The following is a 57,671-nucleotide window of genomic DNA, read 5'->3' as shown; positions in this document are numbered from 1 at the left end:
TTCGAACGCGTCCAGAGCGCGCTCGCCTGGTTGACGGTCTCGTCCTCGTCCTTCAGGACCATCTCGCCCTTTTCCTGATCCCACTCTTCCTTCTGCATCAGGATCGGCAGCGCGATGTGATCGGAATACTTCTGGATGATCGACTTCAAGCGGTGCGACGACAGCAGTTCGTCCTCGCCTTCGCGCAGGTGCAGCGTGATCGTCGTGCCGCGTTGCGCGCGCTCGATCGCGTCGATCGTGAAATCGCCCTCGCCCGCGCTTTCCCAGCGCACGGCTTCGTTCGCCGGCAGGCCCGCGCGGCGCGTCTCGACGGTGATCTTGTCCGCGACGATGAAGCCCGAGTAGAAGCCGACGCCGAACTGGCCGATCAGCGCTGCGTCCTTCTGCTGGTCACCGGACAGCTTCGTGAAGAATTCCTTGGTGCCCGAACGCGCGATCGTGCCGAGGTTCGCGATCGCCTCGTCGCGGCTCATGCCGATGCCGTTGTCGTCGATCGTGATCGTGCGCGCGGCCTTGTCGTAGCCGATGCGGATGCGCAGGTTCGGATCGTTCTCGTACAGCGCGTTGTCCGCGAGCCCTTCGAAACGCAGCTTGTCGGCCGCGTCGGACGCGTTCGACACCAGTTCGCGCAGGAAGATTTCCTTGTTGCTGTAGAGCGAATGAATCATCAGGTGGAGGAGTTGCTTGACCTCTGCCTGAAAGCTCATCGTTTCGTGTGCCATGGATGCTGTTTCCTCTTACATGAACTTGAATGGTGTGGCGCGGGCGGCCGGCGCGCGATGCCGGCGGGCCCGTCAAGGACGACCGCCTGGCGCAAGCGGTTCGCGCGGGTATCTGGGGACGGGCGAGCGGATTTCAAGGGGCGGCCTGCCGCCCCCCCGTCACGACGCGCGCCGCGCCGCCGCTTCGATATAGCGCGCGAGAAACCCCGGCAGTGCCGGATCGCCGCAGTTCGCGACGTTGAAGCGCGTCCAGGTCGACGACGACTGCTGCGGCGAGAACAGGCTCCCCGGCGTCAGCAGGAACCCTTCCTCGTGCGCGGCGGCCGCGAGCGCGTCCGAATCGACGCCCGTGTCGGCCCACAGGAACATCCCCGCCGCCGGCATCGTGAAGAGCCGCAACCCGGTACGCTCGAGCATCCGCGCGGTCTTGTCGCGCACGCCGTCGAGCCGCGCGCGCAGCCGCTCGACGTGGCGCCGGTAATGCCCTTCGGTCAGGATCTTGTACAAGACGCGCTCGTTGAGCTCCGGCGTCGTCATGCCGACCAGCATTTTCTGGTCGGTGACCGCCTTCGCGATCTCCGGTGCGCAGGCGACATAGCCGACCCGCAAATTCGCCGCGAGCGTCTTCGAATAGCTGCCCAGGTAGATCACGCGCTTCAGCTGGTCGAGACTCGCGAGCCGCGTGGCCGGATAGCTCGGCGGGCACAGGTCGCCGTACACGTCGTCCTCGACGACGAGGAAGTCGTACGCCTCCGCGAGCTTCAGGATCCGGAACGCCTGCGCGGCCGACAGCGACGTGCCGGTCGGGTTCTGCAGCACCGAATTGATCACGAGCATCTTCGGCCGCCACATCTGCACGAGCGTTTCCAGCGCGTCGAGGTCGGGGCCGTCGGGCGTATAGGGCATGCCGACCAGCTGCGCGCCCTGCGACGCGAAGCGGCCGAACATCTGGAACCACGCGGGATCGCCGACGATCACCGCATCGCCGGGCCGCACGTAGATCCGCGAGATCAGGTCGATCGCCTGCGTGATGCCCGACACCAGCACGAGCTGCTCGGGCTTCGCGCCGATCTCGACTTCCGCGAGCCGCGTCTGCAATTGCTGGCGCAGCGGCAGGAAGCCCTGCGCGGTGCCGAAACCGAGCATCTGCGCGCCGGACTGGCGCCCGAGCGCGCGCAGCGCGCCGGTGATCAGCTCGCCGTCGAGCCAGCGGCCCGGCAAGTAGCCGAGACCCGGCCCTTTTTCCGGACTGACGGTGTGCAGCATGTTGCGCAGCAGCCAGACGACGTCGATCGTGTTGTGCACGGGCGCGGCCTCGGCCACGCGCACCACGTTGTCGGCCGGCTGCGGGCCGGTGGCCGTGCGCTCGCGCACGTAGAAACCCGAGCCGCGCCGCGAGTCGAGGTAGCCCTGCGCGACGAGCCGTTCGTACGCCTCCACCACGGTAAAGCGCGACACGCTCTTGTCGAGCGCGAGCTTGCGGATCGACGGCATCCGCATGCCGGGCCGGAACACGCGTTCGTCGATTCGGCGCCGCGCCCATTGGACGAGCTGGTCGACGAGCGTGAGCGTGGCCGTATCGTGCGGCGCGGGAATCTGGGCGAGTGGGACGGTGGACATGGGTGGTGGCTGCTCCAACTGTACCGAAGGCTATCGCGCCGATTGTACCGTTACTGTGCCGGTGCCGACGATTACAGTTGGCACGAATGGCGATCGTGCGGCTGCCGTCGCGGCCTTGCCGCACGCGGTGCCGCGCCGCCGGGCCTGCATCGCGGCCCGGGCACCGGCCGGTTCCGCAACCGTCCGGCGCATCGCCCGCCCACCATGACACTTTCGCTTCCCGACCGACGTTCATGCCAGCCCGCTCCCTGACCCTCGACCATCTCGTGATCGCCGCGCGCACGCTCGACGAAGGCGTGCGCCATGTCGCCGCTTCGCTCGGCATCGAGCCGGCCGGCGGCGGCCGCCACCCGCTGATGCGGACCCACAATGCGCTGTTCGGCGCCTGGGGCGGGCTCTACCTCGAAGTGATCGCGATCGACCCCGACGCACCCGCCCCGGACGACGGCGCCACGCCGCCGCGCGCGCGGCTGTTCGCGCTCGACGATCCGGCGATGCACGCACGGCTCGCGCAGGGCCCGTTTCTCGCTCACTGGGTCGCGCGCGTCGACCGCCCGCGCCAGCTCGCGATGTGGCAAAGCCAGTACCCGGCGCGCATCGCGCCGGTCGTCGCGATGCGGCGCGGCGACCTGAGCTGGGGTCTCACGGTGCCCGACGACGGCGCGTTTCCCGCGTGGCAAGGCGTCGGCGACGGCCTCGTGCCATCGCTGATCCAGTGGGACAGCCCGCGCCATCCGGCCGAATCACTGCCGAACGACGGCGTCGCACTGAAAGCGCTCAAGGGCATCCACCCGCATGCGGACGTCATCCGCGAGCAGCTCGACTGGCTCGGCGCCGGCCATCTGCTCGACCTCGACACCGGCGACGGCCCGCCGGCGCTCGTCGCCGAATTCGACACGCCGCAGGGCGCACGCACGCTGCGCTGAACGCCCCTGCCGCCCCCCCCCGATTACACGAACCCCGCATTACGGAGACACCCATTTCATGAATTCGCGCGAAACCCGGGGCATGCTGCTCGGCCTCATCGGCGTGATGATCTTCAGCCTGACGCTGCCGATGACGCGTATCGTCGTCTCCGAACTCAACCCGCTGCTGAACGGGCTCGGCCGCGCGCTCGCCGCGTCGGTGCCGGCCGGCCTGCTGCTGTGGTGGCGCCGCGAACGGCTGCCGACCCGCGCGCAGCTGAAAAGCCTCGCAGTCGTGTCGGCCGGCGTGATCATCGCGTATCCGGTGTTCTCCGCCTGGGCGATGAAAACCGTGCCGGCCTCGCACGGCGCGGTCGTCAACGGGCTGCAGCCGCTGTTCGTCGCGCTGTACGCGGCGTGGCTGTCGCACGAGCGGCCGTCGAAGGCGTTCTGGGCCAGCGCGCTGGCGGGCAGCGCGCTCGTGATCGCGTTCGCGCTGCGTGACGGCGGCGGCACGGTGCAGGCCGGCGACGCACTGATGCTCGTCGCGGTCGGCATCGGCGCGCTCGGCTACGCGGAAGGCGCGCGCCTCGCGCGCCAGATCGGCGGCTGGCAGGTGATCTGCTGGGCGCTCGTCGTGTCCGCGCCGTTCCTGGTGCTGCCGGTCGGCTGGCTCGCGTGGACGCAGCACGTCGCGCACCCTGCCCCGCTCGCGTTGCGCACGTGGCTTGCATTCGGCTACGTGACCCTTTTTTCGCAATTCATCGGCTTTTTCGCGTGGTACGCCGGGCTCGCCATGGGCGGCATCGCGCGGGTCGGCCAGGTGCAGCTGCTGCAGATCTTCTTCACGATCGCCTTTTCCGCGCTGCTGTTCGGCGAGACGGTGACGCCGTCGACCTGGCTGTTCGCGGCCGCCGTGATCGCGACCGTGATGCTGGGCCGGCGCTCGGCGGTGGCCACGGCCCCGCGCGCCGCTCGCGCCGGTTGATGAGGTGCGCCATAATGTTCGTTTTGCCTGAACGGTTTTGCCCACCCGGCCGCGACGGCCCGATCGCGCTCCCGCGCGCCCACCCGGCCGCGTCGACGCGATCAGCCCGATCGACCTTTCTTGACTGACCACGATATCCGAACGAGGAGACTATGAATCCGAGCGACCTGCATCCGCCGCACTGGCAGCTTTCCGAACGCGCCCGCAAGCTGACGAGCTCTGCGATCCGCGAGATCCTGAAGGTCACGGAACGCCCCGAGGTCATCTCGTTCGCAGGCGGCCTGCCCGCTCCCGCGACGTTCCCGGCCGAACGCATGCGCGCCGCGGCCGACCGCGTGCTGCGCGATGCGCCCGCCGCCGCACTCCAGTACAGCGCAACCGAAGGCTACCTGCCGCTGCGCGAATGGATCGCCGAGCGCTACAGCGTGCGCGTGTCGCAGGTGCTGATCACGACCGGCTCGCAGCAGGCGCTCGACCTGCTCGGCAAGGCGCTGATCGATCCGGACAGCCCGATCCTCGTCGAAACCCCGACCTACCTCGGCGCGCTGCAGTCGTTCTCGCTGTACGAGCCGCGCTACGTGCAGGTGCCGACCGACGAGCTGGGCCTGCTGCCCGAAGGCCTCACGCCCGACCTGACGCAAGGTGCGCGCCTGCTGTACGCGCAGCCGAACTTCCAGAACCCGACCGGCCGCCGCCTGCCCGTCGAGCGCCGTCGCGCGCTCGCCGCGTTCGCGCAGTCGAGCCCGTTCCCGGTGCTGGAAGACGACCCGTACGGCGCACTGAACTACCAGGGCGAACCGCTGCCGACGATGCTGTCGATGGCGCCCGACCATATCGTGCACCTCGGCACGTTCTCGAAGGTGCTCGCGCCGGGCCTGCGGATCGGCTACATCATTGCCCCGGAGGAACTCCACTTCAAGCTCGTGCAGGCCAAGCAGGCCACCGACCTGCACACGCCGACGCTCACGCAGCGCATCGCGCACGAAGTGATCAAGGACGGCTTCCTCGACGAACACATCCCGACGATCCGCCAGCTGTACGGCGCGCAATGCGAGGCGATGCTCGCGTCGCTCGCGCGCCACATGCCAGAAGGCGTCACGTGGAACCGTCCGGACGGCGGCATGTTCATCTGGGTCAACCTGCCCGCGCAGATCGACAGCATGAAGCTGCTCGAGGCCGCGGTCGCCAACCACGTCGCCTTCGTGCCGGGTGCGCCGTTCTTCGCGAACGACCCGCAGCAGAACACGCTGCGCCTGTCGTTCGTAACGGTGCCGCCGGAGAAGATCGAGGAAGGCGTCGCGCGCCTCGGCAAGCTGCTGCGCGAGCGTCTCTGATCCCCTTTTTCCTGTCACGACTCTCAACGAGGAATCGAACACATGGCTAACGTCTACGACAAACTGAAGTCGCTCGGCATCGAACTCCCGACCGCCGGCGCACCCGCCGCCGCCTACGTGATGAGCGCGCAAAGCGGCAACACGGTCTACCTGTCGGGCCACATCGCGAAGAAGGACGGCAAGGTCTGGGCCGGCAAGCTCGGCGCGGATCTGCAGACGGAAGACGGCAAGGCGGCCGCACGCTCGATCGCGATCGACCTGCTCGCGACGCTGCACGCGCACACGGGCGACCTGAACAAGGTCACGCGCATCGTGAAGCTGATGAGCCTCGTCAACTCGACGCTCGACTTCACCGAACAGCACATCGTGACGAACGGTGCGTCGGAACTGATCGCCGAAGTGTTCGGCGACGCAGGCAAGCACGCGCGTTCGGCGTTCGGCGTCGCGCAGATTCCGCTCGGCGCGTGCGTCGAGATCGAACTGATCGCCGAAGTCGCGTAACGGGCGCATCAATATGACCGGTCGTCTCGTCCGCTTCAAGCAGGTCGACGTCTTCACGTCGGTGCCGTTCAAGGGCAACCCGCTCGCCGTCGTGTTCGACGCCGATTCGCTCGGCGACGACGCCATGCTCGAGATCGCCCGCTGGACGAACCTGTCGGAAACGACGTTCGTCTGCACGCCGACCGATCCGGACGCCGACTACCGCGTGCGGATCTTCACGACGGCCGGTGAACTGCCGTTCGCCGGCCACCCGACGCTCGGCACCGCACATGCGTTCCTGGAAAGCGGCGCGCGGCCACGCACGCCGGGCCGGCTGATCCAGCAGTGCGGGGTCGGCCGGGTCGCGCTGCGCGAGCAGGCCGGCGGCTGGGCGTTCGCCGCGCCGCCTGCCCGCGTCACGCCGCTCGACCGTTCGGACTACGCGGCGCTGGCTGCCGCGTTGCGCAGTGACGCGATCGACCTGGATGCCGAGCCGTGTGCGGTGGACAACGGCGCGCCGTGGCTGGTCGTGCGACTGAAGTCGGCCGACGCGTGCGTCGGCCTGTCGCCCGATCCGGCCGCGCTGGAGGCACTCACGCGCCGCTATGGCGTGGACGGCCTCGCCGTCTACGCGCCGCATGCCGAAGGCGGCCCCGCGACATTCGAAATCCGCTGCCTGATGACGGGCGGCAACTTCGGCTTCGGCGAGGACCCGGTCACCGGCAGCGCCAACGCCGCGCTGGCCGGGTTGCTGACGCGGCAGGAGCGCCGCCCCGGCCAGTCGTATACGGCCCGCCAGGGTACGGCGATCGGCCGCGACGGCCGCATCTCCGTCAGTTATGACGAAGACGGCACCACGTGGATCGGCGGCCACGTCGTCACGGTCGTCGACGGCACCTTCCGGTCTCCTGTTTAACATTTCGCGATGTGCGATGGCGCCGGCCCGTCCGGCGCCCCTACGATTCGCCCAACTATCGCAAAAGCGTTCCAGCCAGTAATATCGGGCCTAATCCGTTGTTTCGGAGGTCTGTCCATGGTTGCGTGTCCCGCGAACGAACAGACGTCGGGACAACCCGAACCATAGCCAGCCATCCAGACGGATGACGCATGCGAGCAGGACGCCGCCCTCTCAGATGAGCTCCGCCCGGTCAAACCACACGCCGCCGACCCGACCGCTGCGCGCGCCGCGCAAGTCGCGCCGGCGCGCGCTGTTCGCGATCCCGCTGCTCGGGATGCTGGCGCTTGCGCTGCTGTGGGCGGTGATCGTCGCGCGGCTGTCGGTCGAAAAGGACAGCGCGTACAAGGAAGCGGCGGCCTCGGCGGCGATCCTGTCGTCGGCGCTCGAACAGCACACGGTCAAGGCGATCCACCAGGTCGACCAGATCACCCGCTTCGTCAAGTTCGAATTCGAGAAATCGCCCGCGCGCTTCAACCTCGCGAGCGCGGTCGAAAAAGGCGTCGTGCCGAGCGACACGCTGATCCAGGTTTCGCTCGTCAACGCGAAGGGCATCCTGTTCGCGAACACGGCCGAACTCCATCCGAAGCCGATCAACCTGGCCGACCGCGAGCACTTCAAGGTCCACCTCGCACACAACGACGACCGCCTGTACATCAGCAAGCCCGTGCTCGGCCGCGTGTCGAGCCACTGGACGCTGCAGATGACGCGGCGCCTGAACAATCCGGACGGCAGCTTCGCGGGCATCGTCGTGGTGTCGGAAGACCCGAGCTACTTCACGAACGATTTCTACAACAACGCGGCGATCGGCAAGGAAGGCGTGATCGCCGTGGTGTCCGACACGGGCGCCGTGCTCGCGCGGCGCACCGGCTCGCTCAACAACGCACCCGGCGCGTTCTCCGCATCGGGCGTCTACCCGATCTCCGAGCGCGTGACGGGCACGATCATCGACCCGATCGACGGCGTGACGCGCATCGTGTCGTACCGCCACCTCGACGGCTACCCGCTCGCGGTGATGGTCGGGCTGTCGCAGTCCGAAGAATTCGCGGACTACTACCACACGCGCAACGTCTATCTGCTGATGACGAGCTTCATCACGCTCGCGATGCTCGCGTTCTTCGGCGTCGCGACGGGGCTGATCGGCAAGCTGCTCGGCCGCGAGCGCGAGATGACCCAGCTCGCCGAATACGACCTCCTCACCGGCCTCGCGAACCGCTACGCGACGCTGCGCGGGCTGCGCAACGACGTGTCGATGCCGGCCAGCCTGTCGCGGCTGGGCCTGCTGTTCATCGACCTCGACAACTTCAAGACCGTCAATGACACCCTCGGCCACAACGCCGGCGACATCGTGCTGCAGATGACCGCGTCGCGCCTGTCGGATGCCGTCGGCGACGAGGGGTCGCTTGCACGGATCGGCGGCGACGAGTTCGTCGTCGTGATGAAGGGCGACGACGTCGAACGGCGCGCGGTGCGGCTCGCGGAAGCGATCATCCGGATGTTCGCCGAGTCGTTCGACGTGCGCGGCAGTTCGTTCGTGCTGCACGCGAGCATCGGCATCGCGCTGCACACCGTCGCGAACGAAAGCGAGATCGACCTGCTGAAGAAGGCCGATCTCGCGATGTACAGCGCGAAGGACGCGGGCAAGAACTGCTACCAGTTCTACGCGCCGCACCTGTCGCATCGCGCGGACCACCTGATGCGCTGGGAACAGCAATTGCGCGTCGCGCTCGCCGAGGGGCAACTGTTCCTCGCTTACCAGCCGAAGATCGACCTGACGCACCGCACGATCACCGGCTTCGAGGCGCTCGCGCGCTGGGATCACCCCGAGCACGGGATCATCTCCGCGAACGAATTCATTTCGATTGCCGAATCGACGGGCCTGATCGTGCCCATCGGCGACTTCGTGATCCGCACCGCGTGCGAACAGATCGCGCGCTGGCGCGACGATGGCCACGACACGCTGACGCTCGCGGTCAACATCTCGCCGGTGCAGTTCTGGCGCGGCGACCTGATCGAGACGATTTCGCAGGCGCTGCAGGACACCGGCATCGAGGCGAACCGGCTCGAAATCGAGATCACCGAAACCGCGATGATGGAATATCCGGAGCTCGTCTCGGAGAAGATCGTCGCGTTGAAGAAGCTCGGCATCCGGGTCGCGCTCGACGATTTCGGTACCGGGTATTCGTCGCTGTCGTACCTGCACCGCTTCTCCGTCGATACGCTGAAGGTCGACCGCTCGTTCGTGCAGGCGATCCCGAACGATCGCAGCGTGTGCGTGATGGTGTCGTCGATCGTGCATCTTGCGCGCTCGCTCGGCCTGACGGTCGTCGTCGAGGGCACCGAAACCGAGGAGCAGATCGCATGGCTGTCCGCGCTCGGCGAGATCGAGGCGCAGGGCTTCCTGTTCTCGCGCCCCGTGCCGGCCGACGCGGTCCCCGCGCTGATCGCACGCTTCGGCGTGCGCGGCGACCTGCCGAACGTCCTCACGCACCGCGCGACCGGCAGCACGGGCGCCTGAGTCCGCAGCCCGCGCGGCAATGTTGCGCCGCACACCGATTATTTCGGTTTCCGATCCGGTTGTTTAGTTCATGAACTAGCGTTTTCGCGCATGGCAGTGTCACGATGCGCGGCGGACAATCGGGAGGGCCATCGTGTCGGCGGGCCGCCGGCACGTTTCCACGCGCGAGACCAGGCCCAGCGCCAACAGCACAGTCATGACAACCGTCGAAGTCGAAGCGGCCGAACGTGTCGAACAGGCACAGGCATCCCTTTGGGCCTTGTTCAAGGTCGTGGCCAGCATTTCCGCCGTGTCCTGGGGCGGGCTTTCGATGATGGCGCAGCTCGAACGCCACTACGTCGACCGGTTGCAGCGCATCGAGCCGCACGTGTTCGCCGATCTCGTCGCCCTGGCATGGCTCGTGCCAGGCCCCGTCGGCTGCAATGTCGCGGTGCAGGTCGGCCAGACGCTGCACGGCCGCACCGGCGCATGGATCGCCGGCATCGCGAGCGTGCTGCCGTTCTCCTTGCTGATGACGCTGTTCGCGATCTTCTACCGCACGCCGATCGTGCGCTCGCTTGCCGCGCCGATGCTGATCAATCACTTCGGGATGGTGCTCGCCGCGCTGATCGGCGTCACGTGGGTCAAGCAGTTGCGCACGCTCGCGAGCACACGGCTCGAACAGGCAATCGCCGCGCTATCGACGATTCTGCTCGCTTTCGCGCATAGTCCGGCCGCCTTCGTCGGGATTCTCTTCGCTGCGTTTGCAGCCGGCTGGCTGACCGGGCCGCCGCAACACGCATCGGTCGACTTCACGCTGTCGAAACGCGACCGCAACCTGCTCGTGCTGCTCGCCGCGCTCGTCGCGCTGTTCGCGCTGCCGCTGCCCGGCGACTACCAGGAGACGCTGCTGTGGCCGCGGCTCGCCGGCGCCGGCATGACGCTGTTCGGCGGCGGCTTCTCCGCGCTGCCCGTGCTCAAGACGCTGTTCGTGTCGCCGGCCACCGGCATCTCCGATCACGACTTCACGCTCGCGTTCGCGCTGTCGCCGGTGTCGCCCGGCCCGCTGCTGAACGTCGTGCCGTTCCTCGGCTACCTGACCGACGGCTGGACCGGCGCGCTGCTCGCGACCGCCGCACTGTTCATTCCGTCGGGGTGTCTCGTCGCGTTCGCGCAGAACCATCTGCTCCGGCTCAAGCGCCATTCGCGCTTCGAGCACGGGATGCGCCTGCTGCGCGCGGCAACGACGGGTTTTCTCGTCGTCGCCGTCGTGAGGATCCTCCACCGCGAACCGGCCGATCCCGTCTACTGGCTCACGGGCGCGTTTGCGACGCTGTGCTTCACGCGCTTCAAGGTGCCCGTGTACGCCGTCTATGGTGCGGTCGCGATCGTGTGCGGCGCGTGGCTGTTATGGGCCGCCATCGCGCACTGACGGCACACCCTCCACCACCACCGACGGCTGGCCGTTCAACTCGCCTGCACGGCGACGCGGCGTGCGACCCAGCGTGCACGCAACGCGTCGTACGCGAGGTTGAAGCAGAACGTGTACGGCAGGAAGAACAGCACGATGCCGAGGTCGAGCAGCAGCGCCTCGACCAGGCTCACGTTCAGCCACCACGCGGCAACCGGCACCACCATTGCGACCAGGCCGAGTTCGAACACGACCGCGTGCGCGATCCGCATCCCGAGCGTGCGCGTGAGGCCGGCGCGGCGCTCGAAACGGTCGAACAGCGTGTTGAACGTCATGTTCCAGGCCATCGCGATCAGCGACACCATCACCGTCAGCACGCCGACGTGCGACACCGGCATGTCGAGCAACCACGCTCCGATCGGCGCGCACAGCGCGATCGCCACCAGTTCGAACGTCAGCGCGTGAACGAGGCGCTCCGTCACCGTCTTGTTCATCTGTTTCATGGGTCCCTCCAGTTCGTTTGTGAAGCGTATGCCGGCCATTTTGATCGGCGTAAATGCATGAATCCAGTTTGATATCATCGGTTTTACCGATATAACGCCGTGAGACCCGCGCATGCGCCACGCCCCCGAAGCCCTGCTCGCCTTCGCCGAAGCCGCGCTGCTCGGCTCGTTCACGGCCGCCGCGCGCAAGCTCGGCAAGCGCCAGTCGACGGTGTCCGAAGCGATCGCGAACCTCGAGATCGATCTCGGCGTGCAGTTGTTCGACCGCTCGACGCGCGCACCGACGCTGACCGACGCCGGACGTGCGCTGCTGCCGCAGGTGCAGCGCGCACTGGAGGCCGGCGCGGCGATCGACCGCACCGCCGCGCGGCTCGCGCAGGGCGAGGAAGCACGGCTGACGCTCGTCGTGTCCGATACGTATCAATCGAAGCGTTACGAGGAAACCTTGATGGCGCTCGAGCGGCGCTTTCCGACGCTGGAACTCGAATGCCAGATTGCCGAACACGAGGACGTGCTCGACCTGATCCAGCAGGGCCGCGCCCAGCTCGGGCTGATGGCCGCGCGCGCCGCCTACCCGCCCGATATCGGCGCGGCGACGGTGGCGGAGGAATCGGACATCGGCCTGTTCGTCGGGCGCACGCACGCGCTGGCCGCCTACGGCGACGCTGACGTGCCGCATGCTGCGCTGCGCGACGCGCGCGAGCTGCGCCTCAACACGTATGTGAAACCGGAGGATCGCGGCGCCGACGACCGGATCGTCATCGGCACGCAGCGCTGGCTCGCGCCGAGCTACCTGATGCTGCTGGAGATGGCGGTGCTGGGGTTCGGCTGGGCCGAGCTGCCGCGCTGGATGGTCGAGCACTTCGCGGGCGAGCGCCTCTGCGAGCTGCGCTCGCGTGGCTGGCCGCGCCGCGTGCGGGTCGATGCGGTGTGGTCGCGCAACCGGCCGCTCGGCCCGGCCGGCGCGTGGCTGCTCGACGCGATGCTGGCCGCATAGCGGCGCGCGGCATCGCGCCGGCGGCGCGCGCCGAACGGCGCCGCAAGGTCAGGCGTTCGCGCTCAGAGGCCGCGCGACAGCACGGCTGCGCCAATCGTCACGACGCCGAGCACGAGGTTGACGACGACAAGCAGGCGCACCGTGTTCACCGCGCGCGCGCCGTCCGGCCAGTTCTGCGCCTGCACCGCGCGGCGGATGCGCGGGAACAGCGCGAAGCGGATGTGGCCGAAGATCAGCATCATCACGACACCGAGCCCCGCCATCGCATGCAGCGTCCACGTCGCGTGCGCGCCGCCGAATGCCGTGAGCAGGAAACCGCCGGACAGCAGGATCACGATCACCGACCCCGACACCCAGTTGAAGAATCGGCCGAACACGCCCTCGATCAGCGGCAGTCGCAACTGCGGCGTCAGGTCGGACAGCGCCGGGCGCAGGCAGAAGTGCGCGAAGACCATCCCGCCCACCCACACGGCGACGGCCAGCAGATGAAGAAACAGCGCGACGGCAACAGCGTGGGACATGGCGGCAATCCTGGTATGAGTTAAGTGCAACGAACAGCCGCGTCACGCGCGGTCTCGAGCGACGTTCGACCCGCGCGCCGCCGCTCGGTTCAGACCCCTGGCGGAATTTCACAATATTTTGCAAGTTCCGCGTGATGGCGCCACTCGCGCTTGCCTGGATGCGTCGCGCAAAAAAGAATCGGCCGCACGCCCGCCGAAGCGGAGGTGCGGCCTTCGATACCGGTCGAGCCGGCCAACGGATGCGGCGTCAGCCGAGCAGCGGACGCAGCTCGCTGACGACCTTGAGCTTCGTTTCCGGCGCGCGGCCCTTGCGCGCACGCTTGCCGACGTGCGGCGCGAGCCCCGCGTACGACAGCGTTTCGTCCTGCGCCTTGCCGCCGCGGCCGGTGCCGATCAGCACGACGCCGGCCGGGTCGATCGCGAGCGCCTGCACGAGCGTTTCCTTGTCGTCGAGCGCCATCAGGATCACGCCGCGACCGCCACCCGACAGCGTCTTCATCTCGTCCATCCCGAACACCAGCAGTCGACCGCCGCTCGACAGGCACGCGACCTGCGTTGCGTTCGGCAGCACGGGCATCGGCGCGAGCGGCACCGCGCCCGCATCGATGGTCATGAACGACTTGCCGGCCTTCACGCGGCTCACCATGTCGCCGACCTTCGCGAGGAAGCCGAAGCCGTTGCTCGACGCGAGCAGCAGTTGCTGGTCGGCCGGCGCTGCGTAGTAGTGCATCAGGTGCGAGCCCGATTCGAGCTCGATCAATGACGTCACCGGCACGCCGTCGCCGCGCCCGCCCGGCAGCACCGACACGTCGACCGAGTACACGCGGCCGCTGCTGCCCCACGCGATCAGTCGATCGGGCGTGCGGCACTGGAATGCCGCATACAGGTGATCGCCTGCCTTGAACGAGAAGCCGGCCGGGTCGAGCCCGTGACCCTTCAGCGCACGCACCCAGCCCTTCTGCGACACGACGACCGTCACCGGCTCGTCGACGACCTTCGCCTCGAACGTCGCGCGCTTTTCCTGCTGGATCAGGGTGCGGCGATCGTCGCCGTACTGCTTCGCGTCGGCCTCGATCTCCTTGATCATCAGCCGCTTCATCGCGCTTTCGTTCGCGAGCAGTTCCTCGAGCTTCGCCTTCTCGTCACGCAGCGCCTCGAGTTCCTTCTCGATCTTGATCTTCTCGAGCCGCGCGAGCTGACGCAGGCGGATTTCGAGGATGTCTTCGGCCTGGCGGTCGCTCAGGCCGAACGCGCTCATCAGCGCAGCCTTCGGCTCATCCGACTCGCGGATGATGCGGATCACCTCGTCGATGTTCAGGAAGACGATCATCCGCCCTTCGAGGATGTGGATGCGGTCGTCGACCTTCGCGAGACGATGGCGGCAGCGGCGCGTCATCGTGAGCTGGCGGAACTTCACCCATTCGTCGAGGATCGTCAGCAGCCCCTTCTGGCCTGGCCGGCCGTCGGCGCCGATCATCACGAGGTTCAGTGTCGCGTTCGACTCGAGGCTCGTATACGCGAGCAGCGTGTTCACGAATTCGGTCTGGTCGATCGTGCGCGACTTCGGCTCGAACACGAGCCGCACCGCCGCTTCCTTGCCCGACTCGTCGCGCACCGCGTCGAGCAGGTCGAGCATCGCCTTCTTGGTGTTGAGCTGCTCGGGCGTGAGCGTCTTCTTGCCGAGCTTGAGCTTCGGATTGGTAAGTTCCTCGATTTCCTCGAGCACCTTCTGGCCCGACGTGTTCGGCGGCAGCTCGGTGACGACGAGCTGCCACTGGCCGCGCGCGAGATCCTCGATCTTCCAGCGCGCGCGTACCTTCAGGCTGCCGCGGCCGGTTTCATAGGCCGCCGCGATCTCCGTGTCGCTCGAGATGATCTGGCCGCCGCCCGGGAAGTCCGGGCCGGGGATCAGGTTCATCAGCTCCGCGTGCGTGAGCTTCGGATTGCGGATCAACGCGACCGCCGCCGCCGCGACCTCGCGCAGGTTGTGGGACGGAATCTCGGTCGCGAGACCCACCGCGATGCCCGATGCGCCGTTCAGCAGCACGAACGGCATGCGGCTCGGCAGCGTCTTCGGTTCCTCGAACGAGCCGTCGTAGTTCGGCATGAAGTCGACCGTGCCCTGGTCGATCTCGTCGAGCAGCAGCTTCGAGATCGGCGTGAGCCTCGCCTCGGTGTATCGCATCGCTGCCGCGCCGTCGCCGTCGCGCGAGCCGAAGTTGCCCTGCCCGTCGATCAGCGGATAGCGCAGCGAGAAATCCTGCGCGAGACGCACGAGCGCATCGTATGCCGACTGGTCGCCGTGCGGGTGGTATTTACCGAGCACGTCGCCCACCACGCGCGCCGACTTCACCGGCTTCGCGTCCGGGCCGAGGCCCATTTCGTTCATCGCGAACAGGATCCGGCGCTGCACCGGCTTCTGGCCGTCGCACACGTCGGGCAGCGCGCGGCTCTTCACGACGCTGACCGCGTAGCTGAGATACGCCTGCTCCGCGTAGTTGCCGAGCGTCAGCGCTTCGGCGTCCGGTGCGTCGGACCCGGCGAAGAGATCGGAAGTATTGTCGTCCATCTGAATTCCGTATTCGTAAGTGGCGTGAGGCCGGGCCGGGCGTCATGCCCGGCCGCGCGGGTTTAGATGTCCGCTTCGACGTCGTTGCCCTTTTCCTCGAGCCAGCCGCGTCGCGCGGCTGCCTCGCCCTTGCCCATCAGCATGGTCATCCGCGCGACGGTCGCCTCGTAGTCGAGTTCGCCGAGCTTCACCGGCATCAGGCGGCGCGTGTCGGGGTTCATCGTCGTGTCCCACAACTGCTCCGCGCTCATTTCGCCGAGACCCTTGAAGCGGCTGATGCTCCACTGCGTTTCGCGCACGCCGTCCTTGCGCAGCTTGTCGAGGGTCGCCTCGAGTTCGCCTTCGTCGAGCGCATAGAGCTTCTGCGCGGGCTTCTTGCCGCGCGCGGGCGCATCGACGCGGAACAGCGGCGGCCGCGCGACATGCACGTGACCGCGCTCGATCAGTTGCGGGAAATGCTTGAAGAACAGCGTGAGCAGCAGCACCTGGATGTGCGAGCCGTCGACGTCCGCATCCGACAGGATGCAGATCTTGCCGTAGCGCAGATTCGACAGGTCGACGGTGTCGTCGGGGCTGTGCGGATCGACGCCGATCGCGACCGAGATGTCGTGAACTTCGTTGTTCGCGAACAGGCGATCACGCTCGGTTTCCCACGTGTTCAGCACTTTGCCGCGCAGCGGCAGGATCGCCTGGTATTCCTTGTCGCGGCCCATCTTTGCGGAACCGCCCGCCGAGTCGCCCTCGACGAGAAACAACTCGTTGCGCGCGATATCTTCCGTCTCGCAATCAGTCAGCTTGCCCGGCAGCACAGCGACGCCCGAGCTCTTGCGCTTCTCGACCTTCTGGCCCGCACGTGTGCGCGCCTGCGCCTGCTTGATCACCAGTTCGGCGAGCTTCTTGCCGTGCTCGACGTGCTGGTTCAGCCACAGTTCGAGCGCCGGACGCGAGAACGACGACACGAGCTTCACCGCGTCGCGGCTGTTCAGGCGTTCCTTGATCTGCCCCTGGAACTGCGGATCGAGCACCTTCGCGGACAGCACGAACGACACGCGCGCGAACACGTCTTCCGCGAGCAACTTCACGCCCTTCGGCTGCAGGTTGTGCAGTTCGACGAAGCTCTTGACCGCCTGGTAGAGACCGTCACGCAAGCCCGACTCGTGCGTGCCGCCGGCCGGCGTCGGGATCAGGTTCACGTACGACTCGCGCACGAGCGATCCTTCCTCGCTCCATGCGACGACCCACGACGCGCCTTCCCCTTCGGCGAAGGTTTCGTCGGTCGAACGCGCATCGGCGAAGCGCTCGCCTTCGAACAGCGGGATCAGCAGCTCGCTGCCGTTCATCTCGTCGAGCAGGTAGCCGCGCAGGCCGTCCTCGTACTTCCACGCCTGGCGTTCGCCGGTCTTCTCATTGACGAGCACCACCTCGACGCCCGGCAGCAGCACGGCCTTCGAGCGCAGCAGACGCTGCAGCTCGCCAAGCGGCAGGTTCGGCGAATCGAAGTACTTCGGATTCGGCCAGACCCGCACGCGCGTGCCGGACTTCTTCTCGCCGCGGCCCGCGCCTTGCGTCGCGAGCGGCTTCACGACGTCGCCTTCCGCGAAGCCGAGCTCGGCGATCTTGCCGTCGCGCCAGACCGTCACGTCGAGACGCGTCGCGAGTGCGTTCGTCACCGACACGCCGACGCCGTGCAGGCCACCCGAGAACGTGTACGCGCCGCCTGCAGCCTTGTCGAACTTGCCGCCCGCGTGCAGGCGCGTAAATACGATCTCGACGACCGGCACACCCTCTTCGGGGTGCATCCCGAACGGGATGCCGCGGCCGTCGTCCTCGACCGACACCGACTGGTCGGCATGCAGCGTGACCGTGATCTGCTTGCCGTAGCCGCCGAGCGCCTCGTCGGACGCATTGTCGATGACTTCCTGAATGATGTGCAGCGGATTTTCGGTACGGGTGTACATGCCGGGCCGCTGCTTGACCGGCTCAAGGCCCTTGAGCACCTTGATCGATGCTTCGCTATAGGCCGCGCTGGGCTTCTTCGTTGACATAGGCGCTGAATTTCGTCATTCATCGGGACGTTGTCCACACTTCGTGTGGACAACGTCGTGGACAAAACGTTGAGTTCCGTAAAAAAGCGAATCGAAACAACGGTGTGCTTGGACTGCTCCGAAAGCGGGCGCGCGGCATTCGCTGCGCTGCCCGGGACGCGCGGTATTTTACTGGTTCCGCGTGGCGCGCCGTAGCAAGATCACTCACACGGCGCACGGGGCGTCAGACCGGCTTGCGCTTTGCCTCGAGCGTCTCCCACCGCTCGAGCGCGGCGAGGAGCTCGTCGTCGATCGCCGCGAACCGTTCGGTCAGGCGCGTGCCTTCCTGCGGATCCTTCGCGAAGATCGAACCATCCTCGAGCTGCGCATTGATCGTCTTCTGTTCTTCCTCGAGCGCCGCGATCTTCTCCGGCAGCCCATCGAGTTCGCGCTGCTCGTTGAACGACAGCTTCACCGTGCGCTGTGCGTTGCGGCCGGCCGCGCTTTTCGCCGCGTCTTCCTTGACCGGCGCCGCTTCCTTCACCGCGCGCTTCGCCGCCTCCTGCTGCGCGAGCTGCTGCGAACGCTCGCTCTGGATCTGCCAGTCGGTGAAGCCGCCGACGTATTCGCGCCACTTGCCGTCGCCCTCGGCCGCGATCACCGACGTCACGACGTTGTCGAGGAATGCGCGATCGTGGCTGACGAGCAGCACCGTGCCGTCGTAGTCGGCCAGCAGCTCTTCGAGCAGTTCGAGCGTCGGGATGTCGAGGTCGTTGGTCGGTTCGTCGAGCACCAGCACGTTGGCCGGACGCGCGAACAGGCGCGCGAGCAGCAGCCGGTTGCGCTCGCCGCCCGACAGCGACTTCACCGGCGAGCGTGCGCGCTCAGGCGCGAACAGGAAGTCGCCGAGATAGCTCATCACGTGCTTGCGCACGCCGCCGATCTCGACCCATTCGCTTCCGGGGCTGATCGTGTCGGCCAGGCTCTTTTCCTGGTCGAGCTGCGCGCGCATCTGGTCAAAATAGGCGACCTGCAGGTTCGTGCCGGTGCGCACCGTGCCTTCGTCGGGCTTCAGCTCGCCGAGGATCAGCTTGAGCAGCGTGGTCTTGCCCGCGCCGTTCGGGCCGACGAAGCCGATCTTGTCGCCGCGCATGACCGTCGTCGAGAAGCGCTCGACGACCGCGCGGCCGCCGTAGCGCTTCGTCACGTCCGTCAGCTCCGCGACGATCTTGCCCGACTTCTCGCCCTGCGCGACGTCGAGCTTCACATTGCCCTGCGAATTGCGGCGCTCCGCGCGCTCGTTGCGCATCTGCTCGAGCCGCGCGATGCGGCCGACGCTGCGCGTGCGGCGCGCCTCGACGCCCTTGCGGATCCAAACTTCTTCCTGCGCGAGCAGCTTGTCGAACTTCTCGTTTTCCACGCGCTCGACTTCGAGCTGCTGCGCCTTGCGCGTCTGGTACGCGGAGAAATTGCCCGGATACGACAGCAGCCGGCCGCGATCGAGCTCGACGATGCGCGTCGCGACGCGGTCGAGGAACGCGCGATCGTGGGTGATGAACAGCAGGCCCGCGCGCTGCGCGACGAGCAGTTCTTCCAGCCAGCGGATGCCGTCGAAGTCGAGGTGGTTGGTCGGTTCGTCGAGCAGCAGCACGTCGGGCTGCACCACGAGCGCGCGCGCCAGCGCGACACGCTTCTGCATCCCGCCCGACAGCGCGTCGACCTGCGCATCGCCGTCCGTCAGGCCGATCTGCGCGAGCGTCATCGATACGCGCGTACGCCAATTCCACGCATCGTGCGCATCGAGTGACGACTGCAGCGCGTTCATCCGCGCGAGCAACGCGTCGTGCTCGGCGCCTTCGGGTGTCTCCGCAAGGCGGTGCGCGATCGAATCGTATTCTTCGAGCACTTCGCGCGTGTGCGTGAGCCCCGATGCGACGGCCTCGAACACGGTCGCGCCCGGTTCGAATTCGGGCTCCTGCGGCACGTAGACGGTCACAAGCTCCTGCTGGCGCGTAATGAGCCCGTCGTCGGGCTTCGCCAGCCCGGCGACGATCTTCAGCAGCGACGACTTGCCCGCGCCGTTGCGACCGATCAGGCCGACGCGCTCGCCGGCCTCCAGCGAGAAATCCGCGTGATCGAGCAACGCGACGTGACCGAACGCGAGTTGCGCGCCGGTAATGGAATAAAGCGACATGGGGAGGCGGCGAAGAGAGAAATCGGAAGCGCCCATTGTACCGGTGGCGGACGCCTGCGCCGGGATGGCCGGACGGACTAGGCCGGTGCGCGGTTCATTTCGTGCCGTGGCGGGCATCCGGCCGCACCTTCCCGGCCGGGTGCCCGCATGCGGAAGATGCGATTACTTTACGTTGACCGAGATCGTCGAGCTCAGCTCGGGACCGTGCGAGCGGTGCGCGCCGTCGCCGAGCTGCAGCGTCAGCGTGTGCTGGCCGGGCGGCAGCTTCACATCGGTTTCGGTCTGGCCCTTGCCGAAGTGCAGCGAATGGTCTGTCGCGGGGATCACGTCGCCCTTCGGCACCGGCTGGCCGTCGATCAGCAGGTGATGGTGGCCCGTGTCCGGCGTCATGTCGCCGGCCGGCTTGAGCCCCATGCCTTCGAGACCGAACTTCACGTGCACGGGGCTCGACACCGTCGCGCCATCCTTCGGCTCGACGAAGAACACGCGCGCCTCGGCACGCGCGAGCGTCGACACGGCCAGTGCCGCGACACATACCGCACCTGCGATCCACTTCTTGTTGAGCATCGTTTTCTCCTTCAGATTGAAAGGCTCACGAAGCATACACTGCGTGCCCGGCCCGCGCGATGATGGAAATTGTTCGCGATGCGCATGTTTAAAACGACGATGCGGAGGCGTTCGGCGAAATTCCGGTACCATTGCGCCTTTCGTCCGCCGGACAGACGGTGGGCGGCATCACAGATCTTCATCATTCTGAACACCACATGAGCGAAGTAACCGAATACCAAAGCTGGGTCTGCCTGATTTGCGGGTGGGTCTACAACGAAGCGGAAGGCCTGCCCGACGAGGGTATCCCCGCCGGCACCCGTTTCGCCGACATTCCCGCCGACTGGCGCTGCCCGCTGTGCGACGTGGGCAAGGAAGATTTCGTCGTCGTCGATTTCTGATTCGGGCTTCCGGACACGATCGAGCGCGCGCGGCGCGCATCGGCACGCATTCCGTCCGCCGATGCGCCGCGCGTTTGCTATACTCTGCGCGCTGTCCACATAGCCGTCCCGTTCGCGTCTTCTGTACGCGAAACTGCGGACATGGCTCTCCCCGTAGTTCAGGGGATCGAATGACAGGCGAAAGGCTTGTCCGGCAAGGCTTCCGCACCTTGCTGTAGCAAATTTGTAGCATGCAAAATCTCGTTCACAGCGCGATTCGCGATATGAGCGCTTCCAAACTTGCTTTGCTGCGTACCGAACCGCAAATCGAGCTGTGGCTCCCGCCGTCCATCAGAACTGCCCGGTCAACTGAAAGCCCAGCGTTACACGGGCCGTTGGAAATCCGGAGGGCTTGTACACCGGCGTGCCAGCAAACAGGTCATACCCGTAGGCTCCAAAGCGCGTGCCAATGCTTCCCTTGACGCCGATTACCGCGCCGGCCAACTGCGTGCCGACGAGCGCGACCGGCTGCGGCCCCCACACGCGGCCGTAGTCCAATCCGGCATAGATCGCCTGTCCGGTCTGTCCGATCGGCATTTGCAGCTCGTTGCGCCAGTAAAAACCGCGCGCTGCGGCCAACATCGTTTCGCCGTCGAAGCCGCGCACCGTGTAGCGGCTGCCGATCGTCAAGTCGTCGATGTAATACAACGAGTTGCCGGTGTATTGACCGTGAACCGAGCCGACATAGCGGAACGGCTGATTTGCGATAGCGAACGGCACCGAGAGGTTCGCATCGACGACGGCCATTTTGTACCGGTAAGTCGGACCGCCATCGACCGCCAGCACGTCATCTTGTGCCCCAAATGCACCGATCCCCTGACGATAGGCGAGCGTGCCGTCGAACTGGGCCCCACCGAAATAGTGACGGTCAGTCAGGCCAAGTTCGACGAATGTGTTATTGCGGCGCTGCTGAGGAATTTCCGTATCTTCGATGAAGCTCTGCCCGAAGCGGCGCGACAGGCGGACGTAGCCTCCGAACACGTCGTTCTGACTACGGGCCAGCACGCGGGCAAGTTTGAAATCGATCGTTTTGGAGTTCCCGCTTGCAACGAACGTCTGGTTGACGCCCGCGATATGCTGATAGTACGTGTTCGTGTATGCCGTGAGCGTCGCGGTCCAATACCCCCACGGGATCGAATAGAAACCGTTCCAGCCGTGCGAACCGAGGCGCTTGTCACCAAATTCGAGGTCTTGACTCACGCCGACATTGAAGATGTCATTCAGGCCAAGCGGGTTATCGATGCCAACCGACAGGTTGCCTTGCAACTTGCCGGTCGCACGCGTTCCCGAATTGTCGATAGACGCGACAACCGTCCAAGGCTTGCCGCGCTTTACGTCGAGCACGACGTCGCTCTCGCCCGGCACGTCGCCTGGAACGATCTGCATCGATACCTCTTGACTCTGTACGCGCTTCATCTGCTCCAAACCCTGCTCAAGGTCACGCAGGTTCAACAGTTCGCCGTCGCGCGTCGGAAACGCGGTTTTCCATGTACCGCGTAGTTTTTCATCGGCGAAGCGCACGTGTCGGATCACGCCGGGAATCAGCGAGACTTCCAACGTGCCAGTCGACAAATCCTGTTCGGGTAACAGCACGCGCGTCGTGATGTATCCGCGCGAAAGAATGTCTTGCGACAACGCTTTGACAAGCGCATCAAGCCCTTGCTTGCCAACGCACTGTCCGGTGTAGTGTTCGAGCCATTCACGCGCGAACGCGAAGCGATCCATGGGCAGTACGGACGCGCCCTGCGCTCTCACTCCATCCGGCAGCGAATCAGGAACGTTGACCACGAAACGATCAATGCGGAAGCATGGCGTTTCGGTCGGCAGCTCCGGATAGCCTGCACTCGCTGCGACACTCGAACGAACGGCAGGCGCGGAAACGGTCCGTTCCCGCTCGCGTGCTTCTTCCTGCTGACGGACCTGCTGATCGTTGCCGACCGGCGGAATCGACTGTGCCATCGCGCAGGTCGATGCAAAAAGCAACGATCCGGCGACAAGACCGCCGCCTCGGATTTTCTTCTTCATGTATTCGATTCTCTCAGTTACGCGTACCGCGTGACCATCCAGACGCCAATCAGGATGACGACAGCGCCGACCATCTGGATCGGCCGCAACACGTGTTCGTGTAACGCCGTGAACGACAACACCACCAGGATGGAAATCGCTACCATCGTCGGATACGCAACGCCAAGCGTTGTTTTGCGCAGCGCGATTGTATAAAGGAGGAATCCGACACCGTAGGCACCGATGGCTGTCCCGCGTGCGATCCACGGCAATATGCTCGCCTCACCGAGTGTGATTCCCTTGAGGGCCGCGACTCGGAGCAATATGCTCACGAGGCCGCCGAAAAATCCACTTGCGACGACAATCAGCCAATTCACCGCGCGGCCTCCGCTACTACTGCCACCTCCGACCGGGAGCCCAAACCGGCAAGTCGGCCTTGCTATCACCGGCATACACGAAGTCGTCGCCGATCCGCTGGCGAATGCAGGTCAGTTTGGCTTCTCCCTTGAGATTCGTGTCGTCACTGGTAGCGATGACACGATCGAACAATGTGCGGCAGTTGCGAGCATGATTTTTCGCCCGCTCTCACGTTCTCGCGTGAGATAGTCGACAAGCGATTCGCGATACGGAAGCGTTTCCGCTCGAAAGTCGGCATGCTCTGCCACCTTAGCCTTAAACGCGGCGCGGCCGCCCGCGAGCCAAAAAGGCAGGCGCAGCAAGCTTGCAGGCTTTTCCCTGATGACAGATATTACGGACTCGATCAAAGTATCCGAAACCGTCAATGTGCCATCGAGATCAACGACAAGCGGAAGCTTTCGAATTTCTCGCATCTTTATACAATTATTATAAATTAACGCTAACGCCAAAAAACCACAGAAATTCAATTTGCGCTGTTCTTCACGCCCTTCGGAAGGGTCAATCAATCAAATAAATCATGGCCTCCGGGATCCTTTCTTTTTTAGCACAATTAACTCTCTAACCATTGCATACGTCACCAGAGCAAAAAGAGCGACATACAATGGAACGCCTGCCAGCACGGGCCTCCAGCCGGCACCACTCAATTCCGAAATCATTAGCACAGCCCCAGCGACAGCTGCCACTGAAATGTATGCCTTAACATAACGCACAACAAATTTACGCCTCACTTCATTGTCCATGTTTTTTCCATGATTCAATTGCTGCTTGTATCGGTCCGGCCGCGCCTTGCACAATCTGATTTACAAGGTTTCCGATAGGCGAGGGAAGTACAGCCTTGGCCCAAGCGCCTGCGGCGTTAGTTGAGGTAGCAACGCCCGCAGACAAATCCGGATTACTTCCGGTCATTCCAGCCGTACCGAATGCACCAACACCAGCTACACCGGCGTTGTAGGCGCCAGCCACAAACTTTCCTGCTTTGCCCATTCCGGCGATTGCGACTTCACCAATCGTAAATGGCGTGGACAAACCGCCCACAATCCCAGCGATATACGAATTTGTAAAATTGGGAGCATCCGCACTTAAACCGGTCTTGTAGTTGTAGTAACTTCCCACATAGTCGAATCCTCCAGCAAGCGCCGCTGCGGCGATCGCCTCAGTTCCTAGCGCCATCACGGCGGTTGCCGGCAGGCCGTACATTGCCCCCGTTTGCATGTATTGCGCCGCTTGCGCGGCATTTGCTGCTTCTGCATTGGAAATAGCCATGATCGTCTGGTCGCTACATGCAGGATTAGTAGCGGCACAGACTTTCGAAAGCATGCTCTTTCCCTTTCGATCGAGCATCTGATTGTACAGCTGCACACTCGACCCTGTCGCCGCACCCGCTGTGCCGCCCACTAGCGCGCCACCAAGCCCGGCAACCACGTTAGCAGTGAAATTACCTAACAATTCCGAACCCGTCCCGGACGTGACACCCTTCGAAATGTCGTCCAGTTCGCCGGCCATTTTCGCAGTAAGACCCGCCCCGGCGGCACCGCCTACCGCAGTGAGCGCACTTCCCCCGCCGAGACCACCGATCAATGCACCGCCTATGACATGCAACTGAACTCGATTGGAGCCACCTTCAGCCCACGAATTTGCCTCCGCTTGATACGCTTCCTGTGCTGTCGTGTCACCCGCGATTTTTGCTGCGTCCGCGGCACGTTGAGCCTCGCGCTGTTTGGTGTCCGCGTAAGCACCAATACCCTGCGCAACAACCTGCCCGGCCGCCTGCGCTGCATTCATGGTGTCGGCCTGCTTATCCAGCAGATTTTGCACGTCCGGCGTTTTCGATACCGTCCCATTCAGATTCGACGTGTCGCGGTTCAGCCCCGCGATATCTTGCGTCTGGCCCGCCGGGTTCGTGATGTTGATTGCACCTGCGCTGACTCCGCTGCGCGTGGTTGCGCTTTCACTGCCACTATCCGACTGCGAAATCATCGGCGTCACGCCACCTGCACCGCTGACCGATCCCGGTCCCGTCGCCTTGCCGGTCACACCGACGCCAGCGCCCGCGCTGAAACCACTGCTATCCGCGTTGTAGGTCGAATGGTTCTGGATATCCCGATAGGTGAGCGTGCCGGTCGTCAGCGAATTCTTCGAAGGATCGGCCGTACTGGCGATCGCCGCGCCCGTCAGGTCCGTATTGCCCTTGACGTTCACATTGAAACCACCGTCGCCCGCCTGAATGGCCGCCTGATCGTTCACACCCGCATAGTTTCCATTCGCATTCCCGTGCGACGAACTGAAGCTGGCACTACCGCCCATCGTGCTGACGCTAATGCCTCCGCCAGCACTGCTTTGATGTGCGCTGCTGACGGTCGTATCCTGCACACTGCGCATGTTCAGGTTGCCGCCGACATCCGCCGTAACGGTACGGCCGGATACGGTCGAGCCGATCACGTTCGTATCGCCGCCGCTAACCAGCGTCACGCTGTTCGCGCCCGTGACGTGCGAATTGTTCTGCATCGCCGCGTCGCTGTTGCCGTCACCGTGCGCGCGCGACATCGATGCCGAAAAGCCGATGCCGTTCGTACCGATCGACACACCAACGCTGCTGCCCGACGACGAATTCGAGCTACGCGTCGAATCGGTGTTCGTCGTGTTTTGCAGGTCGATCTGGTTCTTTGCAGCGAGCAGCACGTCTTTGCCGGACACGTTCGAGCCAGCGACCGTAATGTTGCCGCTACCCGGCGTGCCATTGCCCGTCGCAACCAACGAAGTCGTACCACCTGCGCCGAGGTTCGAACCGCGCTGCGTCGTCTGGTTTTCCGACGTGTCCAAGCGGCTATGGCTCGATCCGACGCTCACCTGGACACCAATGCTCGGCGTACCACCGCCCGCAAGTGCACCGCCAGTCAGGCCGGCGACGCCCATCGCAGCATTGCCGGCCGCTGCGATCGCGTGCAGCGCAGTAGCGCGGCTATCGCCGCTGCCGCTCTTGGCGGCTTGCGCCTGTTGGTAAGCACCATTGATCGCATCGCCGACGCTACCCGACAAACCGAGCGTGACGCCGCTGCTGCTCGTCTCTTGGCTATGCGTTTTGTTCGCGGTGTCCGTCGCCGAGTCGATCACGATATTCGATGCCGCGCCGGTCAGGTTCTTTCCGGCGATCAGATCGCTACCGGTCACGTGCAGCGTATCGCCGGCCGTGACATTCAGGTTACCGTTGAGCGACCCGACCGTGCTCGCGTTGTTCGTGACGGACGATGCATGATCCGTTTCCTTCCGCGACTGCGTGCCGATGCTGACAGTCAGTCCGCTCGTTCCCAAACCCGAATGCGTTTCACGGTAGTAGCTGTCTTGCGAGACCGTATCCTTCGAGGTCGTGATGTTGACGTTGTTCGTCGCGGCGAGATTCACGTCGTTCGTGCCGACGACCGTGCTGCCCTGAACAGTCAGATCATGCCCCGACTGAATGTTGACGGTGTTGCCCGACACCGTGCTGCCGACGCCTACATTAGCGTGCGTGTCGGTCATCCCATCGGTCTTCGTGCTGCTGACGAAGCTGCCGCGTTGGACTTGCACCGACTGGTACTTGTCGTGTTCCTCGCGGGCCTCGTTGATCGTGACGTTGCCCGTCGCAGCGATATTTGCCGCGCCGGAACCGTTCTCGACGCCGTTCGTCATACCCGCCGTCAGAGCGGAGCCGGTCAACGTCACGTTGCCCTTGGACTTGTCGGCACTCACAGCCGCAAGCGTCGCGTTTCCGCCCGCCGTGAATTGCGTGCCGACCGCATGCTCGTCGTAGTTGTGATCCGTTTCTTTTCGCGTATTACTGTCCGCCGCGACGTTATCAAGCTTCGCCGTATCCGCGACGGTTGTCGCCGTCAGGTTGCCACCAGCGATCACCGACAGATCCTTGCCGGACGAAACCGTCGCACCCTTGAGCGTCGTATCGTTGCCGCTTTGCATCGCCAAGCCGCCGCCAGCGGTTATCCCGCTCGTCACGTTCTTCGTCGTCGACTCTTCCCAATGATGTTGATCGTTCAGATACATCGACTGGTTCGTGATCGACTGAACCGTATCGACGTTGATATTCCGGCCCGCCGTCACCAGCGCATCGCCGCCAGCCGACAAATTCGCGCCGTGAAGCGTCAGATCGCGACCGGCTTGTACGGCCAGATCGCCGGTCGCCGAGATCGTCCCCTGCTGGCCGATTAAGCTCGTATTGACCTTGCTCGCGCCCGATGCGCCGGTTGCGCCTACGGCATCGACCAGCGTCGTGTTGACGATATCGCGGCCGGCCATCACGGCAACCCGGTTGCCGGAAATCTGGCCCGACGCGTTGACGACATCGTTGCTCGCCGACACGACGGTCGTGCCGTTCTTGGCGCTGCTCGAAATCGTGCCGCCACGGTTCAAGATATCCGTCGCCGTCAGGACGGTTTTCGTGCCGCCCTTGATCACGCCGGAGTTCGTCGTGCTACCCGCCGTATGGATCTCGACATCGTCCGCGGCGATCAATGCACCGGTCGGTTGCAGGTCGTTCGCGTGAGTCTGCGCCATGTAGACGACCGGGGCCAGCACGTGCGTCGTACTGCCATCGGGCAGGGTCACGGTCTGGTCGACCAGCCACACGATATCGCTCGTGAGCGCATCCATTTGGGCGGCCGTCAGCGCCATGCCCGGCACCAAGCCGAACTCCTTCGCGTAGTTCACGCCGTTGGTCATCAACGCGCGATACTCATCTTCGGCGCTCGCGTAGCCCGGCAGGAAGGTGCGTCCCGTCAACTGCGTGATCTGGTTGCGCACCATCTGCTGCTCGTACATCCCGTCGCCCAACCGCTTTTCGATACTCGCCGGATTCAGGTTCAACTGCCCGAGCATGTAGTCGCTCGAGATGAACTTCGTGTAGCTGGTCAGGCGTGGATCCGTCACGATCAGATACGGCTGCCCCGGCGCGGGATTGATCGAATACATGCCGCTCGTCGGCAACGTAATCGACAATGCACCCTTGGCGCTCGCGACCGACTGCAGTGCGGGGACCGTCGTCGTGCCGCTTGCGGTGCCGACCTTGGTCTGGTTGCCGCCCGACACCCCTTGATTGGCCGCGTTGCTACCGAGCGTACCGCCCGTCGCACCGGTGGCCGAGTTTTGCGCGGCGACGTTCTGGTTATTGACGTTCTGCGCGTTGATCGACACCGATTGGTTCGCGATGATCGTACCGCCGGTGCCGCCGATTGCGACCGGCGTATAAACGATGGACGGCTCGACGATCGTGCCACGATCCTGCGTCGTGTCTTCGTTCCACGCGTACATCGACGTAATGTCGTCGCGCTGGTATTGATACAGCGTACGACCGACGTTGTTCACCGTCGTGCCGCCATAGCTGCCACTACCGACGGATCCGCCTTGCTGGGTGCTGCCAATCTGAATCGACTTGCCCGCCGTGATCGCGCTGTAATTGTTGTTGATCGTTCCGACGTTCGCCATCGTGATACTGCCGCCGGCCACGAGCTGCGCTTGCTGCGCCTGACTCGTCACCTTGTCCTGCTGGACAGTGGTCGTCGTATCGCGCCAGATCTCGACTCGTTGATAGCCGTTATGGCCGTCGCTGCGGGTCACATACTCCGAATCCGGCACATAGTTCACGTGCGGGTCATACGCATCCCAATAATTGACCGTAACCGTCCCGTCCGCATTCGTCGTCAGCGTGTTGTAGTAGATCGTCTGCTGCTGCCCGTTCACGTTCACGACGAGCACCTTGTCGGTCGCGTTCGGCCCGGACGTTTGCGACACGACTTGCGAAGGACTATAGGTTGAAGTCAACGGCGTCTTGTAGCCATTCACCCACATCGCCTGCGAGCAGCCCCCGTTCGGATCTGCATTCATCGTCGCGCATACGATGTACTTCTGGCGCTTGGTTTCGTGCTTGCTAGACGTGCTCGTCGTTTCGGTCGTGACCGTCGGTGCGGGACGCGTATTGGTGAACGTGCCGGCAGCCAGTTCAATGTTGCCCTGCGCTTCGATCGTGGACTGGTCGTTCAGCACGTTTTGCGTGCGGTTCGCGAGGAAACCATTTGCATCACGCTGACCGTTCGCCGCGATATTGATATCGCCGACGCTGTACAGGTTTGCGCCGCCGGTGTTCGACAACTGATTCGTCGCATACAGATTCAGCTGGTTCGCAGCGGCGAAGACAGCTGCGGCGCCGGTGTTGGTGATCGTGGCCGCGTTCGACGTGACGTTGCCACCGATCACGGTTCCAGTATTGTTGAGCGCTGCGCTGTTGGTCGTGACCGCATCGCCTTCAATGCGGCCCGCGTTATTGATCGTGCCGCCGTTGGCGTTGACCGTCGTGTTCGCGGAATTCAGGTCCGCGCCGCTCTGGTTGTCGACGTTCGCAGCATTCACCGTGAGCGCACCATTGGCGTCCATCACGCCTTGGTTCGTCAGCTTGCCCGACGTGGAAAACGTCAGGTCGCCATTCGCGTGCAGCCTGTTCGCTGCCGTCTGCGTATAGTCGCTGCCAAGCGTCACTACACCGTTGCGGCCCGCGACGATCGACCCGTCACCGGTCAACGTGCCACTCGTCAACGACAGATCCTGATCGCTACCAATCGCACCACCCTGGTTCGACAGAGCGCCGGTTTGAATCGACACGCTGCCGCCGCTACCCGCGTCATTGCCGAGTTTGCCCGACGTATTGTCGACCGATGCGGCTTGCACCAAAAGGACACCATTTGCGCGAACCGAGCCATTCTGGTTCGACAGCGTAGCGTTCGGACCAACAAAGTTCAGGTTGTTCCCTGCCGACAGGACACCCGCATTGTTGTTCGCGCTGCTGCCGACGTTCAGTGTCAGATCATGGCCAGCGAGCGTTTGGGCGCCCTGCGCGTTCGTGAGAGCCTGCGTAGTCAGCGTGACGTCACCGTTGCCGCCGATCGTACCGGCACCCGCTGTACCGGACGCATTCGTGTTCGTAATCGATGCACCGCCGTCGATCGTCGTTGCCCCGCTGCCGATGTTGGCGATGCGCGCGTCACTATTGTCGATGCTGGCTCCAGACAGGTCGAGCGTCGACGTCACGCCATTCGCTTCGATTTGACCCGCATGGTTGTTCACCGCGCCTTGCGCGCGGACTTTCAGATTCCCGTTCGACTGGATCAGCCCCGCCGCGTTCGCGAGCGCGCCATTCGACTGCACCGACAACGACTGCGATGCGAGCAGCGAGCCGCCGGAATTGTCGACGCTGCCAGCGTTGACCGAGACGTCGCCGTTACCGCCGATCGTGCCGTTCGCCGTATTGGTCAACGCGTTCGTCGCCGTGACCGACAACGCGCCTGAGCCGAGTTGCTTAATTGAGCCGCCGTCGTTCGACAGGCTGTCACCGGACACCCTGAGACCGTTACTGGCTTCGACCGTGCCGGCGCGATTGTTAATCGCCGATTGCGCTTTCAGCACAAGGCTGTCTGCGCCGATATAGCCGCCCGCACTGTTGTCGAGCGACTGCACATCGAGCGCGGCCTGCCGCTGAGCCGACAGCACACCCGCTTGGTTCGACACGGCGGCGGCCGTCAGCTTCATCGCGCCATTGGTCGCGATCATGCCGCCTTGGTTCGAGACAGCACCCGTGCCGATGGTCAACGTGCCGCTGCCGGCATGCGCGATCTTGCCGTGGTCGTTGATCAATGCGGCCGGCGTCAGGCTGAGGTCGGTACTGTTCGTTTGAACGGTTCCCGAGCTATTGTCCAGCGTGCCCGAAACCGCGATCGTTGCCGGTCCCGAGCCGGTCTGCGTGATCGAGCCCGACTGATTTTTGAGATTGGTCGCCGTCAGCGACAACTGGCTGGCCTGAATTGCCCCTGCACTGTTGTCCAGACTGGCCGCGCGAACGTTTGCCAACGCACCTGCGGAAATGCTGCCTGCTGCATTCGTGAGCGCGGTGCCGGCATCGATCGTCGCATTCTGGCCTGCCGCCAGCGAACCGTTGCCGTTGTCGACCGATTGCGCACCGACAGCCAAATCGGTGTTCGCGCTGATTGATCCATGGTTCGCGAGGCTGCCCGCCTGAATCGTGACGGAGCCGTCACCACCGATCACACCGCCTTGTGCGCCGTTCGCTGTCGTACCCGCAGCGTTCGTGAGCTGGCCGCTCGTTGCGATGGACAGGCCGTCGCCATTGAGGGACGTCACGCGCCCGGCCGAGTTATCCAAGGATGCGCCGCCGACGCTCATCCGGCCCGCGCTCTGGATGATGCCCTGTTGGTTCAGGATCGCACCACCGTGGACGTCCGCCGTGCTTTGCGACACCAGTGTGCCGGCTTGATTTGCGATCTGTCCGGCCGACTGCACCGACAACGGCCCCTGGGACGATACCGTGCCGCCTTGGTTCGAAAGACTGCCTGCCGTCAATGTCGCGCTGCTCTGGCTCGAAAGATTGCCGTGGTCGTTGATAAGCGCCCCGGCGGCGCTCGCGTTGAGCGCGCCCTGCGCACTCGTCGTTGCGCTGGAAAGGTTGAGGTCGCCGGCATTGGCGTTCAGCGTCATGCCGCCGTTAGCGGCCGTCTGGCCGCCTGCAAGGTTCACACTGCTGCCAGTGAGCGTCGCGTTGCCGCCGGCAAGATTCTGGCCCGTCGCGTTCAGTTGGCCGGACGCGGTAATGCTCAGATCGCCGCTGTGGCTCACGGAACCGTCGTTGTTCACACCTGCGCCGAGTGCGCCGGTTGAACTGACGGTTGCGGCGCTGATCGTCGTATTCTGCTGCGCTGCGAGCGTCCCGCTATTAGACAGCGTCCCGCTGGCCGCTACGTTCGCGCTCTGCTGCGCGTAGGTCGTCCCCGTATTCTGGACATCGCTACCGTTCGCCGTAAGATTGCCGCTTGCGATCGTCTTGCCGGACAGCACAAGCTGCCCGCTCGACTGGAGCGTCAGATCCCCGGCCTGCGCGGCAATCGTGCCGGCGTTCGCCACGCCGACACCATTCTGATTAGCGACAAGAAACACCCTATTGGCGTACATTCCGCCCAATTGACCAACGTCAATTGCGATTGCCGGTGCAGGGCTGCCGTCCTGAATCGGCGTCGTGGCGAGCGTATCGTGATTGACTTGGTTCGGACCGGCGATTACGTTCAGATTTTTCGCGTAAATCGCCGCATTTGCCTGGACCGCACGGGCGATAATGTCAACTTGATCGACATTGGCCGCATTCAAACCCGCGCCGGACACGGTGACGAGGCCACGATTTACATTAAAGCCAGCTACCGAACCGTCAGCACCGTAATACGGCACCCCGGTTGTCAAGACAGCGCGCGAGGTATTAATAAAACCGCCACCGTCGACCAGGAGGCCAGCTGAATTCGATAAGATAATCTCGGCTTTGGGGCCCGCTATCTCAACATACCCCCTGAGAACCGATGGATTATTGCTATTAACCTGATTAACAATAATCCGCGCAGAATCGTTGGGTCCGAAATTCGGGTTCCCGTTGATATATCCCGCTTGTTGCGTGTTGACGATCGTCGGCGAATTATTGAGTATCGCACCGGGTTTCTGCACGTCGAACTGATTATAGGTGTTTAAAGAAACACCTGAACTTCCCGGCCTATTAATATTGACTTGTGGCAATCCATTTTGCGTCTGGATCACCGATGGCGCATGCACACCGCCACCGACAATTTGCGCATCAGCCCATATCGGCGTCGCGCCGACCGCAATCAGGGATGCCAATGCGATGCTCCGGAGGGCAAATCGCACAATCGATTCGCGCTCAACCGCCGCCCCACGCGTCTCGCCACGACCCGCGTTGCCCGACGCATTGGCTGTCTCTTCGACGGCAATCAACATGCCGCGTACACGGCTGTACACCAAACGGTAGTTATTTTGATTCATTTTTCTGGTCTACTCGCAACTTGAGCGACTGCGCCCTACGGATTATCGGATGGCGGCATCTTCTCGCAACCCACGCAGCCGCGTCTCGGCGAGCGGGTCAACAATTGTCAAACGTCGGGTAAACGCGACAATGATCGGGGCACGGACGCGCTTGCAATTAGAATTTTTGAGCAATTGGCCATCGCATCTTTCGACACGATGGCCCGCGATTAGAAGAGCCCAGCCGGCTGCGCCGCATCGTCCCAACTGAAGATAATCAGCTCGTTTCTCTCGACACCCTTGCCTCCGCCGACCGTGTACTGAATCGGCACGGTTTCGATATGGAATCCATCGAATACGCGCCGAATGTCGGGATGGTCATTCAGGCTGACGATCGCGAGTCCCTTGATCGAACGCAGTTTCGCGGCGATCTTCTCGTACTCGGCAAACGGAAACGCGACGCCATACCCTTCCGTCTCGTAATACGGCGGATCGAGATAGAACAGCGTGTGTGCCCGGTCGTATCGCCCGATGCATGCGGCCCAATCGAGCCGCTCGACGAATGTGTTCGCGAGCCGCACAGGCGTCGACCCACCAGCACCAGATCCGCCGACAGAACTGGTGGATGAACACGTTCTGCTGCAGCCGCTCGATCGAGCGCCGGAACTCGTTGAGCAACACGCGCAGAACGCGGTCGCTGACATCGCGCAGGTCGCCCGTCAGCACCTCATAGGGCATGCCGACCGATGCCGCTGCGGCCATCAGCTGTTGACGCATGAACGGCGCATAGTCGGCACCTGCGCCGGGCGGCGTTGCGAATCGCACGTCCTCGCCGGGTGCCAGCTCCTGCATTGCGCCCGGCTCCAGCGACACAACCGGCGAGAAGCCGTCGACGTCGAAGTCGATCGGCGCACCTGAGACCGGATCGCCGAGCGGACCGACTTCCGCCTGCGGCTTCACGATGAAGCCGGCAAAGAGATTGCTCACCTCCTGCCGGAACAGCACCGCGTCGTCGAAGTTGTCCAGCGAATGCAGCCGCAGCAGCACCGTCGATAGTTCCGGCACGCCACGCACCTGACCGGGCCGCAGCGCGTGGAACACGTGCGCGATCTCGTCGGCCGGCACGCGCACGGTCTGCACCGCATCGCCGGCAAACCGGTTGTACTCACCCGGATGCCGGCGAAGCAGGTGATACGCGACGCGCTCGCCGTCTTCGTTGAACTCGACACCGTTGATGATCTCGCCGCCTGGAATCGGCTCGTTCTTCGAGACCGGCAGCATGTCCCCTTCGAACAGTTGGATCTGCATCGGCACCGCCAGCCCGGCATTCGGAGGGCGTAAACGGCGACGCACCAGCACCTCGCCGTCGCTGAAAAATGCCCGCGCTGCGAGCGTTTGCAATCCGTACAAATCATGGTCGCCGTTCGGGTCCAGCTCGCTCGAGCTGTCGTCCCAAAGTTGCTTTTGCGCACGACGCACGTCCGCGTCCGGATGCCGCGGATGTGCCTGAATGCCGGTGCCAATGGCGTTCGACACCAACCGGGCGATCGCGGTCTTCGCCCACGGATCATTCCGGATCGCGTCCCGCGCGCGGTGACGCATCAGCGGCAGGTTCTGCACGACCGATGCATTCGGGTCGGCACGACAAAGCCGCGCTGCGCGAGAACCGGATACGCGCGGCTCATCGCACCCCCTTGCCGGCATGGCGCAGGCGAATGAGCCGCGAGCGGCCGGTCGCGCCGTCAAGCGCCCGAATGATCTCGGTCTGCGCATCGCGCAGCTCGGCAATCGACCGGTAGCGCACCTTGCGATCCGCGTACTGGACCTCCAGCTCGCCCTTCGCGATCGCCAACTGGATGCGTTGCAGGTCCGCCATCGTGTAAGCCATGTGTTTCTCCTATCGGCGTTTCAGGTACGTCGAGCGACCGACACGCCGGCCCTGAATGCGCGAAACCCCGCTCAGAGGCGGGGCTTCGGTTGGTTTTGGTGCCGTCATGACGACCGCCGTCGGCTCGGCGGCCGATTCGTTCGGCGGATCCGGGGGTTGCTCGAACGGTTGTGCGAGCGGTAACGCTTCGATCACCGGCGCTGCGTCGAACAACGTCACCTGCGAGATACGATGCTGTTCCAGCAACCAGTGCTGTTCGGTCAGCAGGTGGGTTTTCACACTACGCGCCGCGTGCAGTGCATACACTTCGCAGTCGAGCGCTTCGTTACGTGCGCCAGCCTTCTTCTGCCAGACCCGCTTGCCGCCGACGCGCCCGGGCACCTTCACTTCCGCCGTGACCTGCGAGAGGTAATCGGACCGCACGCCGACGTACCAGTGCATCCGCCCCGGCCCGTCGCCGTCCAGCTTCAGCCGGTTGTCCAGGATCAGGTCTTTCGCCTTGCTGACTCCGACCATGAACGGTCGCAGGCCGTATTTCGCGGCCTTGCTGTTGTTACGCGTCGAGTCGATCGACGCCTTCGGCACGGCGTCTATACACCGACGGACATCGTGTCCGCGCCGAAGCAACAACGCACCAGTCGAAGCCCCGCAGAAATTCGGGTCGCGCTGATTGCCGAAGGCGTTTGGATCTACGGGATCGATTACACCATTGGTACTGCCGGCGGCGCTTCACCGTGCTCTTATCACGAGGGCATGGCGACCTATCCGACCCGCGTTCAGGCAATTCGCGGGGCCGTCCGCGACTTGACCCGACGCATCGAGACAAGCACTGCCATGTCCAAGGCCAAGGAAACTGACAGCGTACGCAAATGGCTCGATAAGCTGTATGCGATGCCCGACCCTTCAGCAAACCACTCGAAGATCTTCACGATCTCTTCACGCGTCGGCCGCCGGTCGCGATGCTTCCCCGGCCCGATGAGCTGCAGGTGATCGAGCGTCGGCCGCGCGATGCTCGGAGCATGCGGCAACCGCAGATCCAGTAGCGACGCCATGTGTTTGTACACCGTCCCGAGCTTGGATATGTCCATGTCGATCGTGTACTGCCCCGCGCCCTCTTTCTTGCGCTCCTGGGCAAACTTGACCAGCCGCTTGGTCGATAACTTCGCCGCCACCTCATCATCAAAGTGACTTTCCAGCCGCTTGAGCATGTAGTCTTCGTTCGACTTCTCGGCGACCGGCCGTTCGGAACCATTGCGAGCGTTTCGATACAAGCGCACCAACTCGCCGACCGTGATCGTCTGCTCGTCGACGGCAGCTTGCCCCTTGTCGATACCGCCCTCGATCTCTCGCGCCCATGCTTCGGCCGCGCCCTTGGTTCGAAACGTCTTTGCTATACTCTGTCCCCGCCGGCGGACTTGAGCACGCCAGCGGTCGCCGATCTTGAGGATCGAAGCCATGAAACACCCCGTTTGTGGACTGTAGCAATGCGTCATCCACATACGCTGCTACTGGGTCGATTTGTAGCAGGCGGGGCGTTAAACTATGCTTCACAACCCGTCATTTCGCGTCATGCGCGGAAAGACGAAAATCTCGAGAAGGCCCACGGGACAAAGCTAAGAGCCTGATTCAAAACGGTTCAGTCCATCCCGCTCAAACTATCCGCTCCCCGTAGTTCAATGGATAGAACAAGCGCCTCCTAAGCGCTAGATACAGGTTCGATTCCTGTCGGGGGGACCAGTCAAGCCCCAAACCATCCCCAAGATTCACAAGAAATCGCCCGCTCAGGCCCGTCTGGCGGCCTTCTAGCTTCCATCGTTACCCAAGGTTGCTCAGTGACAGCCGGAGAAAGTGTTGGTATTTTTGTTGGTATCAGCGGATACCAACAATGCCTCTCACTGACGTGCAGGTACGGAACGCGAAGGCCAGCGCGGCCCCGTACAAACTCACGGACGGCAACGGGATGTTCTTGCTCGTCCAACCGAACGGCGCTAAGTACTGGCGCTTGTCCTACCGCTTCCTTGGCAAGCAGAAGACGCTCGCCCTCGGCGTCTATCCCGCCGTCACGCTCGGGACGGCGCGGAAGAAGCGCGACGAGGCCCGCGAGCAGATCGCGGCCGGCATCGATCCGGGCGAGGCGAAGAAGGAAGCCAGACGGGCCGCCGAAATCGCGGCGGCAAACTCGTTCGAAGCGGTAGCTCGCGAGTGGTACGACTCCCAGCGTCCGGGCTGGAGCGACGGCTACGCGGAGAAGGTGCTGAATTCGCTTGAGGTCGACGTGTTCCCGAAGATCGGCCCTCGCCCGATCGCGGAGATCGATTCCCCGCAGATGCTCAGCATTGTTCGCGAGGTCGAGGCGCGCGGAGTACGCGAGACGGCGAAGCGAATCCTCCAGCGCTCTCGCGCGGTCTTCCAGTATGGAATCATGACCGGGCGATGCTCCAGGAATCCGGCGGCCGACATCGATGCGCAGACGGTCTTGAAGAAAGGCCCCGGCGTGCAGCACATGGCCCGCGTCAAGGCGACGGAGATTCCGCAGCTCATGCGCGACATCGACGCTTACCAAGGCGACCTAGTTACCCGGCTCGCGCTCCGCCTGATGGCACTGACCTTCGTGCGGACAACGGAAATGATCCGCGCAGAGTGGTCGGAGTTTGACGAGGCCGCCGCAGAATGGCGCGTACCGCCGGAACGCATGAAGATGCGCGACCCGCACATCGTGCCGCTATCACGGCAGGCGCTCGACGTGCTCGCCCAGCTCCGCGCGATCAACGGCCAGCATCGCTTCGTGTTCTACAGCGTGCAAGGCCGGAGCCACATTTCGAACAACACCATGCTCTACGCGCTCTATCGCATGGGCTACAAGTCGCGGATGACGGGGCACGGGTTTCGCGGGCTGGCTGCTACGGCTCTGCGTGAACTCGGCTTCGGCCGGGACGTTGTAGAGCGCCAGATGGCACACGCCGAACGCAATCAAGTAACTGCTGCCTACGTCCACGCTGAATATCTGCCGGAACGCAGGCGAATGATGCAGGTATGGGGTGACCACCTCGACAAACTCAAAGCCGGGGCAGAAATCATCCCGATCGCGGCAACCACATAGACCCGTGCCGCCACGCGTATGAGTCAGCGTCAGATCAGGTTCGATCGCTTAGCCGTCACATCATCAAGGACCGTGATCGACCCGATGCAGCCAGTCGGCCACCGTGCCTTCGAGCGCCGGCTTCCAAGGTATATCGGACCCTTGTGCCTGGCCCCTCCACGCTTCCTATCCACCAGCAGGACCGGCTGCATAATCACAAATGCTCTATTCGGCGCACAACGAAGCCGGCTTGATTGGAAGCGCACGCTAAACGACGCCCCGCCGGGGAGTGGGCAATTCACCGGAACGAAGTACCAATGTTTGATCATCGATACGCCTCGTGCCGGTCCAATACACCCACATATGATGCGGCCAACAGAGCAATTACGGAGGAAAACAACATCAGGAAAAGCGGCGCGTAAGCTGCGTTGCTCTCTGTCAATACGGCTCCCGTCATTGAGGAAAGCGCGGCGCCCCCAGCTATCGTCAACGCGCCAGCCAAACCAGAAGCGCTGCCCGCTAGTTCCGGACGCACTGACACCGCACCGGCATGAGCGCATGGATTCGACAGGCCGTTACCGAAACCAACAAGCATGCAAGGTCCGAACAGCGCCATTGCATGTTTGGCTCCGACGAGGAAGAGCATCAAGCCGACGATGGGGCCGGCGCACGCAACGATACGTCCTGCCATGATGGTTGTCGTGAGGGGATAGCGTCTCGCGTAGCGACCAGACAGAAAGCTGCCAAGCACGAACCCGGCAGTGATGGTGCCCATCCAAAAGCCTAGCGTTGCCGGTGGCACATCGAACGACGTTTTGGCGGCCAATGGAGCACCAGCCAGAAAGGTATAAAACGTGCCGGTTGAAAACGCCATGCACAGTGCATAGGCCCAGAAGCGACGTTCTTGCAAAAGCGCAGGATAGGCCCGAAGCTGCCGCCTGATCGTGCCCGATGGATTCTTGTTAGTCTCACCTAGACCGAACCAGCACACCGCAAAAAGTGATATGCCGGCAAGGGCAAGGCCCCAGAAAATTGCTCGCCAGCCGCTGGTTTCATCAATCACGCCACCGACCGTTGGACCAAGCATCGGGGCAAAAGCCGCTGCCATCGCGGCATATCCGATTCGGCCCGCTGCCCCTTCCTTTCCGGTCGTATCCCTGATGGCCGCCATCGACACCGGGTAGCAGGAGGTTATTGGAGCCTGAAGCAAGCGGAAAGCCAGAAACGCCCAGATATTGCCCGAAAGTGCGCAGCCAAGCGACCCAATCACGAATACTGTCAGGCTGGTCAGTACAATTGCCCTTCGCCCAAAGCGATCGGACAGTGGCCCCATGATCAATTCCAGTGTGGCCGCGACACTTGCATATCCTGCCAGCGATAAGCTCACGAGCGCATAGTCAGCGTGAAAAGCTATCGCAATGTTCGGCAACGAAGGCAGGCATATGCTCAATGGCAGCACTGAAAGTGCGCACAGCAGAATCAGTGTGGAGAGCTTGGGAGGCGATGGTATGGAAGTCACCGGCGTTTCCGATGGGAAGACTTTCGCGTAGGCAAAAAAAAAGCCCCCGAAGGTATCGGGGGCGCATGGGGGCAGCAAGGTGCCGCTAACGGACCATGCGCCGACTTCCTACTACGATGAAAAATGTCGCATTCATACTGGAATTCTCCTAGTCATCTCGAACGATGTTAGGCGGCGTGGTTTGGCAATGTCAACTGCCAACATTGCTCGTCAAAGCTTACGACCCATCCATGAATGTCCGTAAGGACGGACTCGGACGACATCCGGACGTTCCCGTCAAAAAGTGGACTGGACCGGCCAGCCTTCCGTAGACATCTTCGAGCCATAATTTACGGCAACCGAGGAGGTGCGTATGAGCAGAAGCGAGAAGCGAAACGCACCCGAGCGATCGAGCCCGCATCGACGTTTGAGGCTGTCGCGCGCGAGTGGTTTACGATCCAGAAGGATGGCGAGACCGAAGTGTATGCGGCCAAAGTCCATGTATCCATACCAAGAACGCATTCGGGCGGTCGAGTCGTACCTGAAACCCGCATCGCCAGCATTTGCTGCATCCGGCAGCTGATTCGTGCAAGTTCGCGCCTGGTCCCCTGTTCGGCCCCGACCACCTACGCCGGGCTTTGCCACACAACACCCACCCGCCTTGCAGCCTCACCGCCCCGTCACTGCATCAATCCGGTCCTGACCTGCGGCATCAGACTCGCATTCGCGCCCGTCACGGCAAACGTCCCCGTCGGCGACGCCCCGGCCGGCAGCGCCAGCAGACTGCCGTCCCCGAGCCGATTCGCATCGACGACGATCTGGTTCGCCGCGCAACCATTCGTCAGCAGCCAGACCGGCAAGCCGGCAATCGACGAAAACGTGTTGCCCGTCACACTGAACGAACACACGTTCCCGTACGCCCGGAAACCCGCATAGCCGGAGCCCGACACGCGGTTGTCCGCCACGGTGACATCCGACACGGTTCCCGACCACGTATCCAGCTCGATCGCGCCCTGCTGCGTCGGCTGCAGCCCGTTGTTCACGTTCGCGTTCTGGATGTTGGTCACGGTATTGCCCGTGATGACGACGTTCGAAGACCCGTAGGTTTTCCAGCTGTCCTCCTGTGCGACCAGAATTCCCGCCGCCTTCTCGACGCCGTCGACCGTATTGTTCGAGATCGTTACCGCCTGCCCGCCAACGACGGTGATGCCGCGCCCCCACGCGTTGCCCGACACCGCGTTATGGTCGATCAGCACGTTGTTGCTCAGGCGGCCGTCGCCGAGATAGCTGACCACGGCGATCAGATCGTCACCGGTGCCGACCACCGTATTGTTCTGCACCAGCACGTTGGTCGAACCGTAAGTCGTATGGATGCCGTCGGCCAGCGTCGCCTGAACGGTATTGCCCACGATCGCGATACCGTTGCCGCCGAACACGAAGATCCCGGCGCTCGCGCCGCCCCGGATCGTCACGCCGAGCACCTGAACGTCCGAGCCCGTCACCTCGACTTTCGTCGACTCGGGCGTCGTGAGGCGCGTCGTGCCGGTGCCGGCCAGCGTCACGCCGACGAGCGTCGAACCGGCGCCACTCATCACGATCGTCTGGTCGGCCGGATTCGTGGCGGCCAGCGTCGCGCCGTATCCGGAAATCACCGCCTGGGGCACCGTCACGGCAAGCGAATGCCCGACGACGTAGCGTCCCGGTGCGATGACGAGGCGTTGGCCGGCACGCAGGCTGTCGAAGGCTTTCTGCAACGCGTCGGCCTGGTCGCTGCCGTCGGTGGCCGGGAAAACCGTCACATCGGCGACGAGAACGGGTTTGGTGCCATTGGAAGGCAGAAGCGTCGCACCGGACGCCGTACCGGTCGCCCCGGCGGTCGACGCCGGGCTGCCGGAACTCGTCGATGAAGCCGCTGCGCCGGATGCAGCACCGGCAGGTGCGCCGGACGATGTCGATGTGCCCGCAACGGTCTGCGCGCCTGCGGCAGCGTTGTCGTCACCGCCGCCACATGCGGCAAGACAAAGGCAGAGCGCGGCAAACGTCGCCCGATCGACTGTACGCATACGAAGTTCCGCTAGCCCAAATTGGCGTCATCGTAAGTACGCTTGATCACTTTGTAAATGAATTCCGCATTTCACCTGTGAAATAGTTCGTTATCCTCTTCCATTCATCGCCGCGTCATCACGACGACATGCGACATGCGATCGCACCCGGACCTGGCGCAATCGACATGTACCGTAGATTACGTAGAATCCCGAACCTTCATCCGCACTCGGACCTCGACCATGACTCAAACACTCGCGGCCCTGGCCATGTCGTCGGCGCTGATCTGCACGGCGAATGCCGCCGATGTCGCAAGCACGACCGGCACGGCGACGCCGAAGCAGCGATACGTCAGCCCGGGCGTCGCCAACGTCGCGGATGCGGCAACACGCCGGCCGGAACGCGCGTCGCCCGTTGCTCGCTGCAGCGAACTGGCCGCCGGCATCGATGCCGTCAAACATGCGCCGGACCGCGGCCACAAGGTCGTGCGCGGCGTCGGCCCGGACGGCAAGCCGCGCAACGAGCTGCGTGCTTACGACAAACGAGCCGATCTGGAGGTCGAGCATCGGCAGCTCGGCTGCCCGTAGTCAACGTCACTCCGTCCGATCGGGTCGCACCGGCCATCGCCCCTTACACATTCGCGTCACCGTCGGTCGCCAACCCAGTCCCGTTGATCGACCTGCCCTTCCAGCCCGACGACGAGCGCGACGAGCGCCGCCACAACCTCGGCCTTGCCATACCGCGGAACCGCCATCCGCGAACGTTGTGCGGCGGTGTGCTCACCATCGGCCGGATTCATGTCGGTATCGGTCGCCCCCGAATGCACGAGATTGACCGTGATGCCGCACGCGCCGAGATCGTGCGCAAGCCCCTGCGTTCAGCGGTGCGGTACGGCACACGCTGATCGCGATGCGCAAGCAGACGGTCGCCGCATTACGCGCGCGGCTTGGCGAAGGCGTGGTAACCGGCGAGCTCTCCGCGCACGCGAACTTCGATGCGATCGCGCGCTACTCCGTGACGGTCCAACAGGGAATGGCAATTCGGACGCGCTACGGCACGAGCCGTCGCGATGTGGAGGCGGTCGCGCAAACCGCGCTGGCCGCATGGCCGGCGCTCGCGGATGCGAGCGGCGGATAGTGACGGGCTCCGGAGAGAAGCCCGCAAGACCGGGCGGCCGCGCAGCGGCAAGCGCCCGGCATGACCGCGCCGGTCGGTGCGTTACTGCGTGACGGCGTGCTGCACGTCTTTCGACGCATGCCACACGCGGTAGCGCACGTCGAAACCGTCCGGCACGTACACGACGAGCGGCAGGCGGCTGTTGTAGCGCAGCAGCTGGCCGTCACCGCGCACTTGCACGAAGCGCTGCTGCGGCGCCTGGCCCGGGCAGGCCATCAGCGTCGATGCCGGCCCCTTCACGTCGGTCAGCCGGTAGTACGTATAGCCCCAGCCCTTTACGTCCTCTGCGGTCAACTCGCCGCCGAACCATTGCTGGTTGCAGTCGGTCTGCAGCATCTTGCCGATCATCAGCTCGACGCGCGCATCGCCTTCGTTCTCGAGCGCGGGCAGCGCGATCACCGCGCGCTGCTGGCCAGCCGCCGGCTGCGGGAACATCTTGATCGATTCGGCCGGCACGGCGGGCGCCGATGCGGGCCCCGCCGCGCAGGCGGCGGCGGTCGTCACGCAAAGGGCGGCCAGGGCGGCCCGGATCGCGAATTTCATCGATGTGCTCCTGATAAACAAAAATAGGCCCCGATGCTAACACTTTCGTCGCACGACCTTACGAGGCTGTAATTTGGCGACACAATTGCAAACAGCCGGCAATCCCCGCGCGCGGTACTTATAGGGGAACCAACGGAGATCATCATGCTGAAGCTCATTGCCGCCGCCGGCGTCGCCACGCTGCTGGCCGGGTGCGTCGTCGGTCCGGACGCCGGATACGGATACGGCTACGGACAGACCTACTATTCCGATCCCGGCTACGCGTACGGGCCGGCCTACGGGGCATCCCCCGTCTATGGCACGGTCAATATCTGGGGTGGTGGCGGCGGACGCGACTGGGATCGCGGACACCGCGACTACCGCCGCTGGGATCGCGATCGTGGCGATCGTGGGGACCATGGCGGCTGGGGACGCGGCGGCGGACGTCGCGGCGACTGGAACGATGGCGGCGGCGGACGCGGCGACGGCGGCCATCGTCACTGATCCCGCGGATCCAATTGCAACCGTTTGTATCCGCACACGGCCTCGCGCGGCTGCCGTCTGGCGCCCAAAACCCGACGCCCGAGAAACGACGAAGGCCCTCGCATCACGCGAGGGCCTTTCCTTTTGTCTTCCTGCATACCCGCGATTCACTCAATCGGCACCGGCCACGCGGCGACGAGCCCGATCACCGACCCGCTTACCAGCCGGCCGGCCGCGCATAGCCGCCCGACACCGGCGCGCCGCACACGTACGGGCGCTGATAGCGGTCGTAGCAATAGTCCTGGCCGTCGTCCTGGTACTGCGCCTGCTGATAGGTCGGATAAGCCGGCTGCTGGTAAGCCGGGGCCTGATAGTACGTCGGCGGCTGATAGGCCGGTGCCTGATACACGGGCGCCTGGTACGCGACGGGCGGATTCATCGCCGATGTCACGATCGCGCCGAGCACCGCGCCGCCGATCAGCGCGCCGATGACGGCGCCCCCGTCGCGACCATGCGCGGACGCCGGGCCCGCCACGGCGAGCGAACCGGCGAGGACACATACTGCGGCAATTCTTTTCATGATGGACTCCCACGCGAAGTGGTACTGGATGCGATGCATTGTGGCTGCGCGCGGCCGTAATAGATGCAGCAAGTGGTAACGCGCCATTACGCGTATCACGCACACCGAAACGCGGCGCGGCCGTGCTACGATTTTCGGCACACAGGAGACGCCTTCATGCAGCCCGAAACCGCCCGCCGTTTCGATACCGAATTCGCGCCGCGCATTGCGCAGGCGATCGCCGCCTACTTCGCCGATCACGTGCTGACCGACGTCGTCCCGTACGGCGGGCACGGGCAACCGACGCGCGTGCAGATCCGCAGCGCGCCGCACGAGCACGTGAGCGGCTTCGTGCATCCGCTGAACCTCGAACTGACCTGGGACACCGACGAGATCGAACGACTGATGGCACCCGACGGGCCCGCGCGATTCGAGCACTACCTGAGCGCGCTGCCGAGGAAGCTGAGCGCATGGCAGGGCGCGCGCGACATCGATCTCGCGTCGCGCACGCAGGCCGCCCCGCTCGTGCGGCTCGGCGGCCTCGACTTCGAAGGCTGAGTGCACGCACCGGCCGCCGGCCGGCGGCGGCGTCGCTCGACGCGGCCCGGTGATACACTCGACCGGTCCCGCTCCGGCGCCGCCAGGCCGACCGGGCCGTTCACCACCGCCTCCACCCGCGAGCATGGTTGCGCACGCAACCGGCATCCGGGTACGCGGCCAATCACGCCTTCGCTCCCGTCATGAACGCCGATACCGGCCTGCCGCTTCCGCAACGCTACTGGGCAATCGTCTGCGTCGCATTGGGCATCACGCTCGCCGTGCTCGACGGCGCCATCGCGAACGTCGCGCTGCCGACGATCGCGCGCGACCTGCACGCGTCCGATGCCGCATCGATCTGGATCGTCAACGCGTACCAGCTCGCGGTCACAATCACGCTGCTGCCGCTCGCATCGCTCGGCGAACGCATCGGCTATCGCCGCATCTACATCGCCGGGCTCGGGCTCTTCACCGCGGCGTCGCTCGGCTGCGCGCTCGCCGGCTCGCTGCCCATGCTCGCCGTGATGCGCGTGATACAGGGGTTCGGTGCGGCCGGCATCATGAGCGTGAATGCGGCGCTCGTGCGGATGATCTACCCGTCGTCGATGCTCGGGCGCGGGCTGTCGATCAATGCGATGGTGGTCGCGCTGTCGTCGGCGATCGGCCCGACGGTCGCATCGGCGATCCTGTCGTTCGCGTCGTGGCCCTGGCTGTTCGCGGTCAACGTGCCGATCGGCATCGCCGCGGTGTTCGGCAGTCTCCGTGCACTGCCGGCCAACCCGCTGCACGACGCGCCGTACGACTTCCCGAGCGCGCTGATGAACGCGTGCGTGTTCGGCCTGCTGATCATGGCCGTCGACGGGCTCGGCCACGGCGAAAGCCACGCGTACGTCGCGGCCGAACTGGCGATCGCGTTCACCGTCGGCTACTTCTTCGTGAAGCGACAGCTGTCGCAGCCGGCGCCGCTGCTGCCGGTCGACCTGATGCGCATCCCGATGTTCGCGCTGTCGATCTGCACGTCCGTTGCATCGTTCACGTCGCAGATGCTCGCGTTCGTCGCGCTGCCGTTCTGGCTGCAGCATTCGCTCGGTTTCTCGCAAGTCGAAACCGGCCTCTACATGACGCCGTGGCCGCTCGTGATCGTATTCGCCGCGCCGCTCGCCGGCGTGCTGTCGGATCGCTACTCGGCCGGCATCCTCGGCGGAATCGGACTTGCGCTGTTCGCGGCCGGGCTACTGTCGCTCGCGACGATCGGCGCGCATCCGGGCACCGTCGACATCGTGTGGCGGATGGCGCTGTGCGGCGCGGGTTTCGGACTATTCCAGTCGCCGAACAATCGAGCGATGCTGTCGTCGGCGCCGCGCGAGCGCAGCGGCGGCGCGGGCGGAATGCTGAGCACGGCACGCCTGACGGGCCAGACGCTCGGTGCCGCGCTCGTCGCACTGATTTTCGGGCTGGCGCCGGACCGCGGGCCGACGATCGCGCTCTATGTCGCCACGGTGTTCGCGGCGCTCGCCGCGGTGGTCAGCATGCTGCGCATCGCGTCGCCGCGCCCCGACGCGGCAACCTGACGCCGCCGCGCGTGGCGAGCGCCGGTCACGCGGCGTCGAGCGCGTCCATCACGAAGCGCACGCGCGCCTTCACGCTCACGCACGGCAGCTCGATCAGCCGATACCCATACGCCGTATAGCAGTCGACCATTGCGTCGTAGGTGCGCACCGCCTCGGCGAAATCCTGCCGGCGCTCGGTATCCTGTATGTAGATGTCGCGCCACGGCGGCGCAATGAACACGCGCCGGTGATAACGGAAGCGCCGCGCCGCGGCCTCTGCATGCGCGGGTACCGCGAGGCCCGTCAGGCGCAGGTAACCGATCACGTCCGGCACGCCGCGGTCGAAGAACACAGGCCCGCGCGCGCCTCGTGCAAGATGGTACGAACGCATCTCCCAGTTCAGCATCAGCTCGGCGAACGCGGCCCGGTCGCGCCAGGGCAGCGCCGGACCGTCGATCGCCATCTGGTCGCGGATTACACCACGCCCGGCCTCGTGCGAGCGCGCGAAACCGCCGCGCTCGAGGGCATCGAGCAACGTGCTCTTGCCGGAGCCCGGGCCGCCCGTGACGACGAAGAAGCGGGCGGACACCTCCTGCGCGCCACCCTCCTCCACGCGCTCAGACATGCGCGACTCGCCGGCCCGCGCGCTGCGTGACCGACGCCGCCGCCGCGACGCTGCGCAGGTCAGCGACGAACGTATCGCGCCAGACCGACAGGTTGTTCTCGCGCAGCCGCGCGAGGTTCTCCTCGTGACGCGCCTGCCGCTCCGCGAGCGGCATCGACAGCGCGCGCTCGAGCGCGTCGGCCATCTGCGACAGGTCGTAAGGATTGACGAGCAGCGCACCGGTCAACTCGGCCGCCGCGCCCGCGAACTCCGACAGCACGAGCACGCCCGGATCGGCCGGATCCTGCGATGCGACGTACTCCTTGGCGACGAGATTCATCCCGTCGCGCAACGGTGTCACGTAGCCGACCTGCGACATCCGGAAGAACGCCATGAGCAGATTGCGCTCGTACTTGCGGTTCAGGTATTGGATCGGCGTCCAGTCGAGCTGCGAGAAGCGGCCGTTGATGCGGCCGGCCTCGCCTTCGAGCATTTCGCGAATGCGCTGGTAGGTCTGCACGTCGGAGCGCGTCGGCGGCGCGATCTGCACAAGCGACACGCGCCCCTGCCAGCCCGGCGCGTTGGCGAGCATCCGCTCGAACGACTGGAAGCGTTCGACGAGCCCCTTCGAATAGTCGAGCCGGTCGACGCTCATCACGAGCTTGCGGCCGGCGAGCGCATCGCTCAGCATCTTCACCGGCTTGCGCGAGCCGTACTGGACGGCTGCCTCGGCGATCGCATCCGGATGCACGCCGATCGGATAGGCGGCGACCTTCACGATGCGGCCGTGCGCATGCAGCATCCCGTCGTCGCTCGCCGCGCCGACGCCGCGCCGCTCGATGTAGTCGGTAAACGCCTGCTTGTCGGCATCGGTCTGGAAACCCGCGATGTCGTACGCGCACATGAACTTCACGAGTTCCTCGTGCGGCGGCACGAGGCGCAGCATGTCGGGCGATGGAAACGGAATGTGCAGGAAGAAGCCGATCGGGTTCTTCACGCCGAGCTCGCGCAGGCAATGCGCGAACGGCAGCAGGTGATAGTCGTGCACCCAGATCAGGTCGTCGGGCCGCAGCAGCGCGGCAAGCTGCTTCGCGAGCATCGCGTTCACGCGCAGATAGCCCGCGTACTCCTGCCGGTCGAAGCGCGCGAGATCGCCGCGGTAGTGAAACACCGGCCACAGCGTCGCGTTCGAGAAGCCACGGTAGTACTGATCGTAGTCGCGCCGGGTCAGCCCGAGCGTCGCATACGTGACGTTGCCGTCCCGCTGGATCGCGGGTGCGGCGTCGGGCGTACCGACGATCTCGCCGTTCCAGCCGAACCAGACGCCGCCGGTTTCCTTCAGCGCGTCCATCACGCCGACCGCGAGGCCGCCTGCGCTCGGGCGCGTGTCCTCGCCGGCGGCGACACGATTCGATACCACGATCAATCTGCTCATGCGACTTCCCCTCCTCGATTCGATTGGCTGGCGCGCGACGCGCGCCAAAGCGGGCGCGGCGGCCCGAAGGCGGCCGCGCGGCGATTCAGTTCCGAGAATTGCAATGAAATACGGCGGTGGAATGCGGCTACGACGAAATCAGGCGTCCTGCTCCTGACCGAGGTCGCGTTGATAGTCGAGCCCTTCCGGGCGAGCGCCGCCCTGGTTGTGATCGCCGTCCGACGGCGTGTCGTCGGGCGCGCCCGCGGGCGGCGCCGATGGCGCGTCGGTCCGCGGACGCGGGCGGTCTTCCGGACGGCCGGCCGCCGCGTCGGGTGGCCGAGGTGATAACCGTTTCGAACGGCGCATGGCTGGGTGTCTCATATGCGGCGCGGCGCGAGGCCGTCGTAGAAACATTCCATAGCAAAACAGTCTAGGTCGCTTCGTTGTGCACGAAGGTAACAATTACCTTCAATTTGTAACGTTTCGACCCTTCGTCACGCATCTATCCGACAATTACGCCGCCCGCGCGCACGCGGCCTGCCGCGCGGCGATTTGTCAAAGCTTTGCAGTTTTCCTATGACAATTGCGAAACAATGACGCGGCATCAGGCGTGCATGCGTCGCCGCTCACCCAGACAGGACTTGCACTCAGGGATGAACATTCGTTTCGAATCGCCGCGCCGGGCCACGCTGGCGCGCGTCATGCTGGCCGCGATCGCCACGGCCGCACTGCTGTCCGGCTGCAATTCGTTGTACAGCGAAGGCGCGACAGCCGGCGCCGGTATCGCGGGCGCCGCGATCGCCTCCAAGGTCACCAACAACGCCGCCGTCGCGACGGGCATCGGCCTGGGCGCCGTCGCCGGTGCACGGGCTGGTGTCCAGTACACGCAGCGCGTTGCGCACCGCTACACGCAGGAACAGATCGCGAAGGCCGCCGGCCCGCTCGACGTCGGCGGCGTCGCGCCGTGGTCGACGCACCATTCGTTCCCGATCGAGGACGACGAGCAGGGCCGCGTGACGGTCAGCCGGATGATCAGCATCGGCCCGCTCGACTGCAAGGAAATCGTGTTCGCGGTCGACACGCCGGCGAAAGCCGACAAGGCCGCCGAATCGGCGTTCTACGTCGCCACGATCTGCCGCGACGGCCCCGTGTGGAAATGGGCGTCGGCCGAACCCGCGACCGAACGCTGGGGCGCGCTGCAATGAGCGTCGCGATCCGTATCGCGACGATCGGCGTTCTGTGCGCGGCGACGGTCGCGCTGTCGGGCTGCGGATCGGTCGGCGCGGCGAGCGGCGCACTGGCCGGCGCGGCGACGGGCCTCGTCACCGCGAATCCGGCGGTCGGCGTCGGCGTCGGGATTGCCGTGCAGGCCGCGACCGACGAAGCCGTCAACCGCACGATGAAGCAGCTCCATCAGAATCAGCAGGACGCGATCGCGAAGGCGGCAGGCAGCTTGGCCGTCGGCGAAGTGAAGCCGTGGAAGGTGAAGAACACGCTGCCGCTGGAAAACGGCGAAGGCGAAGTGCGCGTCACGCGTGCGTACTCGACAGCGCTCGCGCTGTGCAAGGAATTCGCATTCTCGGTGAAGGACGGCGACAAGGCCGACTGGTATTTCGCGAACGCGTGCCAGCAAGGCACGCACTGGAAGTGGGCGTCGGCCGAACCGGCCGTTGATCGATGGGGGAATCTGCAGTAACGGGGCGATGCGCCGCGCATCGTGCGTGGCGTCCGTGTCGTTCTGCGTACTTTCGTGGTTACAGACGCGTGCGAAGCTGCGCCACGCGTTCCTCGATCTTCGCGGACAGCGCATCGTCCGGGTTGTAATCCAGGGCGGCACAAAATGGGCGGGGCTCGTGCCTAGCGGCTCCAGACATCGATCAAGGATCGCTGCAATTCCTTGTTTTTGGCCAGGCTCGCGATATAGGCGAAGTGATCCTCGTCTTCATCGAGCTCGGGCAGATTCGGATCGAACGTGTCATCGCCAACCCACCAGGCGGGATACTGAATCGCATCGCCATCAATGGAAAAAGTCGTCATCCCGCGGTGGAAGTCGTGTTCGTACTTGACGTTGTGTCCGAGATCCGCGAAGTTCCAGCGTTTTTTGTTCCATTGAAGATAAAGCTGCCGATCCGCCGCGAAGACAGCAACGTCCTGGCCCTCGACAGAGATGTAATTCCCCCGCGCCACGTAACCGTCTCCGACCAGCGCGGAAAACACGCCTGTCTCCACATTCAGCTCAACGAAGCTCGACGGGCGATTGATCACGCCGAGTTGCACGTTCTTCATCATTTTCCAACCTTCGCGATGCCAGTAAGAATGTCCATTGAAGGGTTGCTGCGTGTCCCCGCGGCGATCACCCCCTCCGGGCTACCATATTTCTGAAGCAATGCTTCATACGTCGGGCCATACTTGTTTCCGTATTTCGCCATATTGCGCTCATACAACGTCGGCAGTTTGTCCTCGGCGTATTTCGACATCCGGGTTTGATTGCGCATGTCGACGATCTGCCGCCCAATCGTTTCTTCGCTGGCGCCGCTGGCGCGCATGTCGGATACCCATGCACTCTCGTCGGCCAGGCCCTGATGGTATTCGAGCCGCACGTTCCGGGCATTGGCAACTTGCTCCGCATTCGTCCAGTCGACCGGCCACTTGGGCGCCGCAAACTCGGATCCTTCCACCGGCGTGTACCCGTAGACACCCTTTGGATTGCTGACGAGGTCCGCCGGCATCGAATCGACCACGTAATCGAAAGGACTCGTCGCGCCGGCCTTGGGCACCGTGCCGGCAAGCGCGTCGGCGGCGGCCTCCCCGGCAGAGATTTCGCCCGCAACGGACCCGGCGCCCTTCGCACCGCCAACGAGCCCGGCCCCCTTTGCCGCGCCAGCCCCTCCCAGGAGGCTGCCGCCAAGCATCGACCACTTCTGCCCGTCCGACCCTTCTCCAAACACCTTGCCGCCGACCCATGAACCGACTTCCCCGCCGACGAACCCGCCGGCCGCGCCCAGAATCGCGATCGCCGGCCCGGCGAGCACGGCGGTCGCCGCCACGCCGACCGCCAGCATCGTCCAGTTCACCCACGCCGGGATTTCAGGATTGAACTCCCCGACCGCCGGGCCGCCGATGAATACGTTCGGCGATCCGTCGTTGATCAACGCGCCGCACATCATCCGGTCTTCCTTGCGGCTCGCCGGCTGGCTGTTGATGAAGACCGTCGACGAACCCTGCGCGACCACCTGCGGCGGACCCGCGTGATCGCTGCACAGGCCCAGGCTCAGGATGGCCCGCATCGCCGCGCGACTGTTGATGAAGACGTTGGGCGAACCCTTTATGAGACTTCCGGTGACATGCCGCGGCGCCCATGACATCGTGCCCAGCACTTCGCCGAGACCGCCGCCCGCAGCAGCGCCCGCCGCGATTGCAGCGACGACCGTCAACGCAGCACCGCCCGTCGCGACCACCGCGACGGCGCCGATTACTGCACCCGCGATCAGCCCGGCGATCATCCATCCCTTGGATGCCGTATGCGCGATCGGATCGCCCAACCGCGCAGCCGCGAGTAATGTATCCACGCCCGCTCCCCGTCAGCCCGCGTTCGCAACCGCGGTCAGATAAGCACGCACGGCCTCGACGCTCTGCATGCCGGTCATACCCTTCACCGCCGTCACACCGCCAAGTCGATCGCTCAGCGATGCGTGCTCGCGCAAATCCACCGTCCACAGCGCGAATTGACGGCCGTCCTTCGCGCGCCACGCCGATTGCACGCCTGGGGCCGGCTGCAGCACCAGCGGTTCGCCACCCGAGCCGAAGAATGCAGTGTCGTCGAACATTTCCGTGACGTCGTGCCGGTACAGTTCGGCCATGCCCGTGAGCGCGTACAGCGTCGCGCTCGGCTCGTGCAGCACGAACACGATGCCGGCCTCGTCCTGACCGAGCGCGATCGGCACGAAGGCCGCCCGATCGGGCCGGGCCAGCACGACACTCGCGAGCAGGTTCTTGTATTCCTTGCTCTTGTCCTCGGTAAACGACTTCGGACAAGTGCCGATGAAACTGATCGCCACGCGTTCGCGCCCCGCCTTCGGCGACATCACGACCGTCTGGCGCTGATGCAGCGGTGCACCTTCCGACACCCAGCGATAATCGATTTCACGGGCGGTTTCGCCGTCGATTTCCCGGTTTTCCAGATGCTTCAATTCGAAACGCGGCAGCGACTTGCGCATCTCCGAGACCAGCCGCGTCACGAATGTATCGACCGTGTCGTCCGGCTCCATCGGCGCGCGCGAAACCACGAAAGTGAATCCGCTACTACCGCTACCCGTTTCATCGACCGTAAACAGGTGAATCGTCTTGTCTTTGAAGTGCGCCGGCAACTGAATGACGGCATCGTTCATCTGATATTCGGACATGCTCTTCTCGGTTCGGCCGGCCCGTCGGGGCAGGTGCCGGATTGACACTGTTCGCCGGCTGCACGGCCGCAGCCGGCGCAACCGTCTCGGGGCAACGTTACTGCACGCCAGCCGCGACCAGACGCTTGTGAATGGCTTCGATGCGGCCCTGCTGCGGCGAACCTTTCGGCGTCTGTTGCAGTTCGTCGCCGAGGACCTTCGCGTACGCGAGACCGTTGTCGTTCTTCACCGACGGATCGGCGCCGTGCGCGAGCAGATAATCGACGACGTCCCATTGCCGCAGGCGCGTCGCTTCAAAAAGCGCGGTTTCTTTCATCGAATCCCGCACATTGACGTTCGCCTTGTGCTCGACCAGTACGCGCATTTGCGGCAACAGCGTGTCCTTGCAGGTCGCGAAGAGCAGCGGCGTATCGCCGTCGTACTTGAGATCCGGATTCATGCCGCCGGCGAGCAACGCTTTGAGCAGGTTCGGCGTGTCGGCCCGCGCGGCCAGATATGCAACGTTCGCATCATTCTCGCCGAACGGTTGTTCGGGCTTCGCGCCGTCCCGCACCAGTTCGCTGACGATCTGAAGGCGCACGTTGGCGGCGTCCGTCTTCACCGGCACGGCTTCCTGCACTGCGAACGACAACAGGCTCGCCTTCCTGTTGCCCAGGGCAGCGAGATCGGTATGCGGCGCGAGCGCCTTGACCTGCTCCAGATTCCCCTCGCGAATGGCACGCGCCAGCTCGAGCGGCTGTCCCGTGAAAAAATCTTCGGGCGGGTAACGTTTGAAGTCTGCCATTTTTGTTTCCTGTGCTTGAGTCGGCCACCAGAACGGCGACGACAAACCGATTACCGCGACAACCGCGCCCGCGGCGATGACCTTGCTGTATTTCATCAATGTCCCTGAAGTTGACTGAGCAGCGACGATTGCTGCTCCGCGACGGTCGTATTCAATCCGCTCGTCACCTGCCCCATCATGTGCCGCTGGACCGTCGTCACGCTGGTGCCCGGAATGGTGATCTGCTCGCCGACGGCCTTGGGCATCAGGTGGGACGTCACATCGCTGATCGGGCCGAGCCCGCCTTCCTGCGAGCCCGTCAGGATGTCGCCGTCGACGCGATAGTTCGTGATCGACGACGCCCGCGGCGTGGCTCCGTACAGCGGCAACGTTTCAGGATTGAGGCCTGCCGCGTTGAAGGTGGTCGCGCCAGCGCCGCTCGCCTGCGATGCAGCCGACGCCAACCCGCCGCCGAGCGAATGGCCGGTGAGGTCGAGGCCGCCCGCATTACCGGAGCCGTAGATCTTCTTGCCGAGGGTCACGGCGCGATCGTAGTACGGCGAATTGTCGCCCAGCCCCTGGCTGAGGTTGTTCGACCAGTCCTCCTTGACCGTCGGCTGCGTGCCCTTGAATGCCAGCGTCGGCTTCATGCTGTCGCCGAACACCGCGGGATCGGGTGCGTAGACCTGCGCGCCGAAATTGCTGCCGGGGATCTTCAGATCTTGCGGCCGCATCCCGAACTTCTTCAGCGCTTCCGGATCGTTCGACACGTTCTTCCATCCCGGCGGCGCCGTACCCGGCGTGTACACCGCTTCCGCCAGCTTGGCCAGTTGCTGCGCCTTCACCGTCGCCTGAAGCTTGCGTGCCGCTGCCTGCACCTTCGGATCGGCAGAAGCGAGACCCGCGGCGATGACGGCCTGCTGATTAGCCCACTCGATCGCCATCGCCTGCTCGGGCGTGACGAAAAGCCCCTGGTTCAGATGGATCACCGGACCATCGAGGAAAATGCCGCTCTGATTGATCAGGATGCTCGATGCGCCGTGGGACAACTTGATGCTGTCCGGCTTCAGCGTCACGATGCTCGCGCCGACCCGATGCTCGATCTCGTCCGTCGCCTGATAGCTCTGCTTGCCGGGTCCGGCGTCGCCAGCCAGCGCTTGCACGCCAACGGTGTTGGCCGTCGTGAAGCGCGCTTTCGCGATCTTTTCCGACAGGCTGCCTTCTGCGACATGCTTGCTCTCGTCGCCTTTGAGCACCGACACGTTCCGCGCACCGGATTCGACCGTGTGAGACTCGCTGTCCTTGACGATCGTCTTCATGTCCTTCTGCGCATGCAGAAAGACCTCCTGGGCGCCATTCACGTCCGAGAATCGCAGTTCGTTGAAGCCCTCGCCCTTGTGCGTCTGACTGCGCATCCCCATCGTTTGGCCGCCGCTGCCGTGATACGGGTTGCCCGAATCGCCGTTGAACACACGGCCGACGACGATGGGGTTGTCCGGATCGCCCTGATTGAACGAGACGAGCACCTCCTGGCCGATCCGCGGAATCGCCGAGCCACCCCATCCCTTGCCTGCCCATGGTTGCGATACGCGCACCCACATCGAATCGGAACCGTCGAGCTTGCCGCGCCGGTCCCACAGGAAATGGAGCTTGACCCGGCTGCCGTCGGTGTGAATTTCCTCGCCCTTCGGCCCGACCACGATCGCGGATTGCGTGCCCTGCATGTGTGGCTTGGGCGTACGCCGCTCCGGCCTGAACGAAATGTCGATCGGCAGGCACGTAAACGTGTTGTGGTACGGCAGTTTGGAGGTCTGCCGGGTATAGTCGTTCGCGACCTGGTGACGAACGCGAAGAATCACGAAATCCTTGTTGTTGTAGGCGGACGTGCCGTGATTGACCAGCGTGAAGCGCCCGCTCGTCGTCATCCCGTGCGCGTGACCAGCGCCGTTGAAACGATGCGCGAGCGCTTCTTCCGCTTCCATCGCGTAGCACGCGTAACGCTGCCCGTCGTCGCCGTGGTCATACAGCGAATGGAACTGGTAACGCTCCGTCGTCTGGATGTTCGGGTGCTTCAGATTGACGGTCGGCACCTCGACATGCATCAGTTGCGACGACGGCTGGTTGTAGTTGAAATCCCGGTACGTGATCTTGCCGACCCGGAAACTGAATGCCTCGTCCCATCGATCGATGCCGTTCTGCTCGCTGGCCGCGCTGTTGGCTTCGTACGGAATGGTCTTCAGGTTCGGAATCGGCTGGAACACCGCGTTGGTGTCGCCGATCACGAGGATGTGCTTGTCCTTTTCGTAACGGATCGTCCAGATCAGCCCTTCCTGCTCCATTAGGCGCGAGCAGAAACTGTAGTACGACTCGTCGTACATGACGATGTATTCGAGCTTCGGACGTTCGCCCTGCATCGCGAACTCGAAATCCGAAAAACCCATCTCGCGGAAAATGTCGCTCAGGATGCCCTGCGGCGTCTGGTTCTGGAAGATCCGGCAATCGGTCGAGCGGGTGAGAAACCAGAACCACGGCACGACCGACATTTCGTAGCGGGTCACCGAACCCGATTTCCCGACGCGGCCGAACGACGCAACGTAACCGTCGAAATATCGCTTCGTCTCGGTATCCGCCGCCGACGTGACGACCCTCGTCAGACTGAAATCGCGGCTCTGGGGCTCGAGCGTGATCTTGACCCGCTGCCCGACGATTTCCTGCGGTTCGATATTGTTGCGATGGGAAAGCAGGTCGAGATGTGTTTCGGTTAACTGATTGACGTGTTCGTCGATGATCGCCGCGCTGACCAGCAGCGCGTCCGGGCCGAGTGGCGTTTCGATCGTGATGAAGCGATTGTCCTGGGTCAGGCGCGGAAGCGCACCCGTCAGGCTGTTGATGGCCTCGGCGATCGACTCCGGGGCCTTGCCCATCAGCGACAAGCCGGTTTGCGCCAGTTGCACCGCGCTCGCGGCACCGCCCAGCAGCCCCGCGCCTGGCATGCCGGTCAGCGCCCCCAGTTGGCCCGCCATGCCGGCAAGCGAACCCAGGTTGCTCAAACCGCCGACCAAAGCCGCACCGCCCCCTCCCATCCCGTCGGGGTTTCCGTTTGCTGCGAAACTCATCGTTAACCTCGTTCTTTTTTGTCGGGCGAACCCGCCGCAATCCGGTCGCCATCGCACCACCAAGGCGCTCTCAGCCGCCTTGGTGGCGCCAAATATATCAAACTGTAGGGAAATTCATAACCACTTGTCAGCATTCGATATTCGGCGCCGAAAGCAGTCCGATCGATCAGCAGATCGATCCCCGATACTTATTGCTGGTGGACGGGTGCGATCGCGCGCCGCACCGATGCGGTAGGCATTCAACGCGTGGTGAAAGGAAGGACGGCGTCGGAAGTGAACGAAGCGTTGCCGTCGAAGAATGGAACCGGGCGCGACATCCTCGGCGAATGCCATCCGCAGCGCCCCCGCAGGGCCACGATCCGACAATCAGGTGATCCATGACCGGCGCCCGTTGCGGACGCCAGGATCGAGCCGCAGGCTCTTGGCCCGCTGCGGCCGAATCCCGCCGCAGCTAGCATTCGGACGATTCCGGTGGATGCACCGGAATCGCCCCGACCGCATCAGGACTCGACGTCCTCGAGACTGAAGATTTCGGTCTGATCGTTGTACGAGAAGATCTCGCCGTAACGGCCCCAGTCGATCACCGCGTCGAGGGTTTCCTCGGCCGCGCCGTCCGACAGGAAATCCTCCAGCTCCTGCTCGAAACGCACGCGCGGCGCGCGATGGCCGGGGCGCTCGTTCAACACCTTCTTGATCCGCGCGGCCAGCGGCACGTGCTTCAGCAGATGATCGGCGAACATCAGCTTGCGCTCCTGCGTGCCGAATTCCGCGAACACGCGCCCCGGCGGCGTCAGGAACACGTCCCCTTCCCGCACGTCGGCGAAGCCGAGGTACTGCAGCACTTCAGCGATCGGGAACAGGTCGTCGACCTCCAGATGCAGCGTGCGTGCGATTTCCGGCATGTCGGCGCGGCCGTGGTACGGCGCCATCGCGAGCGTCTCGATCAGGCCGGCCATCAGGTTGGTCGACACCTGCGGCAGCCAGCTGCCGAGCTCGAGCCCCTTCTTCGTCGCCTCGCCGGTCTGGCGCGCGGTCATCTTCGCGTAGATGTCGTCGA

Annotated in this window: 44 protein-coding genes, 1 tRNA gene and 5 pseudogenes (1 of these 50 running past the window's edge); 18 read left to right on the top strand and 32 right to left on the bottom strand. The window is 64.3% G+C overall.

Annotation, left to right across the window (positions count from 1 at the left end; translation table 11 throughout):
• Together htpG and DIE11_RS20880 are read right to left on the bottom strand one after the other, a co-directional pair.
• Nucleotides 1-722, bottom strand: partial view of a molecular chaperone HtpG gene (gene htpG, locus DIE11_RS20885; protein WP_124626769.1) — the start only. Its footprint begins 1,177 nt before the window's first position; the window shows 722 of its 1,899 coding nt (coding positions 1-722); its start codon is at nucleotides 720-722; the stop codon falls past the left edge of the window.
• 159 nt (nucleotides 723-881) lie between these two features.
• Entirely contained in the window at nucleotides 882-2,342 is a 1,461-nt protein-coding gene (locus DIE11_RS20880; protein ID WP_059600355.1) for a PLP-dependent aminotransferase family protein, read from the bottom strand.
• A 233-nt stretch (nucleotides 2,343-2,575) separates the two neighbouring features.
• Between DIE11_RS20880 and DIE11_RS20870 the strand changes: the two genes are divergently transcribed.
• The 7 genes from DIE11_RS20870 to DIE11_RS20840 all read left to right on the top strand — a co-directional run bounded on the left by DIE11_RS20870 (nucleotide 2,576) and on the right by DIE11_RS20840 (nucleotide 10,933).
• Nucleotides 2,576-3,268, top strand: coding sequence for a VOC family protein (locus DIE11_RS20870; RefSeq protein ID WP_124626765.1), 693 nt, complete (start codon nucleotides 2,576-2,578; stop codon nucleotides 3,266-3,268).
• Nucleotides 3,269-3,326: 58 nt separating this feature from the next.
• Nucleotides 3,327-4,235, top strand: a complete 909-nt coding sequence (locus DIE11_RS20865) for a DMT family transporter (protein ID WP_124626763.1) — start codon at nucleotides 3,327-3,329, stop codon at nucleotides 4,233-4,235.
• A gap of 152 nt (nucleotides 4,236-4,387) precedes the next feature.
• A complete protein-coding gene (locus DIE11_RS20860) occupies nucleotides 4,388-5,569 on the top strand; it encodes a PLP-dependent aminotransferase family protein (RefSeq protein ID WP_059600352.1) in 1,182 nt (393 codons plus the stop codon).
• Nucleotides 5,570-5,611: 42 nt separating this feature from the next.
• Complete coding sequence (locus DIE11_RS20855; protein WP_034208050.1) at nucleotides 5,612-6,070, top strand: RidA family protein; 459 nt, start codon at nucleotides 5,612-5,614, stop codon at nucleotides 6,068-6,070.
• Nucleotides 6,071-6,083: 13 nt separating this feature from the next.
• Nucleotides 6,084-6,965 carry a PhzF family phenazine biosynthesis protein gene (locus tag DIE11_RS20850; RefSeq protein WP_124626761.1) on the top strand — a complete coding sequence of 294 codons (882 nt, stop codon included), beginning with the start codon at nucleotides 6,084-6,086 and terminating at the stop codon, nucleotides 6,963-6,965.
• Between the two features lie 217 nt (nucleotides 6,966-7,182).
• Nucleotides 7,183-9,522 carry an EAL domain-containing protein gene (locus tag DIE11_RS20845; RefSeq protein WP_124626759.1) on the top strand — a complete coding sequence of 780 codons (2,340 nt, stop codon included), beginning with the start codon at nucleotides 7,183-7,185 and terminating at the stop codon, nucleotides 9,520-9,522.
• Nucleotides 9,523-9,718: 196 nt separating this feature from the next.
• The gene (locus DIE11_RS20840; RefSeq protein WP_124626757.1) at nucleotides 9,719-10,933 is read left to right on the top strand and encodes a chromate transporter; all 1,215 of its coding nucleotides are present in this window, start codon (nucleotides 9,719-9,721) and stop codon (nucleotides 10,931-10,933) included.
• A gap of 35 nt (nucleotides 10,934-10,968) precedes the next feature.
• Here DIE11_RS20840 and DIE11_RS20835 read toward each other — a convergent pair whose 3' ends face one another.
• Complete coding sequence (locus DIE11_RS20835; protein WP_059527391.1) at nucleotides 10,969-11,415, bottom strand: multidrug/biocide efflux PACE transporter; 447 nt, start codon at nucleotides 11,413-11,415, stop codon at nucleotides 10,969-10,971.
• Nucleotides 11,416-11,527: 112 nt separating this feature from the next.
• On the opposite strand from DIE11_RS20835, the gene DIE11_RS20830 reads away from it, so the two are divergent.
• On the top strand, nucleotides 11,528-12,412 hold the full coding sequence (locus DIE11_RS20830; RefSeq protein WP_124626755.1) for a LysR family transcriptional regulator: 885 nt from the start codon (nucleotides 11,528-11,530) through the stop codon (nucleotides 12,410-12,412).
• Nucleotides 12,413-12,474: 62 nt separating this feature from the next.
• On the opposite strand, the gene DIE11_RS20825 is transcribed toward DIE11_RS20830, so the two are convergent.
• The 6 genes from DIE11_RS20825 to DIE11_RS36450 form a co-directional block, all read right to left on the bottom strand.
• Nucleotides 12,475-12,933 (bottom strand): CopD family protein, encoded by a 459-nt coding sequence (locus DIE11_RS20825; RefSeq protein WP_059600346.1) that lies wholly within the window; start codon nucleotides 12,931-12,933, stop codon nucleotides 12,475-12,477.
• A 247-nt stretch (nucleotides 12,934-13,180) separates the two neighbouring features.
• A complete protein-coding gene (gene parC, locus DIE11_RS20820) occupies nucleotides 13,181-15,502 on the bottom strand; it encodes a DNA topoisomerase IV subunit A (protein ID WP_124626753.1) in 2,322 nt (773 codons plus the stop codon).
• A gap of 62 nt (nucleotides 15,503-15,564) precedes the next feature.
• Nucleotides 15,565-17,547, bottom strand: coding sequence for a DNA topoisomerase IV subunit B (locus tag DIE11_RS20815; protein WP_059600344.1), 1,983 nt, complete (start codon nucleotides 17,545-17,547; stop codon nucleotides 15,565-15,567).
• A 223-nt stretch (nucleotides 17,548-17,770) separates the two neighbouring features.
• Entirely contained in the window at nucleotides 17,771-19,756 is a 1,986-nt protein-coding gene (locus tag DIE11_RS20810; RefSeq protein WP_174919989.1) for an ATP-binding cassette domain-containing protein, read from the bottom strand.
• A gap of 126 nt (nucleotides 19,757-19,882) precedes the next feature.
• Nucleotides 19,883-20,287: a DUF4399 domain-containing protein gene (locus DIE11_RS20800; RefSeq protein ID WP_124626751.1), complete on the bottom strand. Its 405-nt coding sequence runs from the start codon at nucleotides 20,285-20,287 to the stop codon at nucleotides 19,883-19,885.
• Between the two features lie 11 nt (nucleotides 20,288-20,298).
• Entirely contained in the window at nucleotides 20,299-20,472 is a 174-nt protein-coding gene (locus DIE11_RS36450) for a hypothetical protein (RefSeq protein WP_185633796.1), read from the bottom strand.
• Between the two features lie 12 nt (nucleotides 20,473-20,484).
• Here DIE11_RS36450 and DIE11_RS20795 point away from each other — a divergent pair, with 12 nt between their 5' ends.
• A complete protein-coding gene (locus tag DIE11_RS20795) occupies nucleotides 20,485-20,667 on the top strand; it encodes a rubredoxin (RefSeq protein ID WP_006478164.1) in 183 nt (60 codons plus the stop codon).
• A gap of 330 nt (nucleotides 20,668-20,997) precedes the next feature.
• Here DIE11_RS20795 and DIE11_RS20790 read toward each other — a convergent pair whose 3' ends face one another.
• The 9 genes and pseudogenes from DIE11_RS20790 to DIE11_RS20745 all read right to left on the bottom strand — a co-directional run.
• Nucleotides 20,998-22,665, bottom strand: coding sequence for a ShlB/FhaC/HecB family hemolysin secretion/activation protein (locus DIE11_RS20790; protein ID WP_260436601.1), 1,668 nt, complete (start codon nucleotides 22,663-22,665; stop codon nucleotides 20,998-21,000).
• A gap of 83 nt (nucleotides 22,666-22,748) precedes the next feature.
• On the bottom strand, nucleotides 22,749-23,087 hold the full coding sequence (locus tag DIE11_RS20785) for a small multidrug resistance protein (RefSeq protein WP_124626747.1): 339 nt from the start codon (nucleotides 23,085-23,087) through the stop codon (nucleotides 22,749-22,751).
• A gap of 111 nt (nucleotides 23,088-23,198) precedes the next feature.
• Nucleotides 23,199-23,633 carry a hypothetical protein gene (locus DIE11_RS20780; protein WP_260437153.1) on the bottom strand — a complete coding sequence of 145 codons (435 nt, stop codon included), beginning with the start codon at nucleotides 23,631-23,633 and terminating at the stop codon, nucleotides 23,199-23,201.
• A 223-nt stretch (nucleotides 23,634-23,856) separates the two neighbouring features.
• Complete coding sequence (locus DIE11_RS20775) at nucleotides 23,857-32,997, bottom strand: hemagglutinin repeat-containing protein (protein WP_124626745.1); 9,141 nt, start codon at nucleotides 32,995-32,997, stop codon at nucleotides 23,857-23,859.
• A gap of 209 nt (nucleotides 32,998-33,206) precedes the next feature.
• Nucleotides 33,207-33,557, bottom strand: a pseudogene (locus DIE11_RS20770) (DNA adenine methylase); the annotation flags it as partial.
• Nucleotides 33,553-34,661: pseudogene (locus DIE11_RS20765) on the bottom strand (phage portal protein); the annotation flags it as partial. The pseudogenes DIE11_RS20770 and DIE11_RS20765, both read right to left, overlap by 5 nt.
• Entirely contained in the window at nucleotides 34,658-34,864 is a 207-nt protein-coding gene (locus DIE11_RS20760) for a phage head-tail joining protein (protein ID WP_124626743.1), read from the bottom strand. The gene DIE11_RS20760 and the pseudogene DIE11_RS20765, both read right to left, overlap by 4 nt.
• A gap of 9 nt (nucleotides 34,865-34,873) precedes the next feature.
• Nucleotides 34,874-35,449, bottom strand: a complete 576-nt coding sequence (locus DIE11_RS20755; protein WP_311767592.1) for a terminase gpA endonuclease subunit — start codon at nucleotides 35,447-35,449, stop codon at nucleotides 34,874-34,876.
• A gap of 317 nt (nucleotides 35,450-35,766) precedes the next feature.
• Nucleotides 35,767-36,363 (bottom strand): annotated as a pseudogene (locus tag DIE11_RS20745) (site-specific integrase); the annotation flags it as partial.
• A 163-nt stretch (nucleotides 36,364-36,526) separates the two neighbouring features.
• Between DIE11_RS20745 and DIE11_RS20735 the strand changes: the two are divergent.
• Nucleotides 36,527-36,601: transfer RNA gene (locus tag DIE11_RS20735), tRNA-Arg, on the top strand.
• A gap of 148 nt (nucleotides 36,602-36,749) precedes the next feature.
• The gene (locus DIE11_RS20730) at nucleotides 36,750-37,964 is read left to right on the top strand and encodes a phage integrase central domain-containing protein (RefSeq protein ID WP_124626739.1); all 1,215 of its coding nucleotides are present in this window, start codon (nucleotides 36,750-36,752) and stop codon (nucleotides 37,962-37,964) included.
• A gap of 304 nt (nucleotides 37,965-38,268) precedes the next feature.
• On the opposite strand, the gene DIE11_RS20725 is transcribed toward DIE11_RS20730, so the two are convergent.
• Nucleotides 38,269-39,462 carry a Bcr/CflA family efflux MFS transporter gene (locus DIE11_RS20725; protein WP_124626737.1) on the bottom strand — a complete coding sequence of 398 codons (1,194 nt, stop codon included), beginning with the start codon at nucleotides 39,460-39,462 and terminating at the stop codon, nucleotides 38,269-38,271.
• A gap of 659 nt (nucleotides 39,463-40,121) precedes the next feature.
• Nucleotides 40,122-41,240 carry a right-handed parallel beta-helix repeat-containing protein gene (locus DIE11_RS20715; protein ID WP_124626735.1) on the bottom strand — a complete coding sequence of 373 codons (1,119 nt, stop codon included), beginning with the start codon at nucleotides 41,238-41,240 and terminating at the stop codon, nucleotides 40,122-40,124.
• 399 nt (nucleotides 41,241-41,639) lie between these two features.
• Here DIE11_RS20715 and DIE11_RS20710 point away from each other — a divergent pair, with 399 nt between their 5' ends.
• On the top strand, nucleotides 41,640-42,071 hold the full coding sequence (locus DIE11_RS20710) for a hypothetical protein (protein WP_260437152.1): 432 nt from the start codon (nucleotides 41,640-41,642) through the stop codon (nucleotides 42,069-42,071).
• Nucleotides 42,072-42,114: 43 nt separating this feature from the next.
• Here DIE11_RS20710 and DIE11_RS36985 read toward each other — a convergent pair.
• Nucleotides 42,115-42,361 (bottom strand): annotated as a pseudogene (locus DIE11_RS36985) (SDR family oxidoreductase); the annotation flags it as partial.
• Nucleotides 42,362-42,363: 2 nt separating this feature from the next.
• Here DIE11_RS36985 and DIE11_RS20700 point away from each other — a divergent pair.
• Nucleotides 42,364-42,621: pseudogene (locus DIE11_RS20700) on the top strand (TetR/AcrR family transcriptional regulator); the annotation flags it as partial.
• Nucleotides 42,622-42,702: 81 nt separating this feature from the next.
• On the opposite strand, the gene eco reads toward DIE11_RS20700, so the two are convergent.
• The gene (gene eco, locus DIE11_RS20695; protein ID WP_059680494.1) at nucleotides 42,703-43,203 is read right to left on the bottom strand and encodes a serine protease inhibitor ecotin; all 501 of its coding nucleotides are present in this window, start codon (nucleotides 43,201-43,203) and stop codon (nucleotides 42,703-42,705) included.
• Nucleotides 43,204-43,347: 144 nt separating this feature from the next.
• On the opposite strand from eco, the gene DIE11_RS20690 reads away from it, so the two are divergent.
• Entirely contained in the window at nucleotides 43,348-43,686 is a 339-nt protein-coding gene (locus DIE11_RS20690; protein WP_059605675.1) for a hypothetical protein, read from the top strand.
• Between the two features lie 196 nt (nucleotides 43,687-43,882).
• Here DIE11_RS20690 and DIE11_RS20685 read toward each other — a convergent pair whose 3' ends face one another.
• Nucleotides 43,883-44,284, bottom strand: a complete 402-nt coding sequence (locus tag DIE11_RS20685; protein WP_124626732.1) for a hypothetical protein — start codon at nucleotides 44,282-44,284, stop codon at nucleotides 43,883-43,885.
• Between the two features lie 117 nt (nucleotides 44,285-44,401).
• Between DIE11_RS20685 and DIE11_RS20680 the strand changes: the two genes are divergently transcribed.
• The gene (locus DIE11_RS20680; RefSeq protein WP_059605672.1) at nucleotides 44,402-44,782 is read left to right on the top strand and encodes a DUF5594 family protein; all 381 of its coding nucleotides are present in this window, start codon (nucleotides 44,402-44,404) and stop codon (nucleotides 44,780-44,782) included.
• 182 nt (nucleotides 44,783-44,964) lie between these two features.
• On the top strand, nucleotides 44,965-46,332 hold the full coding sequence (locus DIE11_RS20675) for an MFS transporter (protein ID WP_124626730.1): 1,368 nt from the start codon (nucleotides 44,965-44,967) through the stop codon (nucleotides 46,330-46,332).
• 25 nt (nucleotides 46,333-46,357) lie between these two features.
• On the opposite strand, the gene DIE11_RS20670 is transcribed toward DIE11_RS20675, so the two are convergent.
• From DIE11_RS20670 to DIE11_RS20660, 3 genes are all read right to left on the bottom strand, one after another.
• Nucleotides 46,358-46,936, bottom strand: coding sequence for an AAA family ATPase (locus tag DIE11_RS20670; protein WP_124626728.1), 579 nt, complete (start codon nucleotides 46,934-46,936; stop codon nucleotides 46,358-46,360).
• Nucleotides 46,929-48,350, bottom strand: a complete 1,422-nt coding sequence (gene otsA / locus DIE11_RS20665) for an alpha,alpha-trehalose-phosphate synthase (UDP-forming) (protein ID WP_124626726.1) — start codon at nucleotides 48,348-48,350, stop codon at nucleotides 46,929-46,931. Before otsA ends, DIE11_RS20670 begins: the two co-directional genes overlap by 8 nt.
• 138 nt (nucleotides 48,351-48,488) lie before the next feature.
• Nucleotides 48,489-48,698 carry a hypothetical protein gene (locus tag DIE11_RS20660; protein WP_124626724.1) on the bottom strand — a complete coding sequence of 70 codons (210 nt, stop codon included), beginning with the start codon at nucleotides 48,696-48,698 and terminating at the stop codon, nucleotides 48,489-48,491.
• Between the two features lie 248 nt (nucleotides 48,699-48,946).
• Between DIE11_RS20660 and DIE11_RS20655 the strand changes: the two genes are divergently transcribed.
• Complete coding sequence (locus DIE11_RS20655) at nucleotides 48,947-49,537, top strand: hypothetical protein (protein WP_124626722.1); 591 nt, start codon at nucleotides 48,947-48,949, stop codon at nucleotides 49,535-49,537.
• A complete protein-coding gene (locus tag DIE11_RS20650; protein WP_124626720.1) occupies nucleotides 49,534-50,028 on the top strand; it encodes a hypothetical protein in 495 nt (164 codons plus the stop codon). Before DIE11_RS20655 ends, DIE11_RS20650 begins: the two co-directional genes overlap by 4 nt.
• A gap of 161 nt (nucleotides 50,029-50,189) precedes the next feature.
• On the opposite strand, the gene DIE11_RS20645 is transcribed toward DIE11_RS20650, so the two are convergent.
• The 6 genes from DIE11_RS20645 to DIE11_RS20620 form a co-directional block, all read right to left on the bottom strand.
• Nucleotides 50,190-50,621: a hypothetical protein gene (locus DIE11_RS20645; protein ID WP_059605653.1), complete on the bottom strand. Its 432-nt coding sequence runs from the start codon at nucleotides 50,619-50,621 to the stop codon at nucleotides 50,190-50,192.
• Nucleotides 50,618-51,901: a PAAR domain-containing protein gene (locus tag DIE11_RS20640; RefSeq protein ID WP_218928992.1), complete on the bottom strand. Its 1,284-nt coding sequence runs from the start codon at nucleotides 51,899-51,901 to the stop codon at nucleotides 50,618-50,620. The genes DIE11_RS20645 and DIE11_RS20640 overlap by 4 nt, the downstream gene beginning before the upstream one ends.
• Nucleotides 51,902-51,913: 12 nt before the next feature.
• The gene (locus tag DIE11_RS20635; RefSeq protein ID WP_124626719.1) at nucleotides 51,914-52,735 is read right to left on the bottom strand and encodes a DcrB-related protein; all 822 of its coding nucleotides are present in this window, start codon (nucleotides 52,733-52,735) and stop codon (nucleotides 51,914-51,916) included.
• Between the two features lie 97 nt (nucleotides 52,736-52,832).
• On the bottom strand, nucleotides 52,833-53,519 hold the full coding sequence (locus DIE11_RS20630) for an ankyrin repeat domain-containing protein (RefSeq protein ID WP_260437151.1): 687 nt from the start codon (nucleotides 53,517-53,519) through the stop codon (nucleotides 52,833-52,835).
• A 95-nt stretch (nucleotides 53,520-53,614) separates the two neighbouring features.
• Entirely contained in the window at nucleotides 53,615-56,614 is a 3,000-nt protein-coding gene (gene tssI / locus DIE11_RS20625; protein ID WP_124626715.1) for a type VI secretion system Vgr family protein, read from the bottom strand.
• A gap of 500 nt (nucleotides 56,615-57,114) precedes the next feature.
• The coding region (locus DIE11_RS20620; RefSeq protein ID WP_185633794.1) for an AAA-associated domain-containing protein at nucleotides 57,115-57,671 on the bottom strand (557 nt) is incomplete at its 5' end.

Origin of the sequence: Burkholderia sp. Bp9012 (genome assembly GCF_003853825.1) — a bacterium.
GTDB lineage: Bacteria > Pseudomonadota > Gammaproteobacteria > Burkholderiales > Burkholderiaceae > Burkholderia > Burkholderia diffusa.
The sequence above is the reverse complement of the archived record's forward strand: the minus strand, read 5'-3'. Positions and strand labels throughout refer to the sequence as shown.

Coding starts and splice junctions, on each gene's coding strand:
- DIE11_RS20880 (WP_059600355.1), bottom strand. CDS start 2,342: ATGTCCACCGTCCCACTCGCCCAGATTCCCGCGCCGCACGATACGGCC.
- DIE11_RS20870 (WP_124626765.1), top strand. CDS start 2,576: ATGCCAGCCCGCTCCCTGACCCTCGACCATCTCGTGATCGCCGCGCGC.
- DIE11_RS20865 (WP_124626763.1), top strand. CDS start 3,327: ATGAATTCGCGCGAAACCCGGGGCATGCTGCTCGGCCTCATCGGCGTG.
- DIE11_RS20860 (WP_059600352.1), top strand. CDS start 4,388: ATGAATCCGAGCGACCTGCATCCGCCGCACTGGCAGCTTTCCGAACGC.
- DIE11_RS20855 (WP_034208050.1), top strand. CDS start 5,612: ATGGCTAACGTCTACGACAAACTGAAGTCGCTCGGCATCGAACTCCCG.
- DIE11_RS20850 (WP_124626761.1), top strand. CDS start 6,084: ATGACCGGTCGTCTCGTCCGCTTCAAGCAGGTCGACGTCTTCACGTCG.
- DIE11_RS20845 (WP_124626759.1), top strand. CDS start 7,183: ATGAGCTCCGCCCGGTCAAACCACACGCCGCCGACCCGACCGCTGCGC.
- DIE11_RS20840 (WP_124626757.1), top strand. CDS start 9,719: ATGACAACCGTCGAAGTCGAAGCGGCCGAACGTGTCGAACAGGCACAG.
- DIE11_RS20835 (WP_059527391.1), bottom strand. CDS start 11,415: ATGAAACAGATGAACAAGACGGTGACGGAGCGCCTCGTTCACGCGCTG.
- DIE11_RS20830 (WP_124626755.1), top strand. CDS start 11,528: ATGCGCCACGCCCCCGAAGCCCTGCTCGCCTTCGCCGAAGCCGCGCTG.
- DIE11_RS20825 (WP_059600346.1), bottom strand. CDS start 12,933: ATGTCCCACGCTGTTGCCGTCGCGCTGTTTCTTCATCTGCTGGCCGTC.
- parC (WP_124626753.1), bottom strand. CDS start 15,502: ATGGACGACAATACTTCCGATCTCTTCGCCGGGTCCGACGCACCGGAC.
- DIE11_RS20815 (WP_059600344.1), bottom strand. CDS start 17,547: ATGTCAACGAAGAAGCCCAGCGCGGCCTATAGCGAAGCATCGATCAAG.
- DIE11_RS20810 (WP_174919989.1), bottom strand. CDS start 19,756: ATGGGCGCTTCCGATTTCTCTCTTCGCCGCCTCCCCATGTCGCTTTAT.
- DIE11_RS20800 (WP_124626751.1), bottom strand. CDS start 20,287: ATGCTCAACAAGAAGTGGATCGCAGGTGCGGTATGTGTCGCGGCACTG.
- DIE11_RS36450 (WP_185633796.1), bottom strand. CDS start 20,472: ATGATGAAGATCTGTGATGCCGCCCACCGTCTGTCCGGCGGACGAAAG.
- DIE11_RS20795 (WP_006478164.1), top strand. CDS start 20,485: ATGAGCGAAGTAACCGAATACCAAAGCTGGGTCTGCCTGATTTGCGGG.
- DIE11_RS20790 (WP_260436601.1), bottom strand. CDS start 22,665: ATGGCACAGTCGATTCCGCCGGTCGGCAACGATCAGCAGGTCCGTCAG.
- DIE11_RS20775 (WP_124626745.1), bottom strand. CDS start 32,997: ATGAATCAAAATAACTACCGTTTGGTGTACAGCCGTGTACGCGGCATG.
- DIE11_RS20760 (WP_124626743.1), bottom strand. CDS start 34,864: ATGGCTTACACGATGGCGGACCTGCAACGCATCCAGTTGGCGATCGCG.
- DIE11_RS20730 (WP_124626739.1), top strand. CDS start 36,750: ATGCCTCTCACTGACGTGCAGGTACGGAACGCGAAGGCCAGCGCGGCC.
- DIE11_RS20710 (WP_260437152.1), top strand. CDS start 41,640: ATGCGATCGCACCCGGACCTGGCGCAATCGACATGTACCGTAGATTAC.
- eco (WP_059680494.1), bottom strand. CDS start 43,203: ATGAAATTCGCGATCCGGGCCGCCCTGGCCGCCCTTTGCGTGACGACC.
- DIE11_RS20690 (WP_059605675.1), top strand. CDS start 43,348: ATGCTGAAGCTCATTGCCGCCGCCGGCGTCGCCACGCTGCTGGCCGGG.
- DIE11_RS20685 (WP_124626732.1), bottom strand. CDS start 44,284: ATGCATCGCATCCAGTACCACTTCGCGTGGGAGTCCATCATGAAAAGA.
- DIE11_RS20680 (WP_059605672.1), top strand. CDS start 44,402: ATGCAGCCCGAAACCGCCCGCCGTTTCGATACCGAATTCGCGCCGCGC.
- DIE11_RS20675 (WP_124626730.1), top strand. CDS start 44,965: ATGAACGCCGATACCGGCCTGCCGCTTCCGCAACGCTACTGGGCAATC.
- DIE11_RS20670 (WP_124626728.1), bottom strand. CDS start 46,936: ATGTCTGAGCGCGTGGAGGAGGGTGGCGCGCAGGAGGTGTCCGCCCGC.
- otsA (WP_124626726.1), bottom strand. CDS start 48,350: ATGAGCAGATTGATCGTGGTATCGAATCGTGTCGCCGCCGGCGAGGAC.
- DIE11_RS20660 (WP_124626724.1), bottom strand. CDS start 48,698: ATGCGCCGTTCGAAACGGTTATCACCTCGGCCACCCGACGCGGCGGCC.
- DIE11_RS20655 (WP_124626722.1), top strand. CDS start 48,947: ATGCGTCGCCGCTCACCCAGACAGGACTTGCACTCAGGGATGAACATT.
- DIE11_RS20650 (WP_124626720.1), top strand. CDS start 49,534: ATGAGCGTCGCGATCCGTATCGCGACGATCGGCGTTCTGTGCGCGGCG.
- DIE11_RS20645 (WP_059605653.1), bottom strand. CDS start 50,621: ATGATGAAGAACGTGCAACTCGGCGTGATCAATCGCCCGTCGAGCTTC.
- DIE11_RS20635 (WP_124626719.1), bottom strand. CDS start 52,735: ATGTCCGAATATCAGATGAACGATGCCGTCATTCAGTTGCCGGCGCAC.
- DIE11_RS20630 (WP_260437151.1), bottom strand. CDS start 53,519: ATGGCAGACTTCAAACGTTACCCGCCCGAAGATTTTTTCACGGGACAG.
- tssI (WP_124626715.1), bottom strand. CDS start 56,614: ATGAGTTTCGCAGCAAACGGAAACCCCGACGGGATGGGAGGGGGCGGT.